Annotated in this window: 46 protein-coding genes, 2 rRNA genes, 3 pseudogenes and 1 riboswitch (1 of these 52 only partly in view); of the genes and pseudogenes, 34 read left to right on the top strand and 17 right to left on the bottom strand. The window is 57.9% G+C overall.

The annotated features are described in order from the left end of the window. The 6 genes from MRK42_RS03570 to MRK42_RS03595 all read left to right on the top strand — a co-directional run. Nucleotides 1–2216 (top strand): 23S ribosomal RNA (locus tag MRK42_RS03570); it begins 673 nt to the left of the window's first position. 120 nt (nt 2217–2336) lie between these two features. Then, nucleotides 2337–2451, top strand: a 5S ribosomal RNA gene (gene rrf, locus MRK42_RS03575). Between the two features lie 227 nt (nt 2452–2678). Continuing rightward, nucleotides 2679–3128: a pullulanase gene (locus MRK42_RS03580; protein ID WP_042070203.1), complete on the top strand. Its 450-nt coding sequence runs from the start codon at nt 2679–2681 to the stop codon at nt 3126–3128. Nucleotides 3129–3338: 210 nt separating this feature from the next. Further along, nucleotides 3339–5486: an adenosylcobalamin-dependent ribonucleoside-diphosphate reductase gene (locus MRK42_RS03585; RefSeq protein WP_201942180.1), complete on the top strand. Its 2148-nt coding sequence runs from the start codon at nt 3339–3341 to the stop codon at nt 5484–5486. A 10-nt stretch (nt 5487–5496) separates the two neighbouring features. Then, nucleotides 5497–6180: an NrdJb gene (locus MRK42_RS03590; RefSeq protein WP_201942177.1), complete on the top strand. Its 684-nt coding sequence runs from the start codon at nt 5497–5499 to the stop codon at nt 6178–6180. A gap of 207 nt (nt 6181–6387) precedes the next feature. Beyond that, nucleotides 6388–7758 (top strand): PhoH family protein, encoded by a 1371-nt coding sequence (locus tag MRK42_RS03595; RefSeq protein WP_042070200.1) that lies wholly within the window; start codon nt 6388–6390, stop codon nt 7756–7758. A 69-nt stretch (nt 7759–7827) separates the two neighbouring features. Here MRK42_RS03595 and MRK42_RS03600 read toward each other — a convergent pair. The 4 genes and pseudogenes from MRK42_RS03600 to thiB all read right to left on the bottom strand — a co-directional run. Beyond that, nucleotides 7828–7962: pseudogene (locus MRK42_RS03600) on the bottom strand (thiamine ABC transporter ATP-binding protein); the annotation flags it as partial. A gap of 30 nt (nt 7963–7992) precedes the next feature. Then, the gene (thiQ, locus tag MRK42_RS03605) at nt 7993–8700 is read right to left on the bottom strand and encodes a thiamine ABC transporter ATP-binding protein (protein WP_061477086.1); all 708 of its coding nucleotides are present in this window, start codon (nt 8698–8700) and stop codon (nt 7993–7995) included. 81 nt (nt 8701–8781) lie between these two features. Further along, nucleotides 8782–10404 (bottom strand): thiamine/thiamine pyrophosphate ABC transporter permease, encoded by a 1623-nt coding sequence (gene thiP / locus MRK42_RS03610; protein WP_042070197.1) that lies wholly within the window; start codon nt 10402–10404, stop codon nt 8782–8784. After that, entirely contained in the window at nt 10401–11381 is a 981-nt protein-coding gene (gene thiB, locus MRK42_RS03615; protein WP_042070196.1) for a thiamine ABC transporter substrate binding subunit, read from the bottom strand. The genes thiP and thiB overlap by 4 nt, the downstream gene beginning before the upstream one ends. Before the next feature lie 99 nt (nt 11382–11480). Then, a riboswitch (TPP riboswitch) is annotated at nt 11481–11571 on the bottom strand. 91 nt (nt 11572–11662) lie between these two features. On the opposite strand from thiB, the gene MRK42_RS03620 reads away from it, so the two are divergent. Then, the gene (locus MRK42_RS03620) at nt 11663–11953 is read left to right on the top strand and encodes a PilZ domain-containing protein (protein ID WP_042070195.1); all 291 of its coding nucleotides are present in this window, start codon (nt 11663–11665) and stop codon (nt 11951–11953) included. A 64-nt stretch (nt 11954–12017) separates the two neighbouring features. Here MRK42_RS03620 and MRK42_RS03625 read toward each other — a convergent pair whose 3' ends face one another. From MRK42_RS03625 to leuA, 5 genes are all read right to left on the bottom strand, one after another. Beyond that, nucleotides 12018–12944: a hypothetical protein gene (locus MRK42_RS03625; RefSeq protein ID WP_042070193.1), complete on the bottom strand. Its 927-nt coding sequence runs from the start codon at nt 12942–12944 to the stop codon at nt 12018–12020. Between the two features lie 105 nt (nt 12945–13049). Beyond that, the gene (gene leuD, locus MRK42_RS03630) at nt 13050–13649 is read right to left on the bottom strand and encodes a 3-isopropylmalate dehydratase small subunit (RefSeq protein WP_042070191.1); all 600 of its coding nucleotides are present in this window, start codon (nt 13647–13649) and stop codon (nt 13050–13052) included. 16 nt (nt 13650–13665) lie between these two features. Then, the gene (gene leuC / locus MRK42_RS03635) at nt 13666–15063 is read right to left on the bottom strand and encodes a 3-isopropylmalate dehydratase large subunit (RefSeq protein WP_042070189.1); all 1398 of its coding nucleotides are present in this window, start codon (nt 15061–15063) and stop codon (nt 13666–13668) included. A gap of 32 nt (nt 15064–15095) precedes the next feature. Next, entirely contained in the window at nt 15096–16181 is a 1086-nt protein-coding gene (gene leuB, locus MRK42_RS03640) for a 3-isopropylmalate dehydrogenase (RefSeq protein WP_042070188.1), read from the bottom strand. After that, nucleotides 16178–17740 (bottom strand): 2-isopropylmalate synthase, encoded by a 1563-nt coding sequence (gene leuA / locus MRK42_RS03645; protein ID WP_026455913.1) that lies wholly within the window; start codon nt 17738–17740, stop codon nt 16178–16180. Before leuA ends, leuB begins: the two co-directional genes overlap by 4 nt. A 408-nt stretch (nt 17741–18148) precedes the next feature. Between leuA and MRK42_RS03650 the strand changes: the two genes are divergently transcribed. The 8 genes from MRK42_RS03650 (at nt 18149) to MRK42_RS03685 (ending at nt 25113) form a co-directional block, all read left to right on the top strand. Then, nucleotides 18149–18772, top strand: a complete 624-nt coding sequence (locus MRK42_RS03650) for a TetR/AcrR family transcriptional regulator (RefSeq protein ID WP_026455914.1) — start codon at nt 18149–18151, stop codon at nt 18770–18772. A gap of 136 nt (nt 18773–18908) precedes the next feature. Next, the gene (locus MRK42_RS03655; RefSeq protein ID WP_042070187.1) at nt 18909–19406 is read left to right on the top strand and encodes a phosphatase PAP2 family protein; all 498 of its coding nucleotides are present in this window, start codon (nt 18909–18911) and stop codon (nt 19404–19406) included. Further along, complete coding sequence (locus MRK42_RS03660; protein ID WP_338611769.1) at nt 19403–20512, top strand: MJ1255/VC2487 family glycosyltransferase; 1110 nt, start codon at nt 19403–19405, stop codon at nt 20510–20512. Before MRK42_RS03655 ends, MRK42_RS03660 begins: the two co-directional genes overlap by 4 nt. Before the next feature lie 41 nt (nt 20513–20553). Continuing rightward, nucleotides 20554–20706 (top strand): hypothetical protein, encoded by a 153-nt coding sequence (locus tag MRK42_RS03665; RefSeq protein WP_156130703.1) that lies wholly within the window; start codon nt 20554–20556, stop codon nt 20704–20706. A 391-nt stretch (nt 20707–21097) separates the two neighbouring features. After that, entirely contained in the window at nt 21098–22816 is a 1719-nt protein-coding gene (locus tag MRK42_RS03670) for an acetolactate synthase 3 large subunit (RefSeq protein ID WP_042070183.1), read from the top strand. Beyond that, nucleotides 22816–23310 (top strand): acetolactate synthase small subunit, encoded by a 495-nt coding sequence (gene ilvN, locus MRK42_RS03675; protein WP_026458423.1) that lies wholly within the window; start codon nt 22816–22818, stop codon nt 23308–23310. The genes MRK42_RS03670 and ilvN overlap by 1 nt, the downstream gene beginning before the upstream one ends. A gap of 98 nt (nt 23311–23408) precedes the next feature. Next, nucleotides 23409–24035, top strand: coding sequence for a LysE family translocator (locus tag MRK42_RS03680; protein ID WP_042070181.1), 627 nt, complete (start codon nt 23409–23411; stop codon nt 24033–24035). A 43-nt stretch (nt 24036–24078) separates the two neighbouring features. Continuing rightward, nucleotides 24079–25113: a LysR substrate-binding domain-containing protein gene (locus MRK42_RS03685; protein WP_234703753.1), complete on the top strand. Its 1035-nt coding sequence runs from the start codon at nt 24079–24081 to the stop codon at nt 25111–25113. An 83-nt stretch (nt 25114–25196) separates the two neighbouring features. Here the strand turns inward: MRK42_RS03685 and MRK42_RS03690 are convergent, their stop codons facing one another. The 4 genes from MRK42_RS03690 to MRK42_RS03705 all read right to left on the bottom strand — a co-directional run bounded on the left by MRK42_RS03690 (nt 25197) and on the right by MRK42_RS03705 (nt 28771). Beyond that, nucleotides 25197–26378 (bottom strand): M20 family metallopeptidase, encoded by a 1182-nt coding sequence (locus MRK42_RS03690; protein WP_042070178.1) that lies wholly within the window; start codon nt 26376–26378, stop codon nt 25197–25199. After that, nucleotides 26378–26827, bottom strand: a complete 450-nt coding sequence (locus MRK42_RS03695) for a hypothetical protein (protein ID WP_026457657.1) — start codon at nt 26825–26827, stop codon at nt 26378–26380. Before MRK42_RS03695 ends, MRK42_RS03690 begins: the two co-directional genes overlap by 1 nt. Continuing rightward, nucleotides 26824–27642: a DUF3100 domain-containing protein gene (locus tag MRK42_RS03700; protein ID WP_042070176.1), complete on the bottom strand. Its 819-nt coding sequence runs from the start codon at nt 27640–27642 to the stop codon at nt 26824–26826. Before MRK42_RS03700 ends, MRK42_RS03695 begins: the two co-directional genes overlap by 4 nt. 247 nt (nt 27643–27889) lie before the next feature. Beyond that, nucleotides 27890–28771, bottom strand: coding sequence for a DMT family transporter (locus MRK42_RS03705; protein ID WP_082043370.1), 882 nt, complete (start codon nt 28769–28771; stop codon nt 27890–27892). Nucleotides 28772–29060: 289 nt separating this feature from the next. Here MRK42_RS03705 and MRK42_RS03710 point away from each other — a divergent pair, with 289 nt between their 5' ends. The 15 genes and pseudogenes from MRK42_RS03710 (at nt 29061) to MRK42_RS03780 (ending at nt 49014) form a co-directional block, all read left to right on the top strand. Continuing rightward, on the top strand, nt 29061–29561 hold the full coding sequence (locus MRK42_RS03710; RefSeq protein ID WP_234703754.1) for an Arm DNA-binding domain-containing protein: 501 nt from the start codon (nt 29061–29063) through the stop codon (nt 29559–29561). Next, a pseudogene (locus MRK42_RS03715) lies at nt 29444–30458 on the top strand (IS110 family transposase). Before MRK42_RS03710 ends, MRK42_RS03715 begins: the two are co-directional and overlap by 118 nt. A gap of 910 nt (nt 30459–31368) precedes the next feature. Continuing rightward, entirely contained in the window at nt 31369–32091 is a 723-nt protein-coding gene (locus MRK42_RS03720) for a hypothetical protein (protein ID WP_042070175.1), read from the top strand. Nucleotides 32092–32167: 76 nt separating this feature from the next. After that, a complete protein-coding gene (locus tag MRK42_RS03725; RefSeq protein WP_042070174.1) occupies nt 32168–32659 on the top strand; it encodes a hypothetical protein in 492 nt (163 codons plus the stop codon). A 94-nt stretch (nt 32660–32753) separates the two neighbouring features. Then, nucleotides 32754–33893, top strand: coding sequence for a hypothetical protein (locus MRK42_RS03730; protein ID WP_042070172.1), 1140 nt, complete (start codon nt 32754–32756; stop codon nt 33891–33893). A 65-nt stretch (nt 33894–33958) separates the two neighbouring features. Then, complete coding sequence (locus MRK42_RS03735; RefSeq protein ID WP_082043368.1) at nt 33959–35428, top strand: SrfA family protein; 1470 nt, start codon at nt 33959–33961, stop codon at nt 35426–35428. Between the two features lie 18 nt (nt 35429–35446). Further along, nucleotides 35447–38515 (top strand): virulence factor SrfB, encoded by a 3069-nt coding sequence (locus MRK42_RS03740; protein ID WP_042070171.1) that lies wholly within the window; start codon nt 35447–35449, stop codon nt 38513–38515. Then, a complete protein-coding gene (locus MRK42_RS03745; RefSeq protein ID WP_201942171.1) occupies nt 38512–41214 on the top strand; it encodes a virulence factor SrfC family protein in 2703 nt (900 codons plus the stop codon). Before MRK42_RS03740 ends, MRK42_RS03745 begins: the two co-directional genes overlap by 4 nt. A 5-nt stretch (nt 41215–41219) precedes the next feature. Beyond that, a complete protein-coding gene (locus tag MRK42_RS03750; protein ID WP_042070169.1) occupies nt 41220–42284 on the top strand; it encodes a hypothetical protein in 1065 nt (354 codons plus the stop codon). Then, on the top strand, nt 42281–44254 hold the full coding sequence (locus tag MRK42_RS03755) for a vWA domain-containing protein (protein WP_338611770.1): 1974 nt from the start codon (nt 42281–42283) through the stop codon (nt 44252–44254). Before MRK42_RS03750 ends, MRK42_RS03755 begins: the two co-directional genes overlap by 4 nt. A gap of 101 nt (nt 44255–44355) precedes the next feature. Next, nucleotides 44356–44964, top strand: coding sequence for an ATP-binding cassette domain-containing protein (locus MRK42_RS03760; RefSeq protein WP_234703752.1), 609 nt, complete (start codon nt 44356–44358; stop codon nt 44962–44964). Then, entirely contained in the window at nt 44951–46165 is a 1215-nt protein-coding gene (locus MRK42_RS03765) for an FtsX-like permease family protein (protein ID WP_224212256.1), read from the top strand. Before MRK42_RS03760 ends, MRK42_RS03765 begins: the two co-directional genes overlap by 14 nt. Further along, entirely contained in the window at nt 46155–47699 is a 1545-nt protein-coding gene (locus MRK42_RS03770; protein ID WP_156140916.1) for an SUMF1/EgtB/PvdO family nonheme iron enzyme, read from the top strand. Before MRK42_RS03765 ends, MRK42_RS03770 begins: the two co-directional genes overlap by 11 nt. Nucleotides 47700–47842: 143 nt before the next feature. Further along, complete coding sequence (locus tag MRK42_RS03775) at nt 47843–48514, top strand: hypothetical protein (protein ID WP_042070165.1); 672 nt, start codon at nt 47843–47845, stop codon at nt 48512–48514. 203 nt (nt 48515–48717) lie between these two features. Beyond that, nucleotides 48718–49014, top strand: a complete 297-nt coding sequence (locus MRK42_RS03780) for a TM2 domain-containing protein (protein WP_042070164.1) — start codon at nt 48718–48720, stop codon at nt 49012–49014. Nucleotides 49015–49077: 63 nt separating this feature from the next. Here MRK42_RS03780 and MRK42_RS03785 read toward each other — a convergent pair. The 4 genes and pseudogenes from MRK42_RS03785 to dusB form a co-directional block, all read right to left on the bottom strand. Continuing rightward, a pseudogene (locus tag MRK42_RS03785) lies at nt 49078–49722 on the bottom strand (IS1595 family transposase); the annotation flags it as partial. A gap of 34 nt (nt 49723–49756) precedes the next feature. Beyond that, a protein-coding gene (locus MRK42_RS03790; protein WP_156140914.1) for an IS3 family transposase occupies nt 49757–50844 on the bottom strand; the annotation gives its coding sequence in 2 pieces (ribosomal slippage) (nt 49757–50592 and nt 50592–50844; 1089 coding nt in all). A gap of 365 nt (nt 50845–51209) precedes the next feature. Continuing rightward, complete coding sequence (gene fis, locus MRK42_RS03795; protein ID WP_005309538.1) at nt 51210–51506, bottom strand: DNA-binding transcriptional regulator Fis; 297 nt, start codon at nt 51504–51506, stop codon at nt 51210–51212. A gap of 26 nt (nt 51507–51532) precedes the next feature. Beyond that, a complete protein-coding gene (dusB, locus tag MRK42_RS03800; RefSeq protein WP_026458041.1) occupies nt 51533–52498 on the bottom strand; it encodes a tRNA dihydrouridine synthase DusB in 966 nt (321 codons plus the stop codon). A 291-nt stretch (nt 52499–52789) separates the two neighbouring features. Between dusB and MRK42_RS03805 the strand changes: the two genes are divergently transcribed. The 4 genes from MRK42_RS03805 (at nt 52790) to MRK42_RS03820 (ending at nt 57624) form a co-directional block, all read left to right on the top strand. After that, complete coding sequence (locus MRK42_RS03805) at nt 52790–54196, top strand: TolC family protein (protein ID WP_042070160.1); 1407 nt, start codon at nt 52790–52792, stop codon at nt 54194–54196. Between the two features lie 73 nt (nt 54197–54269). After that, nucleotides 54270–55274: an HlyD family efflux transporter periplasmic adaptor subunit gene (locus tag MRK42_RS03810; protein WP_026457043.1), complete on the top strand. Its 1005-nt coding sequence runs from the start codon at nt 54270–54272 to the stop codon at nt 55272–55274. Next, nucleotides 55274–56413 carry an ABC transporter permease gene (locus MRK42_RS03815; RefSeq protein ID WP_026457044.1) on the top strand — a complete coding sequence of 380 codons (1140 nt, stop codon included), beginning with the start codon at nt 55274–55276 and terminating at the stop codon, nt 56411–56413. The genes MRK42_RS03810 and MRK42_RS03815 overlap by 1 nt, the downstream gene beginning before the upstream one ends. After that, nucleotides 56413–57624 carry an ABC transporter permease gene (locus tag MRK42_RS03820; RefSeq protein ID WP_042070159.1) on the top strand — a complete coding sequence of 404 codons (1212 nt, stop codon included), beginning with the start codon at nt 56413–56415 and terminating at the stop codon, nt 57622–57624. The genes MRK42_RS03815 and MRK42_RS03820 overlap by 1 nt, the downstream gene beginning before the upstream one ends. The last annotated feature ends 47 nt before the right edge of the window (nt 57625–57671 follow it).

The raw sequence follows: 57671 nt of genomic DNA on the forward strand, positions 1-57671 counted from the left end.
ATCTAGCCATGGGCAGGTTGAAGGTTGAGTAACATCAACTGGAGGACCGAACCCACTAACGTTGCAAAGTTAGGGGATGACCTGTGGCTGGGGGTGAAAGGCCAATCAAACTCGGAGATAGCTGGTTCTCCCCGAAAGCTATTTAGGTAGCGCCTCGGACGAATACTACTGGGGGTAGAGCACTGTTTGGGCTAGGGGGTCATCCCGACTTACCAACCCCATGCAAACTCCGAATACCAGTAAGTAATATCCGGGAGACACACGGCGGGTGCTAACGTCCGTCGTGAAGAGGGAAACAACCCAGACCGCCGGCTAAGGTCCCAAAGTTCTGGTTAAGTGGGAAACGATGTGGGAAGGCTCAGACAGCTAGGATGTTGGCTTAGAAGCAGCCATCATTTAAAGAAAGCGTAATAGCTCACTAGTCGAGTCGGCCTGCGCGGAAGATGTAACGGGGCTCAAACCAGGCACCGAAGCCGCGGATTCACGCTAAGCGTGAGTGGTAGGGGAGCGTTCTGTAAGTCTGCGAAGGTGTGTCGAGAGGCATGCTGGAGATATCAGAAGTGCGAATGCTGACGTAAGTAACGATAAAGGGGGTGAAAAGCCTCCTCGCCGGAAGACCAAGGGTTCCTGTCCAACGTTAATCGGGGCAGGGTGAGTCGACCCCTAAGGCGAGGCCGAAAGGCGTAGTCGATGGGAAGCAGGTTAATATTCCTGCACGACTTGTAATTGCGATGGGGGGACGGAGAAGGCTAGGTGGGCCAGGCGACGGTTGTCCTGGTGAAAGTGCGTAGGCGGTACCTTTAGGTAAATCCGGAGGTGCAACGCTGAGACACGAGACGAACGCACTACGGTGCGGAAGCCATTGATGCCCTGCTTCCAGGAAAAGCCTCTAAGCTTCAGATTACAAGTCATCGTACCCCAAACCGACACAGGTGGTCGGGTAGAGAATACCAAGGCGCTTGAGAGAACTCGGGTGAAGGAACTAGGCAAAATAGTACCGTAACTTCGGGAGAAGGTACGCTCTTGTTGGTGAAGTCCCTTGCGGATGGAGCTGACGGGAGTCGCAGTGACCAGATGGCTGGGACTGTTTATCAAAAACACAGCACTCTGCAAACACGAAAGTGGACGTATAGGGTGTGACACCTGCCCGGTGCCGGAAGGTTAATTGATGGGGTTAGCGCAAGCGAAGCTCTTGATCGAAGCCCCGGTAAACGGCGGCCGTAACTATAACGGTCCTAAGGTAGCGAAATTCCTTGTCGGGTAAGTTCCGACCTGCACGAATGGTGTAACCATGGCCATGCTGTCTCCACCCGAGACTCAGTGAAATCGAATTCGCCGTGAAGATGCGGTGTACCCGCGGCTAGACGGAAAGACCCCGTGAACCTTTACTACAGCTTGGCACTGAACATTGAACCTACATGTGTAGGATAGGTGGGAGGCTTTGAAGGCGTGACGCCAGTTGCGCTGGAGCCGTCCTTGAAATACCACCCTTGTATGTTTGATGTTCTAACGCAGGCCCCTGAATCGGGGTCGCGGACAGTGCCTGGTGGGTAGTTTGACTGGGGCGGTCTCCTCCCAAAGAGTAACGGAGGAGCACGAAGGTTGGCTAATCCTGGTCGGACATCAGGAGGTTAGTGCAATGGCATAAGCCAGCTTAACTGCGAGACGGACAGGTCGAGCAGGTACGAAAGTAGGTCATAGTGATCCGGTGGTTCTGAATGGAATGGCCATCGCTCAACGGATAAAAGGTACTCCGGGGATAACAGGCTGATACCGCCCAAGAGTTCATATCGACGGCGGTGTTTGGCACCTCGATGTCGGCTCATCACATCCTGGGGCTGAAGTCGGTCCCAAGGGTATGGCTGTTCGCCATTTAAAGTGGTACGCGAGCTGGGTTCAGAACGTCGTGAGACAGTTCGGTCCCTATCTGCCGTGGGCGTTGGATGATTGAAGGGAGTTGCTCCTAGTACGAGAGGACCGGAGTGAACGAACCTCTGGTGTTCGGGTTGTCACGCCAGTGGCACTGCCCGGTAGCTAAGTTCGGAATCGATAACCGCTGAAAGCATCTAAGCGGGAAGCGAGCCCTGAGATGAGTCATCCCTGACCCCTTGAGGGTCCTGAAGGGCCGTTGGAGACCACAACGTTGATAGGCGGGGTGTGTAAGTGCAGCGATGCATTGAGCTAACCCGTACTAATTACCCGTGAGGCTTAACCATACAACACCCAAGAAGTGTTCTGGGCCTTGTAGCGAATGAACGAACTACGAATTCAGTGATAATGACAAAGCAAACTAGCTAAGTCGTTATTCACGTCAGCTTTCTGGATTGAAGAATTTGCCTGGCGGCCATAGCGTCGTGGAACCACCTGATCCCATGCCGAACTCAGAAGTGAAACGCGGTAGCGCCGATGGTAGTGTGGCATTCGCCATGCGAGAGTAGGACACTGCCAGGCACCAAACACGAAAAACCCCGCTCACTGAGCGGGGTTTTTTATTGCCTGAAATTCAGTGTTTTCGATGCCCCGCTTCATTCGTTCAGTATCTATTCACGACAGGTATTTGCTGGATATGAAAAGAACAGAATGTGATGCCTCTACCTTTCTTGTGATCCCCGCTCTGGTTTAATTCATCAGTCCACCACGATGGACCAAGGAATCACAATAATTTGAGGAATGGACATATGTTCAAAAGAACAGTAACGATGATACTGGCGGCGGGAACCCTGGTATTGGGCGGTTGTGCATCCAATGGTGGTGCTGAGTCGTCGGCCGGCAATGGCGATTTTGGTGGCAAGTCCATCTACCTGCGAGGGGAGATGAATGACTGGATGGCAACCGATGAGAGCAAGGTGGTCAAGGTGGCCGACAAGCTCTACATGGCCAAGGGCACGCTCAAGAAAGAGTGGGCCCCCTACAAGTTCAAATTTGCTGACTCCGGCTGGAGCTGCGGCACCAACTTCGGCTACAAGAGCCCGAGTGACGGCGTTGCGGTGCTGGGTGGTGAGGCTGTGCCGGTCAATCCCTGCTCCAAGTACGAAGACATGAAATTTTCACCAGAGGTGGACGGGGTCTACGAGTTCTATCTGAATATGGCCGGCGAGACGCCGACCGTATATGTCAAACAGCCCTGAGCTCAGTCTGAACGTTAAATCTTTCAGGAAATGAACCAGTTAAATGCCCCGGTCCAGAAATCTGCTGGCCGGGGCGTTTTTTTAGGATAGAATCAGCGCCCTCATGGCGGCAGGTGTACTATATATTGTGTCATTTTTATTTAAAGTCACTATTGGTTGTGTTTTCTGCCGCACGGTGACCTAGATGCATTCATATAAGGTTGATTGAATATGGCTAAATCCGAACCGGTACTGGCGAGTGAAACCGGCTCTCGCCTTATCCCCTTGCAAGAGACCTCTCTCGAAATCTGGGATAGCAAGTATCGCCTCAAGAACAAGGATGGCGTGCCCGTCGATGGTAGCATCGATGACACCTACCAGCGGGTGGCCCGAGCCCTGGCCGAGCAGGAGCAGGATCCGGCGGCCTGGTATGAGCCCTTCTTGTGGGCGCTGCGCAATGGTGCCATTCCGGCTGGCCGCATCACCTCCAACGCGGGGGCCTTCGAGCACAAGCCGGCAACCTCGACCATCAACTGCACCGTCTCCGGCACCATCGAAGATTCGATGGACGATATCCTCGGCAAGGTCCATGAGGCAGGCCTGACCCTGAAGGCCGGCTGCGGCATTGGCTATGACTTCTCGACCCTGCGTCCGCGCGGTGCTTTTGTCTCCGGCGCCGGTGCCTACACCTCGGGTCCGCTCTCTTTCATGGATATCTATGACAAGATGTGTTTCACCGTGTCGTCTGCCGGTGGTCGTCGTGGTGCCCAGATGGGCACCATGGATATCCGTCATCCTGATGTGATCGAGTTCATCCAGGCCAAGCGGGAAGATGGCCGCCTGCGCCAGTTCAACCTCTCCCTGCTCATCACCGAAGACTTCGTCAAGGCGGTGAAGGAGGATGCTCCCTGGTCGCTTATCTTCCCCTACACCGCCAAAGAGGTAGAGCTGGATGGCATAGCGCTCGACGACCCGGAGCAGGTGGTCTGGGCCGACTGGCCCAACAAGGAAGGGGTGGTTTTCAACGAGCTGGGGCAGGTCGCCTGCAAGGTCTACAAGACCCTGCCTGCCCGCAAGCTGTGGAATGTCATCATGACCTCCACCTACGACTATGCGGAACCCGGTTTCATCCTGATCGACAAGGTCAACCAGATGAACAACAACTGGTTCTGCGAAGAGATCCGCGCCACCAACCCTTGTGGCGAACAGCCTCTACCGCCTTATGGCGCCTGTCTGCTGGGATCGGTTAACCTGACCCGCTTCGTGCGCGATCCCTTCACCGAGCAGGCCGCCTTCGACTGGCCCGCGTTTCGCAAGGTGGTGGCCATCTTCACCCGCATGCTCGACAACGTGGTAGAGATCAACCAGCTGCCGCTGGCCAAGCAGCGCGAGGAGATCGTAAACAAGCGTCGTCACGGCATGGGCTTCCTTGGCTTGGGCTCGACCCTCACCATGCTGCAGATCAAGTATGGCTCTGCCGCCTCCGTCGCCTTCACCGAGCAGGTTTCCCAGGAATTGGCCATGACTGGCTGGCAGGAGTCTCTGCGGCTGGCAAAGGAGAAGGGCCCGGCTCCCATCATGGAGCAGGAGTTCGAGGTGACCGGCAAGATGCTGCGACTGCGTCCCGAGATGGCTGCCGATGGCATCAAGCTGGGCGACAAGGTCAAGGGCAAGGTGCTGCATGCACGCTACAGCCGCTACATGCAACAGGTGGCCGAGGTGGATCCCGAGCTCGTTACCGAACTGGCCGAAGTAGGTGGCCGCTTTACTCACCACAGCAGTATTGCGCCGACCGGTACCATCTCGCTGTCGCTGGCCAACAACGCCAGCAATGGCATCGAGCCGAGCTTTGCCCATCACTATTGCCGCAACGTTATCAAGCCGGGCAAGAAGAGCAAGGAGAGCGTGGATGTCTACTCCTTCGAGCTGCTGGCCTACCGTGAGCTGGTGAATCCGGCCGCCATGCCCTATGCCGAGGATGAGGCGAGCCGGCTGCCGGACTACTTCATCACCGCCGATGACATCAGCCCGGCCCAGCATGTGGATATTCAGGCCGCGGCCCAGCGCTGGATCGACTCATCTATCTCCAAAACCGCCAATGTGCCGACCGATTTTCCGTTCGAGCAGTTCAAGGACATCTACATGTATGCCTCGGACTCCGGCCTCAAGGGCTGCACCACCTTCCGCTTCAACCCGGAGGCCTTCCAGGGCGTGCTGGTGAAGGAGAAGGATCTGGAGAACACTCAATACGAGTTCACTCTGGAAGATGGCTCCGTCATCACCGCCAGGGGCAATGAAGAGATCGAATACGACGGCGAGCTGCACACCGCTGCCAACCTCTATGACGCCTTGAAAGAAGGCTATTACGGTAAATTCTGAGAACGACATCATGGTCAAGAAGATCGACAAGAAAATCGTCGCCTACAAGGTGCACACCCGGGATGAGCCACAAGAAGATCTGGCATCGCAGGACGACGTGGTACACATGCACGAAACCGTGCTGCGCCCGGAGCGGCTGATGGGCACCACCTACAAGCTGAAGACGCCGGAACATGTCTCCGAGCACTCGCTGTTTATCACCATTAACGACATCATCCTTAACGAAGGCACTGTTCATGAGACTCGCCGTCCGTTCGAGATCTTCATCAACTCCAAGAGCCTGGAACACTACCAGTGGATCGTGGCGCTGACCCGCATCATCTCGGCAGTGTTTCGCAAGGGCGGGGATGTCACCTTCCTGGTGGAGGAGCTGCGCTCCGTGTTCGACCCCAAGGGCGGTTACTGGAACAAGGGCAAGTATGTTCCCTCCCTCATCGCCGAAATTGGCAACGTGATCGAGACCCACCTCACCGAGATTGGCATGCTCAAGGCCCCCGGGCTGGATGAACACCAGCAGGCGTTTCTGGCCGAGAAGCAGGCGGAACTCCAGGCTGAGCAGAACGAGGAAGCGCAGTCGGCCGGCAATGGCTTCCCGGCCAATGCCGCGCTCTGCTACAAGTGCCACACCAAGGCGCTGGTACTGAAGGATGGCTGCATGACTTGCCTCAACTGCGGCGATTCCAAGTGCGGTTAAGTAGATGAACCAGCAAAGCGACCGGCCACAGTGCCGGTCTTTTTTTTTGCTGCTTTTATGCGCAAACGATCGGGGTGAACAAGCGATTTGTTGCGCGATGGTAAAATCGGGCGTAGCGTTGAAAGTAATAAAACTGTCACGGCCGTGTGGTTTCAATGACATCTGAGATTCACACACGTGGCACCTTCAGTGCCAAGGAGGATGCTTATGGACAATGCTGACCGAAAGCTGTTTATCCTGGATACCAACGTTCTGCTTCACGAACCCCTCGCCATCTACTCCTTCAAAGAGCACGACGTACTGATCCCCATGACGGTGCTGGAGGAGCTCGACAACATCAAGGATCGCCACAAGGATGTCAGCCGTGACGCCCGGGTGGCTATTCGGGCACTGGAGGATGTGTTTCGCGATGCCTCGACCGACGAAATCACCCAGGGCGTTCCTCTGGCCGGTGAGGCCAGTGGCCACATCTGCATCTTCAGCGATCACCATCTGCCCCAGGATGCCGAGGTGTTCACCGACAAGGAAGCCGACAACCGCATCATCAACGCCGCCCTCTATCTGCAAAAGCATGAGATGAAGCGCCAGGTGGTGCTGGTGACCAAGGATATCAACATGCGCCTCAAGGCCAAGGGGGCCGGACTGGCGCACGTGGAGGATTATCGAAGCGATCAGCTGATCGATGATATCCGGCTGCTGGCCAAGGGCTTTCAGGTGGTGCCAGGCAGTTTTTGGGAGCGGGTGGGGGAGTGCGAGAGCGAGACCCACGGCCGCGACACCATTCACGTCATTGATGACAAGCTGCTGGACGGCGTCCACGTCAACCAGTACCTAATCGATGAAGAGAACTTCTTCGCGGCCCGGGTGCTGAGCCACGATGGCCACAAGATCCGCCTCAAGGATCTGGGGCGTGAGCGCCTGCTGTCGCGCAAAGCCTGGGGCGTACATCCCAAAAACGTCTATCAAGGCATGGCGCTGGACGCCCTGCTCGATCCACACATCGATCTGGTGATCCTGACCGGCCCGGCCGGCTGCGGCAAGACCCTGCTGGCCATGGCGGCGGCCCTGGAGCTGGTGATCGAGAAGGGGATCTACGACAAGGTGATCGTCACCCGTAACACCCCGGAAATCGCCGAGAGCATCGGCTTCCTGCCCGGCACTGAAGAAGAGAAGATGATGCCCTGGCTGGCAGCCATCACGGATACCCTGGAGGTGCTGCACAAGCAGGACGAGAACATGAACGGGTCGCTGAGCTACATCATGGAGAAGGCCAACATCCAGTTCAAATCGGTCAACTTCATGCGCGGGCGTAGCATCCAGAACACCTTCGTACTGCTGGATGAGTGCCAGAACCTGACGGCCTCCCAGATCAAGACCATCATCACCCGCTGCGGCGAGGGGACCAAGATCGTCTGCTCCGGCAACCTGGCGCAGATCGATTCCAACTACCTGAGCCCGGTGACCTCGGGTCTGACTTACATAGTCGAGCGATTCAAGGACTTCGATGGCAGTGCCAACATCTTCCTGAACGGGGTAATGCGCAGCAAGCTCGCCTCCTTTGCCGAGGAAAACCTCTGATTGCAGGCGATCTCTGTCCATGCAAAAGGGGAAGCCAGCCGGCTTCCCCTTTTTGATCTCATCGCTGGTTTATTGCCCCAGATAGCGCAGCAGCCCGGGATGATCGCTCTGTTGCAGGATGGTCGGCGTGCCTTGCAGGGCGATGCGTCCCTCGTCGATGAAGAGCACCTGATCGGCGATAAGCTGAGCCTCTTCAGGGCAATGAGGGGGAAACCATCGCTGTTAATTGTTCCTTTATGGTGCGGGAGTACAGCCAAGGTAGCGCAGCAGCCCGGGATGATCGCTCTGTTGCAGGATGGCCGGTGTGCCTTGCAGGGCGATGCGTCCCTCATCGATAAAGAGCACCTGATCGGCGATAAGCTGGGCATCTTCCGGATTGTGGGAAACCATCAACACTGTGATGCCCTGTTCGCAGGCAAGGCGGGCGACTTCGGCCAGCATCTCCCGGCGCAGGGCGGGATCGAGCGCCGAGAAGGGCTCATCCAGCAGCAGCAGAGGCTTGCCCCGCACCAGGGCGCGGGCAAGCCCCACACGTTGTTGCTGACCACCGGATAGCTGCTCCGGCAGACGTGTCAGCATCTCGCCAAGGCCCACTCGTGCAGCGGCATCTCTCACCTGTTCCCGCTGGGCTGGAGTCAGTCTCAGGCCCGGGTGCAGGCCGATGGCGATGTTGTCGAACACCGAGAGGTGCAGGAACAGGTTGTGATCCTGAAATAGGGTGGTGACCGGTCGTTCGGCCGGCCCCAGCGGCAGCAGATCCTGACCGTCGAAGCTGAGGGCGCCAGACTCCACCGGCACGAAACCGGCGATCATCCCGAGCAGGGTCGACTTGCCCGCGCCGCTCGGGCCAATCAGCGCGGTGATCTCCCCCTTCGGCAGCGTTGCCGTGAAGCTCACGTGCCAATCAGGGTAGCTGGTGACGAGGGTATCAATGTTCAGCATTCTTTCTTCCTCAAGGGGTCAGTTCGACCAGCCAGAACAGCCCCAGAAACGGTAACGCAGGAGAGCAAGTTCCTTTGTCGCTCAATGCTCGACATGTTTTCCTCCAAGTCCCCGCTCGACCAGCCAGAACAGGGAAAAACAGAGCATCAGCAGCAGCAGGGCAGTGGCAGCCGCCTCGGTCAGGCGATAGCTACCGAGTTGCTGGTAGAGCAGCCAGGGCAGGGTAGTGAGCTCCTGGCTACCAAACATGGCGATGGCGCCAAGATCCCCCAGCGAGAGGATCATGGAGAGCGCCGCCGCCTGGGCCAGCGGGCGGCGCAGCAGGGGCCACTCCACCAGACGCAGGCGATGCAGGCCGTGTACCCCCAGGCTGTCGGCCAGCCGGTCATACTGGCGTACCACCAGCTGCATGGGAGCGGAGAGAGTGCGTAGCACATAGGGCAGTGCCATCAGGGCGTTGACCAGCACCACCAGCCAGGGACCGAGAGCAAACACGTCGGTGAAGGGCATGAACATGATGAACAGGCCGGTGGAGAGCACCACGGCCGGGATCATCAGGATCATGGAACCGCTGGCTTCCCACAGGGCGGCGGCCCGGCGCTTGTGTTCACGTACCTTGAGGTGACGACTGGTGAGCAGCAGGGCGGCCCCGAGCAGGGTGGCCAGGGTACCCGCCGCGAGCGCGATCAGGATCGACTGGCCACTGGCCTGCCATAGCCGGTTCGAGCTCAGCGCCGTCAGCAGGCCGGGGTGAAAACCGGCCACGACGATGGCCAGCAGTGGCGGCAGGAAGATGGCCAGCCCGCTGAGCAGTGCCAGAGTATCGACCGCGAGCGTGCCAGGCTGGTGGCGGTCTGGGCGCAAGCAGGGGCGGCGTGAGCTCAGACGGTTGGCCGGTGTGGTTTGCAGCTTGTGCTGCAGCAGGAGCAGGGCGGCGGTCAGCAGCAACTGCACCAGCGCCAGTCCGCCGGCGGTGGCGAGATCGAAATCAAAGCGCAGCGCCTGATAGACGGCTACCTCCAGGGTGGTGGACTTGGGGCCGCCGCCGAGGGCCAGTACGGTCGTGAAGCTGGTGAAGCAGAGCATGAAGATTAGGCTCGCCAGACCCGGCAACTGGGCCCGGATCAGCGGCCACTCCAGCAGCCTGAAGATGTGGGAGGAGCGCATGCCGAGCTGGCTGGCGAGGCGCCAGGAGGATTCTGGGATGCTCTCTATGCTCTGCAGAAGGAGGCGCGCCGCCAGCGGCATGTTGAAGAAAACGTGGGCCAACAGGATGCCGAACAGACCGTAGAGGTAGTTGCCGGGATCCAGCCCGAGGGAGCGCAGCAACTGCGGCAGCCAGCCCTGCTTGCCGTGTACCGCGACGATGCCGAAGATGGCGATGATCACCGGCAGCACCAGGGAGAGGCCAAACAGCTTGAGCAGCAGGCGGCGACCGGTAAAACGGCGCCGGGCCAGGGCGCGGGCGACCGGGATGGCGAGCCCGAGGCTCAGCAAAGTGGAGAGCAGCGCCTGCCCGAGGCTGAAACCCAGTACGTGGCGCAGGTAGGGATCGGCCAGCAGGGTGCGAGGGGAGAGCCCCCCGGCCTGCCACAACAGGGCCGCGAGCGGCCCCAGGGACAACAGCAGGATCAGGCCGGTGGCTGCGCTGCCAGGCAGCCACCAGAGAGGGCGAGTTCCTGATTTCACGAAGAGACGATTCACTGGGTGACGGCTTGCAACCACTCGCGGATCCACTCCTTGCGATGGGTGGCGACCTCATCGGCAGTGAAGGCCAGCGGCTTGCTGACGGTGATCATCTGCTCGAATCCTTTGGGCAACGGCATGTCTGTCACCGGATACATCCAGTTGCCGGTGGGGATCTCCTGCTGGAAGGCGGGGCTCACCATGAATTGCAGGAACTGGTTGGCCAGCTTGTCCTGCGCCGTGCTCTTGAGTTTGGCCGCCACTTCAACTTGGCGATAGTGCCCCTCTTCGAACGCGGCTGCCTGATACTGGGGCTTGCTCTCGGCGATGAGATGGTAGGCCGGGGAGGTGGTGTAGGAGAGCACCATGTCAGCCTCGCCATCGAGGAACATGCCATAGGCCTCTGACCAACCCTTGGTGACGGTGACCGTCTTCTTGGCAAGTTGGGCCCAGGCGGCAGGAGCCTGGTCGCCATAGACGCTCTTCATCCACAGCATCAACCCCTGACCCGGGGTGGAAGTGCGGGGATCCTGGTAGATCACCTTGATATCGGGGCGTTCCACCAGCTCTTTCAGGCTCTTGGGCGGTTGCTTGAGCTTCTCCTTGTCGTAGACGAAGGCGAAGTAGCCGTAGTCATAGGGCACGAAGGTGTCATCCTGCCAGCCGCCCGGCACTTTCAGACCATCCAGCTTGATGGTGTGAGGGGCGAACAGGCCGCTCTGCTTGGCTTCACTCAGCAGGGCATCATCCAGCCCCAACACCAGATCGGCCTTGCTGTGTTTGCCTTCCAGTCGCAGCCGGTTGAGGATGGCGACGCCATCTTCCAGCGCCACCAGATTGAGGTTGCAGCCGCACTCCTTCTCGAAGGCCTGCTTGATCTTGGGACCAGGCCCCCATTCGGCGGCGAAGGAGCTGTAGGTGTAAACGGTGAGGGTATCGGCCGCGAAGGCGCTGGCCGAGAGCAGGCTGGTGGCAACCAGCAGCAGGGTTTTCATCGAGGGCACTCCCTGTGAGTCACGAGGTGCCATCGGTATGGTGTTTGGCGATGGCACCTCTGGGGTTGTGAAGTGCCAGCGGATGAGGGCGCCCGCAACGGGAGCCATGCCTCAAATTCCTCCGCCAGCATTATCTGGATCAGGTATACGGGTATAATCTCAGCGGCAAGCCGCACCCCGTTTGAGAAACGAACCGCATTGTATTAACGTTCTTGGGGGGAGGCCAGCACTATGTTTCTGCAGGCCGTCGAGATGGCGCCAGTACAACAGAGGATGCTCGCGTGATAACCAATACCAAGGAAAGACGCGCCTTCCAGCGCATGATCATCAATGCTCCCGTTACCATCTTTCAGCAACAACAGGTGCTGGAGGGGATCTGCCGGGACCTCAGTGCCAACGGCATGGGGATCGCCATTGCCGAATACCGGCTGGATGTAAATCAGCCCATCCGGGTGAGCCTTGCCACCAACAACAACCTGTTGCCCCCCTTCGAAGCCCAGGCCCGCATCATACGGGTACTGGAAGAGGAAGAGGGGCTGCTGCTGGCCGTCGAGTTTCAACCCCTCGGCTGAGCCCTTGTTGATATGACCCATGAATCGACCGGCAACCCGCCGGTCGATTTCATTTTGGCCTCCGTCAGGGGGTTGCCTGCACCGGCTGGATGCTCAGTTGCCCGCTGTCGATCAGCGTCTTGCTGGTCGGCGCTATCTGGCCGGGAGGGAGCTCCGCCGGCCCCGTGGGTTCCAGCAGCAGATAAGTCTGCCCCTGCCAGCTGATGGTCTCATCCCCGGGCTGGGCGGGCAAGTCGACGGCCAGCAGCGCATGACCCGGCACGAAGACCATGGCCTGTTTAAGCTCGGGAAAGAGCTGGGCAAGCAGGGCTGCCATCAGGGTAACCTTGCTGTCGCAGTCGCCGCGATTTTGCATCAGCACTTGGCGCGGCGTGAGAAAGCCCTTGCCCAGCCGTCCCCCCAGATTGTCCAGCTGCAGATAGGGAATGCTCTGGATGAAGGTGAGCATATGGGCCGCCGTTTTCTGGCGCGCCTCCACTTCGGTGCCACCCTCCTGCTTGAGCTGGGCAGCCAGCGGGGCCAGCTCGCCGCGGCTCTCCAGCGCGATGCGCACATGATCCTGTTTGACGGCCAGCTGTCCATCGGGCGGGGTGAAGTATTGAAAGTAGTGCTTGTGCAGCCAGGCCTCTTCGGCCTTGTTGCGCTCGGCTTCCAGCCAGGCCATCGCCTCGCCGGCCTTGTCCGGATTGCGGCTCTTCATGTGCAGCTCGAGTGAGGGGCGGGCCAGGGTAAATTGTACCTCCGGGTATTGCTGGCGTACCTGGCGCAGCAGTCCCTGCAGCACCTCTTCTTGCATTCGTGCCGGGCGGTAAGCGATGAGGGGAGGCAGCTTGCCCGCTTCCAGCCGGTAGGTGAGCTGCTGACGTTCTCCCTTGCTGTCTTGCCAGCCGACATTGTTCTGGCCACCACTGACATTGAAATAGGTTTGTTCGGCGCTGGCCGGCAGCGCAAACAGCAGGGCGGCGAGCAGCGGAACTGGCATGGCTTTCATCGAGACTCCTTTGCAGGTGCGCACTCCCTGGCACCCATGACCGGACAATAAAACGGGGAGCCAAGGCTCCCCGTTGATTCTACTCGTTTTATTGCAATCAGCTCGTCAAATCCAGCTCGGCTGTTTTGCTTCGAAGGCGCTGATGGCGGCCTCGTGCTGCAGAGTCAGGCCGATGGCGTCCAGCCCGTTGAGCAGGCAGTAACGGCGGAATTCGTCGATCTCGAAGCTGAAACTGAGCGCACCGGCCCGCACCTGATTGGCCTCCAAGTCCACTTCGATCTCGATGCCCGGCTGGGCGGCGACCAGCTGGAACAGGGCGTCGACCTCCTCCTCCTTCAGCCGTACCGGCACCATGCCGTTGTTGATGGCGTTGCCGTAGAAGATGTCGGCAAAGCTTGAGGCGATCATGGTCTTGAAGCCGTAATCCGCCAGCGCCCAGGGGGCGTGCTCGCGGCTCGAGCCGCAGCCGAAGTTCTCGCGAGCCAAGAGGATGCTGGCGCCGGCGAATTGTGGCTGGTTCAGCACGAACTCGGGGTTGGGCTGCTGGCCCGCATCGTCCAGAAAGCGCCAATCGTGGAACACGTGCTTGCCAAAACCAGTGCGGTTTACCTTCTGCAGAAACTGCTTCGGAATGATGGCGTCGGTGTCGACGTTGGCGCTGTCGAGGGGGACGACGATCCCTTTATGCTGTTTGAACCCTGTCATCTTGTTCTCCTCGTAATTACAGCGCGCGAATGTCGGCGAAACGGCCGGTAACGGCGGCGGCGGCGGCCATGGCCGGGCTCACCAGGTGGGTACGGCCGGCACGGCCCTGGCGCCCCTCAAAGTTGCGGTTGCTGGTGGATGCGCAGCGCTCGCCTGGCTGCAGGCGATCGTTGTTCATCGCCAGGCACATGGAGCAGCCCGGCAGGCGCCACTCAAAGCCGGCCTCGATGAAGATCTTGTCCAGCCCCTCGGCCTCGGCTTGTGCTTTCACCTGCTCGGAGCCCGGCACCACCAGCGCCTGTACCCCGGCGGCGACCTTGCGGCCACGGGCAATGGCGGCGGCGGCGCGCAGATCCTCGATGCGGCTATTGGTGCAGGAACCGATAAACACCTTGTCGATGGCGACCTCGGTGAGCTTCTGGCCGGCATTGAGCCCCATGTATTCCAGCGCCTTGCGGGCGGATTGCTGCTCGATGAGATCGGCAAAGCTCTCGGGGGAGGGGATGGGGGCATTGACGTCGATCACCTGGCCCGGGTTGGTGCCCCAGGTCACCTGCGGTGCGATATCGGCGGCTTCCAGCACCACTTCGGCGTCGAACTTGGCGCCTTCGTCGCTCTTGAGGCTCTGCCAGTAGGCGATGGCCTGTTCCAGTGCCTCACCTTTGGGAGCGAACTCCTTGCCACGGATATAGTCGATGGTGGTTTGATCGGGGGCAATCATGCCCGCCTTGGCGCCGAGCTCGATGGCCATGTTGCACACCGTCATCCGCCCTTCCATGGTGAGTCCTTCGATGGCCTCACCGGCGAACTCCACCACATAGCCGGTACCGCCGGCGTGGCCGACCTTGCCAATGATGGCGAGCACCACGTCCTTGGCGCTGATCCCCTCGGCCAGCTTGCCGCGTACGCTGATGCGCATGGTCTTGGCGCGCCCCTGTTGCAGGGTCTGGGTGGCCATCACGTGCTCGACCTCGGAGGTGCCGATGCCAAATGCCAGCGATCCGAAGGCGCCGTGGGTGGCGGTGTGGGAGTCGCCGCAGACGATGGTGGTGCCGGGCAGGGTGATGCCGAGCTCGGGGCCCATCACGTGGACGATACCCTGGTACTTGTGGTTCAGGTCATAGAGGCGAACCCCGAACTCCTTGCAGTTGGCGGCCAGGGTCTCCATCTGGATGCGGGCCATCTCGCCGGAGGCGGCGATGTCCTTGGTGGTGGTGGAGACGTTGTGATCCATGGTGGCCCAGGTCAGATCCGGGCGGCGCAGCTGGCGGTTCATGGCGCGCAGGCCGTCGAAGGCCTGCGGGCTGGTCACTTCATGCACCAGGTGGCGGTCGATGTAGATGAGGGGCGTTTCGCCTTCCACTTCCCGCACCACGTGGGCGTCGAATACTTTCTGATAGAGGGTCTTGGCCATTGCTCAGTTTCCTTGTTATCGATTCCGTGGCGTCAGATGCGGGCGGCGATCTGGTCACCCATGGCGGCGGTGCTCTGTACCGGGTGGCGGGCGCTTGCCTGGTGCAGGTCGGCGGTGAAGTAGCCTTCGGCCAGGGTCTGGGCCACGGCCTGCTCAATGGCCTGGGCGGCAGCTTCCTGGCCCAGGCTATAGCGCAGCATCAGGGCGGCGGAGAGGATCTGGGCTATGGGGTTGGCGATGCCCTTGCCAGCGATGTCCGGCGCCGAGCCACCGGCCGGTTCGAACAGGCCGAAACCGGATTCGTTCAGGCTGGCGGAGGGGAGCAGCCCCATGGAGCCGGTGATCATGGCGCATTCGTCGGAGAGGATGTCACCAAACAGGTTGGAGCAGAGCAGCACGTCGAACTGGGACGGATCCTTGATGAGCTGCATGGTGGCGTTGTCGATGTACATGTGATTCAGCGCCACGTCCGGATAGGACTTGGCGACTTGTGTCACCACCTCGCGCCACAGGATGGAGGAGGCGAGGACGTTGGCCTTGTCGATGGAGGTGACCTTGCCCTTGCGTACCTGGGCGGACTCGAAGGCAATCTTGGCGATGCGCTCGATCTCGAAGCGATGGTACACCTCGGTGTCGAATGCCTTCTCGGTGGGGCCTTCACCCTCGCGCCCCTTGGGCTGACCGAAGTAGATGCCACCGGTCAGCTCGCGCACGCAGGCGATGTCGAAACCGCGATCGGAGATGTCGGCGCGCAGCGGCGAAAACTGCTCGAGACCGGTATAAATGCGGGCCGGGCGCAGGTTGCAGAACAGCTTGAAGTGGGCGCGCAGGGGCAAGAGGGCGCCACGCTCCGGCTGATCGTTGGGGGGCAGGTGCTCCCACTTGGGACCACCGACCGAGCCGAACAGCACGGCGTCGGCGGCTTCGCAGCCTTTGATCGTGCTCTGGGGCAGCGGAGTGCCGTGGTTGTCGATGGCGATGCCGCCGACGTCATGGCGATCGTACTCGAGATTGAAGCCGAACTTGGCCTGCACTTTTTCCAGCACCTTGACGGCCTCGGCCATCACTTCCGGGCCAATGCCGTCACCCGGCAATACTGCGATCCGATAACTGCTCATACTGTCTCCGTCTTGATATTGTTATTGCGTTCCATCTGTTCGGCGACCTGGTCGGCGCGCCAGATGCTGTTGATCACATGCAGCAGGGCATGGGCTGATGATTCGATGATGTCGGTGGCCAGTCCCATGCCATGGAATTTGCGTCCCTTGTACTCGGCGACGATATCGACCTGGCCGAGGGCATCTTCCCCTTCCCCCTTGCTCTTGAGGGCGTATTTGTCGATGCGGATCTCGTAACCCGTGATGCGGTTGATGCACTGGTAAACCGCATCCACCGGACCATTGCCGGTGGCCGCCTCGCAGACCAGATCCTGCCCCACCTTGAGCTTGACCGAGGCAGTGGCGAGCACCGAGCTGCCGCTCTGCACCCCGAGGTACTCCAGCTTGAAGTGCTCCGGCTCTTCGTGGATCTGGCTGAAGAAGGCGAGAGCTTCCAGGTCATAGTCGAACACCTGCCCCTTCTTGTCGGCCAGAGTCAGGAACTTGGCGTAGAGATCGTCGAGGCTGTAGCTGCTCTCGGCGTAGCCCATGGACTCCATCCGGTGCTTGATGACGTGTCGGCCGGAGCGGGAGGTCATGTTGAGGTTGTTCTGGGTCAGGCCGATGCTCTCGGGGGTGATGATTTCATAGGTGTTTTTCGCCTTGAGCACGCCATCCTGGTGGATGCCGGAGCTGTGGGAGAAGGCGTTGGCACCGACGATGGCCTTGTTCGGCTGCACCGGCATGTTGCAGAGTTGGCTGACCAGGGTGCTGGTGCGATGAATTTCGCTGTGGCGGATGTTGGTGTGCACCCCGAGCAGGTCGGCGCGGGTTTTGAGGATCATCGCCACCTCTTCCAGCGAACAGTTGCCGGCCCGCTCGCCGATGCCGTTGATGGTGCACTCGATCTGGCGAGCGCCCATCTGCACGGCACCGATGGAGTTGGCCACCGAGAGGCCCAGATCGTCGTGGCAGTGCACCGAGATGATGGCCTGGTCGATGTTGGGTACCCGGTTGAACAGGGTCTGGATGATGCCGGAGAACTCGGTCGGGACCGTATAGCCCACGGTGTCCGGAATGTTGATGGTGCGGGCTCCGGCCTTGATGGCGGCTTCCACCATGCGGCAGAGGTTATCGATCGGGGTGCGGCCCGCATCCTCGCAGGAGAACTCCACGTCATCGGTGTAGCGGCGGGCGTGCTTGATGGCGCCGATCCCCATCTCCAGCACGTCCTCGAAGCTCTTCTTCAGCTTGCTTTCGACATGGATGGAGGAGGTGGAGATAAAGGTGTGGATGCGAAACGCCTCGGCGACTTTGAGCGCCTCACCGGCGGCATCGATGTCTTTTTGCAGAGCCCGGGCGAGGGCACAGACCCGGCTATTCTTGATGTGGCGGGCGATGGTCTGCACCGACTGGAAATCGCCGGGGGAGGAGACCGGGAATCCCACTTCCATGACATCGACACCGAGCCGCTCCAGGGCCTGGGCTATCTGCAGCTTCTCCTTGACCGTCAAACTGGCGGCCAGAGCCTGCTCACCATCACGCAAGGTGGTGTCGAATATGATGACCCGATCTGACATGTGACTTCCCTCTTCCTAAGTTCGGTGACGTGCATCCTGCGGCGGCATAAAAAAACCCGTGCAGGGTGCACGGGTTTTTGTAAATTCCGGCTATACCTGAGCCCGGCTACAAGGATCCCGCGCGAGTCAACGCGATTAGGGAGATTAGTAGTAGCGGGGTGGCAATATGCATGACGGTGTTATTCCTTCCTGTCGGTAACGCCTTTACCAATATCGAGATTTTTATGCTGTGTCAACACGGGCGGCCAGGGGCAATCTGCTGACGTATTTAATCGGATTGTAAAGGATTGCAAATTTCCTTGTCCCATATTCGGCCCATGACTGATTATTCGGTCATTCCTGCTGTACTCGATTCTTTGCACAACCAGATCGACTTATCAGCATTGGCTGAATTATCTGAGGTGTTAAATGGAAAAACGTAGACCTGGTCGTCCGGTCGGGCGTTCTGACATTCGTGACAAACTGCTGGCTGCCGCTCGCGAGCGCTTTCTCTCCACTCCCTACAGCAAGGTCACTACCCGCGAAATCGCCGAGTTGGCCGGCTCCAATCTGGCGATGATCCACTACTACTTCGGCAGCAAAGAGGGCCTCTACAAGGCGGTGCTGGGAGATGTGGCCGAGCCGCTGGAACACGCCTGGCAGGATGAGCACAGCAACCACAGTCTCAACGAGTTGCTCAACACCTACTACCAGGTCATGGCGCCGAACAGCGAGCTGACCTCCGCCATCTCCAGTGCATTGTCGACCGAGAAAAGCCCGGGACGGGATTTTGTGCTGAGTCGTCTGCTGGAGCGCCAGCTGCCCCAGTTTGATGCGCTGCTGGAATCCATGAAGTCCAACGGTGAACTGGGTGACAACCTGGATCCCGAGATGCTGAAGGTCTCCTTCCTCAGCATGATGTGGCAGCCGTTCGTGATGAAGGATCTCTACGAGCAGGTGTTCGGCCTGAAGGTGGATGAGCACTTCATGGCCCGTCTGGCGGATCACAACTGCCGTCTGATGGAAAACGGTCTGCGTGGCAGCCTGAACTAAATACGCCGAGGCATACCGCCTGGCAGTCATCAAAAGGGCCCTTCGGCCCTTTTTTCATAAATCTGTTATCCCCCGTTCAACACCCTGTCATCCCTCTTTCCTACCCTGCCATGAAAGCTCAAGGAAGGAGAGAGTCATGAACAAACTCCAGCAATGGGATCTGCAGGTATGCCGGGTCTGCCTGCTGCATGCCTACAACCGGCCACAGGCAAGAGTCAGTCGGCTGATTTCCCGCACCGGTGATGGCCCGCTTTATGGCGTGCTGGGGGCCTTGCTCTGGTGGCAGGGGGAGCGGGAACTGGTAGGGCAGGTATTGCTCGCCTTTGCCCTCGAGCTGCCACTCTATCTATTGCTGAAAAACAGCCTCAAGCGGCAGCGTCCGGTGGGGCTGCCGGTCTTCATCACCCCCTCTGATCGTTACAGCCTGCCCTCCGGTCACACCGCCGCCGCCTTTCTGATGGCCACCCTGCTGGCCACGGCGTTTCCGCTCTGGGCCCCCCTGCTATTTGGCTGGGCCGCCCTGGTGGGGGCATCCCGATTGTTGCTCGGGGTGCATTATCTCAGCGATCTGGTGGCCGGCGCCCTGCTCGGCGGTGGCTGCGCCATGCTGGTACTGCTCTGGAGTCAGGGATGAGAATACTGTTCGGGGTGCAGGGCACCGGCAATGGCCATATCAGTCGCAGCAGAACCCTGGCCCGGGCTCTGCGCGGCGCCGGGGTCGAGGTGGATTATCTGTTCAGCGGCCGTCCCGCCGACGGCTACTTCGACATGGCGGAGTTTGGCGCCTATCGCGCTTTCTCCGGGCTCACCTTTGTCACTCATGAAGGCAAGGTGTCTCCCTGGCGTACCCTGCTGGCGGCATCGCCGCTCACCTTCTGGCGGGATCTGCACTCCCTTGATTGCCACGAATATGACCTGGTGGTGAGCGATTTTGAGCCTCTCACCGCCCACGCCGCCCGCCGTTATCACAAGCCGAGTCTCACCATCAGTCATCAGGCCAGTTTCAACTGGCCCATCCCCCGCTGGGGAGAAGATGGCCTGAGTCGCCAGCTGATGCGCCACTTCGCCCCCGTTTCCCGGCCGCTCGGATTGCACTGGTTCCATTTCGGGCAACCCCTGTTGCCACCGGTGATCGACCCTCTGGTTGCGGCGCCTGACAACGGCAACATCCTGGTCTATCTCCCCTTCGAGCAGACCGAAGCCATCGCGGCCCTGTTGTTGCGTTTCAGCCAGCAACGCTTCGTCTGCTTTCATCCGGCGATCCGCAACGTCAGTCAATGGCGCAACCTGCGCTTCGAGCCCCCCTCCCGTGAGGGTTTCCTTGAGGTGCTGCGTGGCTGCCGCGGAGTCATCTCCAACGCCGGATTCGAGCTGGCGAGCGAGGCCTTGTCTCTTGGCAAGAAGCTGCTGGTCAAGCCGCTGCACGGCCAGTTCGAGCAGTTGACCAACGGCAAGACGCTGGAGATGATGGGGCTGGCGACCCTGATGGATTGCCTCGACGCCAACCAGGTTCGCCACTGGCTCGACAGCGCCGCCCCGGGAGTGATCAGTTACCCGGATGTGGCGGGCGAGGTGGCACGCTGGCTGGCGGCAGGGGCCGAAGAGAGCGTGCCCGCCCTGTCACGGCGGCTCTGGGCCCGTACCCTGTTTCCGGAAGAGGTCTGCGATCGCCTGAGCGAGCTGGAAGGGGGCGAGAGTTTGTCCGGTTGCTGGTTATCGCAAGTCAGTGTTGTCAACTAGACTGAAAGGCGAGCCGGCAAGATGCGAAGAGGAGGGAAGTAATGCGCTTTACCAATGAAAATGGCGAAACCATGGATCTGGCAGACAACCTGACATTGCATGAACTGCTGGACATGGGCGTCAGTATCTCTGTCAGCGAGGAGACGGATCCGGATCAGCAGATCTGGCTGGCCGAGCCGGAACAGGATCACTGAGTCACCCGCAACGATAAAGCCCACCGATCAATCGGTGGGCTTTTTTATGGCCGTCACTGCCCTCATCGGGACGATCCGCTGGCTTTTCATCGACTTACTTCCCGTTTGTGTTACCGCCATGGTAGCAAACCATTGAATGTTAATAGCCGGTTGAAATCTATGACTGTTTCGGTCAGACAAAGCCGTGGACAAGCGTTCACGGGCAGGTTAAGTTGGTTTTTCACCCGATTCTCGGGTCAATGATGGAAAAATCCTTTTTTTCTGCTGTCGGCGGGGCTGAATTGGCCCGATCTGCATTCAGATAACAACAAGAAACGGATTGGGCTGTGCCGGGAAGCACGGTGCTGTCGACGGGATTCGCTAAACGGAGCAAAGCCTGGAGGGCTTTATCATGGAGATGTTATCAGGCGCCCAGATGGTGGTTAGAGCGCTGGAGGATCAGGGAGTCGAACACGTATTTGGCTACCCGGGTGGTTCGGTGCTCGACATCTACGACGCTCTCTTCGAAAACGGCAAGATGGAGCATGTTCTGGTGCGGCACGAGCAAGCCGCTGTGCACATGGCTGATGGTTACGCCCGTTCCACCGGCAAGGTGGGAACCGTACTGGTGACCTCTGGCCCTGGCGCGACCAACTGCATTACCGGTATTGCCACCGCCTACATGGATTCCATTCCGCTGGTGATCCTCTCCGGCCAGGTGCCGACCAGCATGATCGGCGAGGATGCGTTCCAGGAGACCGACATGATCGGCATCTCCCGCCCGGTGGTGAAGCACAGCTTCCTGTGCAAGAAGGCGAGCGACATTCCCGAGGCCATCAAGAAGGCCTACTACATTGCCGCCAGTGGCCGCCCGGGGCCCGTGGTGGTGGATCTGCCCAAAGACGTGCAGAACCCGAAAGAGAAATTCCCCTACCAGTATCCGGAGACGGTCTCCCTGCGCTCCTACAACCCGACCAAGTCAGGTCACAAAGGCCAGATCAAGCGCGCCGCCAAACTGCTGGTGGAGGCCCAGCGCCCCGTGATGTACGTGGGGGGCGGTGCCATCAACGCCAATGCGGATCATCTGGTAACCAAGCTGGCCGAGCTGTTGAACCTGCCGGTGACCACCACCCTGATGGGGCTGGGGGCCTTCCCGGGTACCCATCCGCAGTTCATCGGCATGCTGGGGATGCACGGCACCTTCGAAGCGAACAAGACCATGCACAACGCGGATCTCATCTTCGCCGTGGGTGCCCGCTTCGATGACCGCGTCACCAACAATGTGGCCAAGTTCTGCCCCAACGCCACCGTGGTGCATATCGACATCGATCCCACCTCCATCTCCAAGACGGTGCAGGCCCATGTACCCATCGTCGGCTCGGTGGAAACCGTGCTGGAGCAGATGCTGGAAGTGATCCGCGAGAACGACTTTGACAACGACAAGCAGGTGATGGCGGACTGGTGGGAGCAGATCAACCAGTGGCGCTCCCGTCACTGCCTCGCCTACGAGACCTCGCCCACCCAGATCAAGCCGCAGCAGGTGATAGAGACCCTCTACAAGGTGACTCAGGGCCAGGCGTTCGTCGCCTCCGACGTGGGCCAGCACCAGATGTTTGCCGCCCTCTACTACCCGTTCGCCAAGCCGCGCCAGTGGATTAACTCCGGCGGCCTCGGCACCATGGGCTTTGGCATTCCGGCCGCCATGGGGGCCCAGTTTGCCAACCCGGATGCGGTGGTCTGCTGCGTCACCGGCGACGGCTCGGTGCAGATGAACATCCAGGAGCTCTCTACCTGCATGCAGTACGGGGTGCCTATCAAGATCATCTCCATCAACAACCGAGCGCTGGGCATGGTCAAGCAGTGGCAGAAGATGTTCTATGGCGGCCGTCACAGCCACTCCTACATGGAATCCCTGCCGGACTTCGTCAAACTGGCGGAAGCCTACGGCCATGTCGGTATCGCGGTGAGCGATCCGGCCGAGCTGGAGAGCGCCATGGAGAAGGCGTTTGCCATGAAGGATCGGCTGGTGTTCATGGACATCTCGGTCGACCCGGATGAGCACGTCTATCCGATGCAGATCAAGTTTGGTGCCATGGACGAGATGTGGCTGAGCAAGACGGAGAGAACCTGATGAGACATATAATTTCCGTTCTGCTGGAGAACGAATCCGGCGCCCTGAGCCGGGTGGTGGGCCTCTTCTCCCAGCGCGGCTACAACATCGAAACCCTGACCGTGGCTCCCACCGAGGATCCCACCCTGTCGCGCATGACCATAGTCACCATGGGGGATGAGCGGGTGCTTGAGCAGATCCAGAAGCAATTGCACAAGCTGGTGGACGTGCTCAAGGTGTGCGATCTCAGCGAAGGGGAGCACATCGAGCGGGAGATCGCGCTGGTGAAGGCGCGCGCCGCCGGTGGTGGTCGCGACGAACTCAAGCGCCTGGCGGATATCTTCCGTGGTCAGATCGTCGATGTAACCCCGGAGCAGTACACGGTGCAGCTGGTGGGCACCAGCGAGAAGCTGGATGCCTTCATCAAGACCGCCGCCCAGACCAACGAGATCATCGAAGTGGTGCGCTCCGGTGTCTGCGGCATCTCCCGCGCCGACAAGGCGCTGCGTCCCTGATGCAGGTGCAAGTCCGCGGAGCAAGATAAAGACACCCATGATACAGGGGGCTCTGCGGAGCCCTCTGCTTTTGGCAATCGGAAAGTAGAGGAGGAGAGATGTTCGGGATCCACGATTTGGCGCTGTTTGTGGTATCGGGTCTGCTGCTCAACATGATGCCGGGGCCGGACTCCCTGCTCATCATGCTGCGCAGCGGTTCGCAGGGGTGGCGGGCCGGTTCGGCGGCGGCCCTGGGGATAGGAACCGGCACCATGATCCATGTGCTGGGGGCCGCCCTTGGTCTCTCGGCCCTGCTCAGCGCCTCGGCCGAGCTGTTCGCCGTGATCAAGCTGGTGGGGGCCCTCTATCTCATCTATCTGGGGATCTCGCTGTTTCGCCAGAAATCGGCCAGGGTCGACAGCACGGGAGTGAGCCTGCCGGCGCTCTCCTATGGCCGCATCTACTGGCAGGGGGTGTTGACCAATGTGCTCAACCCCAAGGTGGCGCTCTTCTTTCTCGCCTTCGTGCCCCAGTTCATCGCGCCGGATTCCCCCGACAAGGCCCTCGCCTTTATCCTGCTCGGCTGCATCTTCAACCTGAACGGTATGATCTGGTGCCACTTTCTGGTCTTCAGCACCGCCTATGCCAGCAACAAGGTGAAGCTGCCGACCAGGATTGGCCGCTGGCTCAACCGGGGTATCGGCACCCTCTTTGTCGGGCTCGGGGTCAAGCTGGCGAGCGAATAGTCAGCCACTCCCTGACCTGGGGCAGGTTATCCCCGGCGACCCTGTGATATGGTCGCTGGGTATTTCCATTCGCGGCCACGGCCTGCCGGCCGCCGACAATCGAGACCCACTAGCACAGATGAACATCGCCCGGCTCAAGAACTTTACCGAGATAGTGAAGAACAACTTCAACATCTCGGCGACGGCGGAGAAGCTCTACACCTCCCAACCCACCCTCAGCAAGCAGATGAAGATGCTGGAAGACGAGCTGGGGCTGGCTCTCTTCACCCGCAAGGGCAAGAACCTCATTGGTCTGACCCCTGCCGGTGAGCAGGTGATGGAGCTGGCCAAGGGAGTGGTGGCCCAGGTGGAGCAGATCAACCAGCTGTCCCTGGGCGAGCAGCTCGCCACCAGCGGGGTGCTGCGCATCGCCACCACCCACACCCAGGCCCGCTACAAGCTGCCCGAAGTGATTACCGAGTTTCACCGCCGCTATCCCGAGGTGGCGATCCATCTTCATCAGGGGGCGCCCGCCCAGCTGGCCCAGATGGTGCAAAGCGGTGACGTGGAGATGGCCATTGCCACCGAGTCCATGTACCTGTTCGACGAGCTGGCCGCCGTGCCCTGTCATCGCTGGGGGCGCAGCGTGGTGGTGCCCCATGGCCACCCGCTCCTTGAGTGCCAGCCCTTGTCCATGGCCGATCTGGCCCGTTACCCTCTGATCACCTATGTGTTCGGTTTCACCGGCCGTTCCAAGATGGACAAGGCTTTCGGTCGCCACGGCCTCTCCCCGAAAATCGTGCTGACCGCCACCGACACCGATGTCATCAAGCATTATGTGCGGCTCGGCATGGGGGTCGGGGTGATCGCCAGCGTCGCTTTTGACGAGGGGGACAGGGAGGATCTGGTCTGCCTCAATATCGATCATCTGATCGCCTCGAGTGCCACCCACGTTTGCCTGCGCAAGCATGTGCACCTGCGCGATTACATGTATGACTTCATTCACCTCTATGCCCCCCATATCAGCCGGGAGACGGTACAGCGCCACCTGATGAACCAGCCGTCGGCCATCAATATGGCGGAGCTGCCCTGGCTGTAACGCCGTGTCCGCCATATGGATTTGAATCGCAGAGATAAAAAAAGAGAGGCATTTGCCTCTCTTTTGTTTCAGGGGATGGGACTTTAAGGGCGACGGGTCGCCAGATTGATAAAGATCTGGGCTCCGATCAGCAGGCAATCGTCATCCAGGTAGTAGGGATTCGCGTGCAGATAGTTGCAGATCCCCTTGGCCTGGCAGCCGCTGCCGAGGAAGAACATAGCGCCCTTGCGGCCACGGCAGGCGTTGACCATGTAGCTGAAATCTTCGCTGCCGGTCATCGGCTGACCCTGAGCGTTGATCCCTTCCGCAGGCAGTACGTCGGCGGCGGCCAGCAGCAGGCGCTCGCACGCCTCCTGGTGGTTCTCTACCGCCGGATAACCGGCATAGATCATGCTGGTCTTGAAGCCGCGCAGTTCGCTCTGGGCCACTATCTCCCTGAAGCTGTTTTTCAGGATCTGGTCGGTTTCGGCGTCCATGGCGCGGATGGTGCCGCGCGCCTGCACATGGTCGGCGATGGCGTTGGGGATGGTGCCGCCGTTGATCATGCCGCAGCCGAACACTGCCGGACTGAACGGACTGGTGCGCTTGGCGACGATATAGTCCATGTCCTCAATGATGCGCACCGCCTCGCGGATGGCGTCCAGCCCCTTGTGGGGAGTGGAGCCGTGGGCCGAGACCCCGTGCACTTCCAGGGTCCAGGCCGAACCCCAGGAGGACATGACGCCGCTGTTGAACTTGATGGTGCCGGTCTCCATGGCGCCGTCGTTGTGCAGGGCATAGACCTCGTCCACCCCCGCCATGCAGCCCAGCTCCACCATCTTCTCGGCGCCCGGCACCCGCATGTCTTCCTCCGCCATCTGGAAGATGACGCGCACATTGTGGGTCAGCCGCTCTTTATGCTCCGCCAGAAATTTCGCCGTGGTCAGGGCGATCGCCATATGGGAGTCGTGACCGCAGTTGTGGGCCATCCCCTCGTGGGTGGACTTGAACGCCACCTCGCTCATGTCGTGCATCTCTAAGCCGTCCATGTCGGCCCGAAAGGCGATGGTGGGCAGGCTCGGGTCTATCACCAGATCCCCGTGAAAGCCGGTGAAGCCCGGGTAGTCGGTGAGGCGGTAGCCAAAGCCTTGCATCAGCTCGCGGCAGTAGGCCGAGGTCTTGAACTCGACGCCGGAAGCCTCGGGGATGGTGTGCAGGTGGTGGCGCACTTCCTGGCTGAAGTCACGCAAGGCCAGCAGGGCCGGTTCAATGTGATAGTGGTTCATCAGATGATCCCTTGAATGGAGAAGCCAAGCTGGGCAACCAGCGACGCGCCGAAGAAGCAACTGGTGGAGACGATCATGAAGATCAGGATCACCTTCCACGACATCTTCTTCAGCTCCTCCAGCTGACCGCCCACCGAGAGACCGGCGAAGGCCAGCAGCGGCACGCAGCAGGAGAGGAAGGAGATCTTGGCCACGGCATCGATAAAGAGGCCGCGCACCGGAGTGTCCGGCAGGCAGATGAGAATGCCGATGATGGTGGCATAGGCAAACGCCGGCAGGGAGGAGGGCAGATAGTGCTTGGCCACCAGAGAGGCAAACACCACCAGCGACATGGCCACGAAGCTGTCACCCATCTGCCAGATCGGCAGGCCAGTGGTCAGAGTCTGGGTAAACATGGCCAGCAGGATCGCCAGAAAGACGAACCGCATATCCATTACGATGCTTCTCATGCTTTCTCTCCTTTCGCAGTCAGAGCAAAGATCTTCTCGGCAAGGGGCAGTCCCAGGTAAGTGAGGGAGAGGGCGCCCAGCGCTGACGAGAGCAGGTTCGAGGCGGCAGCGATGCTCAGCACCTGCTGGGCCAGCGCCTCGTCGAGGCCGTTGATCAGCGCCCCGGAGGCGGCGCTCAGCATGGAGCCTGAGCCCACGCCGGAGCCGGCGGCCAGCGCCAGCGGATGCAGGCCGGTGAGCGGCGCTATGCTGCCGAGCACGCTGAACCAGAGGGTGCCGATGACGGAGCCGCACAGGTAGATGGCGAGCACGCCTATGTACTCCTGGGAACCGGTGCCGAACTTGCCCTGAATGACTGCGACCGAGGGCTCACGGCTGATGGAGGAGCAGGCCCCGATGGCGCGGCGGCCGAAACCGAACTTCACCGCCAGCGGAATGGCGATGAGGATGGGCAGCAGGTTGCCAATCTCCTGCAAAAAGAGCGGTACGCCGACGCTCAGGATCAGTTTCAGGTTGGGGATGATCATCCCCGCATACTGGGTGCCAAGGATCAGCAGGCTGAAGCCCACCATCTTGCCGCAGAACCCTTCCTCTTTTTCGGAGAAGAGCTTGCGCCAGCCGGGGATGCGCTCCTTGACCGGCTTGGCGGAAACAATCATGCCGATGATGACGGCAAAGAGCATGGGCAGGATGGGGATGATGGCGATGCCAATCTTTATCTCCTGTTTGCCTATCAGGTACTGGGCCACAAAGATCAGTATGGCGGTTGCCAATATGCTGACCGTGACCGTCTTGAGGGGGCTGGTTTGCTGCATAGTCTTCTTCTCTTGTTATCCCATGTGTGGCCATCCTCAGGGCGGGCCCGACGGATGGATGATGGAGGCATGATAGGGAGCAGGGGAGGTGAGTAATGTGACCGCCATCAAGCTGGCCATATGGCATTTTTTCATGGGGTATGCCCTTTAACCCTTTGGATACCAAGGGTTAAATCCAGTGACACATCAGCGTGACAGGCGTGGGTACAAGAGGGGGGCCATCGGATGGATGGCCCACGGGAGAGGCTTATCGTTCGAGCGGCTTGAGCCGGGTGCTGCGCAGCAGCAGGGGGAGCTGGTAGAGCACCAGGGCACCCAGCACCAGCCCGGCGCCAGCCAGTTTGTTGCCACCGAGCGGCTCGCCATAGAAGAGGGTGCTGAGGATCAGGGTCCAGACCGGTTCGAGCAGCATCATCAGGGCGGCGTGGGCCGTGGTCATCCTGCTCAGGGCGTGGGTGAGCAGCCAGTAGCGCAGGGTGGTGGCGATCAGGACGCTCGCGGCAAACCAGCCCCAGATGCCGTGACTGATGTTGGCGGGCCACTGCTCGGTCAGCAGGGAGAGCAGGGTGCCAAGCAGGCCGGTCACCGCCAGCTGGATGCAGGTGAGCCAGGTGGGGGGAATGGACTGGGCGAAGTGGCGATGGACCGCGAGCTGGATGCCGAGGGTGGCGGCCGCCGCCAGAAACCAGAACAGCGACAAAGAGACGCCCCATTGGGTGCTGCTGGAGAGCAGCAGCAGGCCGGCGATGGCGAGCGGCAGGGTGAGCCAGTAGTGGCGACCCGGTCTGGCCTTGAAGGCAGCCCAGGCGGCGAGCGGCGCCATCAGGGTGGCCACGCTCATGATGAAGGCGCCGCTGCCCAGCGCATCGCTCTGGCTGATGGCGGTGACCCAGAGCAGCAGGCTGGTGCCGAGCAGGGTGCCGCAGCCCGCGGCGCGGATCAGCTGGCCACGGTTGGGGGGCGGTTCGCGCAGCCAGGCGAGCGGCAACAGCAAGAGGGCGGCCAGCAGGAAACGGCTGCCGATAAAGGCGGCGGGAGGGAGTTCGCGGATCGCCTCTTTCGAGAAGAGCCAGCCGGCGGCGGCCAGCAGGGTGACCAGCACCATCAGCAGCAGGGGAGCGCGGTTCATAGAGGGCATCATGATGAAACAGGAGGGGAGAGCATAAAGGAAAGGCGCCGGGTATTGCTACCCGGCGCCTTTCATCTCTGCCGGGCATCGCTTGCACGATGCCCGGCCAGCAATCAGTTCATGCCGTATTATCACACCGCTTGTCTAATGCTGTTTGGTGATGTCTATAAATCGCACCTATCTTATTGATTTATATCGTCTAACTTTCCATGGTTGTCTAAAGTTATCTTAGGGGATATAAGACAAATGTGGGTTCAAAATGGCAATCTCAGATTCAAAACTCAAAGCAATGCTGCGTGGTCACGATGATGATACGCCCAGAAAGGTTGCGGACAGGGATGGGCTATCTGTTCTGTGGAGGAATAGCGGAAAAGTCAGCTTCGTGTACCGCTATCGAATTGTAGGCAAGGCAAAAAACCTGACTCTGGGATCCTATACCGGTCAGGAGGGGGGACTGTCGCTTTCCGAAGCAAGGAAAAAGGCGGCGCAATGTCGAGCTTGGTTGGAAGAGGGCAACGATCCCGCCTTGATGACGCGGATCGGGAAAGATGAAAGGCTGAAGCCTGTCACGGTTAAAGATGCACTCGAGTATTGGCTCTGCCATCACGCTGATAAGAAAAGGTCTAACAGTGAGAAGCATCGCCAGCAATTTGCGAAGTGGGTCTATTCAATCTGGCAAAATCCTGCATCCAAGTTCATTGCGTCGATGTGCACGGCAAGCGGATCCTCAACAAGAAACTCAAACGCGAGCAGGTGGTGCCGTTCTTCAGCGACCGACCCGCCTGTCTGATTGGCATGGAGGCCTGCGGCAGCGCCCACTTCTGGGCTAACAAACTTCAGGCGCTGGGGCATACCGTCAAGCTGATAGCACCGCAGTTCGTCAAACCTTACGTCAAAACCGACAAGAACGATGCGGCCGATGCCGAAGCCATTTGCGAGGCGATGAGCCGCCCGAACATGTGCTTTGCGCCGATTAAAAACAGCGAACAACTGGCCGTCCTGGCAATGCATCGGGCCCGCCAGGGATTCGTCAAGGCGAGGACCGCGCAGGCAAACCAACTCCGGGGGCTGCTAGCGGAGCACGGTATTATCATCCCCAAGGGCATTCGCCACATCAATCAGCACCTGCTTGACATTCTGGAGGCGGGGGATAATGGGTTGCCAGGGCGGTTTCGTCAGTTACTCGACCGCTTGAGCGCTCACTTCAAGGAGCTCGATAAGCAGGTGAGGGAATTGGACGTTCAGCTCCAAAGTTGGCATCAGGACAGTCCGGCCAGCCAGAAACTGGCGAAGATACCGGGTATCGGTCCACTCACCGCCAGCGCGCTGGTTGCTACCATCGGCGATGCCAAACAGTTTCAGAACGGCCGGCAGTTGGCAGCCTGGCTGGGGTTGGTGCCCAGGCAACACTCCAGCAGCGGCAAGCCAACACTGCTGGGGATCAGCAAGCGCGGCGATACTTATCTGCGCACCCTACTCATCCATGGTGCCCGCAGCCGTGCTGCGGGTGGTGAAGAGCAAGGCACAACACGCAGGTAGTTGGCTGGAGGGGGTCATGGCGCGACGCAATCATAATGTGGCGGCGGTAGCACAGGCCAACAAGACGGCCCGCATCGTCTGGGCTCTACTAGCCAATGATCGAGAATTTGATGCGCAATACGGCACAGGCACAATCCTAGCGGCGTAATGACAAGACAATAGCAGAGGCAGAAAACCACCGATTGCACAGGCAATCATGACGTGATGGCGAGACAGGTCAGACCGTGACTGGCAAAACCCGAGGTATTCAAAGCACTTTCGAGAGCGACAAACTGATAGAGGAGCCAGTCAGCGAATTCCATCAGGGACAGAGGCAGTAGCCTCGATCACAGTCCGGATCTATGGCTGCAATCTCAACCTAACTCACCGTCATCGATTGAAGGCTTGGCAAACCGAGGCGACCATCTATGAATACCCTGGAACTACCTGTCAGACAGCCCCGAGTGTAGCGGTCACCTGGGGCTGGCGAAGTCATGACTTGCTGGCTGATTTGGGAAACAACGCCACGTTTGAGCTCACCGTGACGGGCTGCCGCATCGACCGGGGTAGCCATCAGGCTGACCGTTACTACTACGACCGAACACTGCTGGCCCAAGGCTGGCAGCAAGTACGACACCGAGGAGGATGCCTGGTACTTTGGCATCTGGATTAACACAGAGAAGCTGGAGAGCTTTACCTACGCCGAGGGGGATACCAACCATGTGATGGCGCCAAACGTTGAGGCGTTTCGTGCCGAATTGGCGCGGCTCTACCAGTACCACCCGCAAGCCCCGGCGTTTATCTGTATCAATCGGGAGGTAGGCATCGTGACTCACTACTTATAGTGCTGAGTCGTTCATTCAGGCGGTGTATCACTGTTTAATTAACAAACAAGTCTAGTCATATCCATATAGGAATTTGACTATGCTCAAGTTTTTTGTTTGTCAAAGCTGAATCGAGGTGTGTGGAAAAGTTTGCCGCTGTAGTATGGGGAGCCTATAGGGTCTGGTGCCAAACGGAGTTAGCACTGCTGATTAGAGGCATAGATTCATTTTTTACAACGTTCGGAGTTTTTGAAGATGAAAATTACGGCTAAACGCACAGCTGTTTGTTTAATGGTTTCCGCCAGCCTTATTCTCTCTGGCTGTGCTAGCACTGGGAGCTCGGTGACAGGGAATCAACCGGCAACAGATTCAAGACTTACTAATGGCCAAGAGGCTGAATTTTTTAGTGCGTCTGGATTCCAGGCATGTGCCGTTGCCGCAGGTATGGGGGTTGCAGCTTGCATGCTTTTGAAGTCAGAAGAAAAAACTCAGTGTGCAATAAAAGCGGGTATAGCTGCATGTGGTGTGGCAATGGGGGCAAACTACTATCTTGATTCTCGTCGCGCCGAGTATGCCAATACCACCGATCGTTTGCAGGCAATGAACAACGATATTCAAAAAGACACCGAGGTCGTGGTTGCTCGCACCAATATTGCCAAGCAGGTCATTGCTGACAACAGTAAAACCTTGACCCAAATTGCTAAAAATAAAGACCAAGCGGGTTTTGACAAGGTGGTAGCACAGCGTCAACTCGGCAAAGTCGATGCAGATCTGGCTCAACTTAACAAAGAGTTGACCAATATGCGTAAGAAGGCGACCGAGTACCAACAAGTTGCTAAAAGTGAGCAGAGTGAGGCAACCGAGGCCGAGTTGGCAATGGTCAATGCCAAAGTACTTGAGCTGAACAAGCAGATTGCCGTATTGGAAAAAGAGGTTAATGGCCTCTATGACCAGCGCAGCGCCATCACTGTTGGTTGAATATCGACCATCGCATCATTATCGTTAAGGGGGTGTCAATATCCTGGGTCTATCTGGGTATTGACAGGAAAATGTTATGAAATTTAGAGCCGTCTATCTGAGTAGCTTGCTGGTATTAACGGGTTGTGCTACCACCCCAGCTGATTGCGATCCTGCCAACCGTAGCGCTAGCCTCCTCACAAAAATGAGTTGTGATTCCTCTGGAGCATACCGCCAAAAGGTTAATGACCAAGAGCAACAGCTACAACGAAATCAGGAGCTCAATGCACTGTCGCATCAAATTTTGATCGACATGGAAAGTCGCAAGCAGCATTCAAATACGACTTTGGCACAAGAGCAGGCTGATCAACAGGCACTGAAAGCCTCATTGAGCCAACTAGTTGCCCAACTGAAAGTTAAAGGTGGTAAGCAAGCAGGTCTACAGCGGCAGATCAACGCATTGGCGAAAGCAGAACAGCAGTTCACTCCCTCCTCAAATGACAATGCGGCTCAAGTTGCAGCTAAGCGAGAGGAGGCAGCACAACTCGAAGCCAAGGTTAAAGAGCTGAATCAAAGTCTGGGTTATTAGAGCTGATTTTTTAGACCTAGCTTAAGGTCATCTTGGCAGCAGAGTGTTTGTTAGCACGCACTCTTTAGCGTGCTTTTGGATATGAAGTCTCTTTATGCAGCGAATAATATCGGATTTTCCGATTGACGAAAAAACGCTCGAAAATTATGAGCAGAGCCTTGCCGTACTCTGTCGTTATTTTCCTCCCCTCATTACCAGCTTGTTTGCGACGGCGCGTCGTAGCCGCGATGGTAATCTGGAGTGGTGGAGCGAGCGTGAAGGGCAACCCATACTGCTGAATGCGCTCCCTGCTACAGAACAAGCCGTGCTGCAGGAGAAATGTTTGCTTCGCCAAGAGGCGATCCGTCAACTGGCAGGAGAGCTGGCTCGCCGTGGTGAGCCAGTTCATGCCGAGCGACTGCATAACTTGCTCAAGCAGACACCACAACTAGTGTGCTACGGCATCAATGGTGAGCCGGTGTTGGTTCACTGGGGGATCCCGCAACAGCCTGCAGACCCAATTCTGCTAGAAGAACCCACCCCGAGGCTTCACAAGGGACACTGGATTACCGCTAGGCATCATGGCTGTCTGGCTGCGATATTATTGGCGCTGCTACTAGGGATCCTGCTGCTGCGTTGCTGGCCTACGTTATTCCCAGTTGATCTCCCCTCTGACGGTAAGCAGCTAACCGAGTTGACCAAAGAACAGCCCAACGTCAGCCTAGTCAAGCAACACGATTATGGTCGTATTCGGGTCAATCTCAATTGGACTAACCCTAACCCAGACAATGCGATCGATCTGGATGTCGCTGCGTTTGTTCGGCTGAAAAATCAGAAAAAAACCGGGGTTGAAGCGCTCAGTCGTCTGTTTGGTGATTATGACAACGTGCCTTATGTGGCGTTGGAGGGAGATGATCGTAGTGGGGACAACAGTCATGGGGAGTGGTTGCTAATTAACGGCTCTCATTGGCAGCAGATCGATGAGGTGCTGATTTATGCCTTCATTTATAGCGGTGCTTCCAATTGGCAAAATACTCAGGCCACCATCACCATACATATTCCCGGTCAGTCACCCATTACGACGCGCTTGACCGAAGGGGATGAAGACATGCCTGTGAGTGTCATCGCTCGGTTAATTAATGTTGATGGCGCCATCAAAGTTGAACGGATAAACCAGTATTTTGACGATCGAAAGAGCATCGATAAGGCGTTTGGATGGGGGTTGGAGTGGCATTCAACCAAGGGTAAAGGTTGAGCCGTCCTGCTGTCACAAGGGCTGAGTCTCGCAATAACATAATTAGATTTTTTGAGGGTTTATAGATGCAGGATTCCATCCAGGGTCCATTACTGCGCAGTGGTCATAATTCTGCGTTTAAGGCGCTCGGTGAGACCGGTTTCCCTGTCTACCGTATGGCCACTCAATTACGGGAGACCATCCGTCGTCTGGATACGGGGCAGGAGCTTGCACGCCATTTGGCCATTCCGCAAAACCATCAAGGGGGGGATAAAACCGATTGGTACAGTAGTTTTGCGGGAGATGTGATCCCATGGAACAGTGCCACGGAGTCTGAGCGAGCGGCTGCTTATTCGCAGCTTGAATCCTTCAAGTTAGCTGTGCTGGCACTGAGCGAGCAACTGCTGACCACTGATAACAAGGATAGGGGGGGTGATAAACGGGTCTTTGCAAGTTTGCTCAAACAGGTAGTCAATTTTCCGGATCAGGATTTTGTCTATCTGGTTGATGGGGTATTGGTAATCACGTTTTGGGGATTTGTGCACGATAACGACGAACAACGTGACCCGATGCACTGGCTAAAGCCTGTGAGCCCGAGCTTGACTACGCCGGGAGTAGCCGCGAGTGCCCCTGTCGCAGAGCTTGCCCCTGCGTGTGAGATAGTGCCAACAACAGGCGCGGTGCCGGCAATCCCCATGTATGCCCAGCCGGTAACACCGACAATCCAGAGCGCGAGTTGGTGGAGTCGCTGGCGTTGGCGTTGGTTGTTCTGGCCGCTGTTGTTGCTGGCCCTGTTGGCATTATTGCTGTTTGGTTTGCGATCCTGTGCCCCCAGCTTTTCGCTGCCAGGCGTATCATCGATGGGCTTGCCAATACTCAGGGATAGTGCAGTAGCTGTTCCCTCATCAGGGCAAGCGCTGCCCGCTGCGCATGGTCCTGCTGATGTGGCAGCGACAATACCTAGTCGAGCATCAGAGCCGCATACCACGGTGGAGAGCGCCGCTTTAGCGTCAGGCGATCCGCTTACGCCTCCACCAGCCCCCTTGGCTAGCGGTGAGGAGCCTGTGTCAGCAAGCCCCCCGCAAGCTTCGATGCCGAGCGCAACTGCAGACCTAGAGCCGCCCACATTACCGCCAGCAAGTCCCCCTAGCACTGATGTCGCACATCCGGTACCTCAAGGTAAGGAGCTGACGATACCGCCGACCATTGCCAATGGACCCGCCCAGTTTTTAGACGGTGACTGGAAAGTTAACGGGGGTATTCAGGACACCCAGACCGGCAAGCCTTTGCAACTGCAATACAGCTTCAAAGAGGGTAAAGGCCAAGTTAGCTTGCGCCAGTCCAATGGGGTTGTGTGCCGGGGCGCGGCTAGCGGTGTAATGAAAGACGGCCAATTGAGTATTAATAATCTGAGGCAAGCGCGGTGTGCAGATGGATCCAGCTATATGATCCCTCAAATCGAATGTAAGCCAGGAACGGACAATGGTACCGATTGCGTGGGCCGCAATGAGGGTGAGCAGCAGTTCCCCATCAAGATGCGCCAGCAAAATCCCTAAGGGCAGGAAGAGATAATCATGTTGCCAGAAATAAAACCATTTGATCGTCAGGTCACCCTGGTGGGTGATTCTGGAATCCAGTTTATGGATTTCGGTCTGACGCTGGGGCGCGAGCAGGCAGGTGAGTTTGTTGAGCTGGCCAGCGGCGTGCTCACTCGTCTACTGTACAACGAAGAGAAGGATTTCCATTTCTTCCAGCCAGGGCCCGACGCCATCGAAAAGGCGCGCGCGAAGTATGATATCGCACTTAAGAGCAGCCTCGAGTTGCTAGACGGGACCTGGCTACCGCTGCCGCTGTTCCGGTTTAATTCTCCCCATTTCTACAACGAGGGACCGATCAACTGGGCACGTTTTCGGTTGGTCAAACTGCAAGAGCCGGACTTGGATGGCCATACCCATCGCCTGACTCTGGCTTTTGATACCCGGATCATGGCCAAGTTGCACGGCTCAGCCGATCTGGGGCCCAATCAAGAAGATGTCAGTGCAGGGGCCACCTTCCAACTTGCCACCTCGACCTATGCCCTTGGTTGGTATTTGACCCAGCCTTGGCTAAAAGAGTGGCTGCTTGAGGTCTTTAATGATGCAAGCCAAGGGCGTGATAGAGAGGAACGGGATAGCGAGATACAGCAACAATACCCAGTTGCACATTACCTTAATCTGCTCTCCTTGTTGGCGAAGCCGGTCGCTGATCAGCAAAGCAAAGAGCCGCCAAGGGTCGAGATACCGCAATTTCGGATCATCGCTAACGGCGAGACCAATGCCATCAAGCCGATCCCGGTGGATCTGGTTCTCGATGTGGGTAACTCTCGTACCTGTGGCATTTTGATTGAGGATCATGGTCAGTCCGGTTCTGGCCTGATGCACAACTATGTGTTGCAACTGCGGGATCTAAACGCCCCTGAACAGGTATATAGCCAGCCCTTCGAGAGTCGCATCGAATTTTCTCAGGCCTTCTTTGGCAAGGATCACTGCTCGGTTCGCAGTGGTCGCCATGATGCATTTCAATGGCCGACCATAGCCCGGATCGGCAATGAGGCTGGCCGTTTGGCCAGCCGCCGTCGCGGCAGTGAAGGGTCGACAGGTCTATCTAGCCCGAAGCGCTACCTCTGGGATGAAAAATTCTATGGTCAGGGCTGGCGCTTCAACTCGGCTTATCAGCAGCACGATACCCATTCGCTGGCAACGGCGGCCCCTTTTGCGAACCTTATCAATGAAAAAGGGGAAGCGCTGCACACCATAGAGGATGAGATGGATCGCATCCCGGTGTTTACGCCCCGCTACTCGCGCAGTGCCTTGATGACCTTTATGCTGGCAGAGGTATTGACCCAGGCGTTGACCCAGATCAACAGCCCGGCGCAGCGAACTCGCCAGGGGCATGCCGGTATTCCGCGTCAGTTGCGCAATATCATTCTCACTGTGCCGCCCGGCATGCCGATGGCCGAACGCTGTATTCTTGATGAACGGATGCACCAGGCCGTCGGGTTGGTGTGGAAGGCGCTGCGCTGGCATCAGGGGGAACAAGACCCTTATCGTCGTCAGGAAGATGGGGATATACAGGATAATATCCAAGTGCCATTGCCCCGCGTCCGAGTGGAGTGGGATGAGGCCTCCTGTGCTCAGCTGGTCTATCTCTATACCGAGATAAACCAGAACTTTGCCGGTCATCCGGAGGAGTTTTTTGCCGCGCTGGGCCGCCCCGATAGAAAGAACCGTGAGAGTATTACCCTAGCCTCCATCGATATTGGGGGCGGCACCACGGATCTGGTCATCACCGATTATGCTCTCGATCGCAGCGGGCAACAGGGGGCTGGTGTCAATGCCCATATCGTGCCACAGCAGCGCTTTCGCGACAGTTTCAAGATAGCGGGGGACGATGTGCTGCTCGATGTTATCCAGCTGTTGGTGCTGCCTGCGCTGGAAACCTCGTTCAAACAGAGTGGTGTTGGCTCGGTTGATACCCTCATGTCGCAGCTTTGTGGTGCCAATAACGTGAGCGCGGCGGAAGCTGTGCTGCGCCAGCAACTCAACTTACAGGTATTTGTCCCGATAGCCCTTGATTTACTCGGTCGCTATGAACAGTACGATCCGCAGGGCTTGGGTGCGAACGTGAGCGAGAGCCTGCGTTATGGCGACTTGGTGCCAGCCAATAACATCAGTGCGGCAGTCGAGGCGTTTGTACAGCGGGAGGTACAAAAAGCGGGCGGCGGCTGTGACTTCAAGCTGCGCGAGGTGCCCATCACCTTCAATGTGGCACAAGTGCATCAGGCACTGCTGTCTGGTCGTTTCAACATCTGCAAGGTGTTGACCGCGTTGTGTGAGGTGATGGCTAACTACCATTGCGACATGCTGCTGTTAACCGGGCGCCCCTCCTTGCTACCGGGCATTCAGGCCTTCATTCGGATGTGTCTGCCATTACCGCCGGGACGCATTTTGCCGCTACATGGTTACCATACTGGCACTTGGTATCCGTTCCACAAGAATGGTCAAATTGATGATCCAAAGAGTACTGCCTCGGTGGGGGCCATGATCACCTTGCTGTGTGCCAATCACAGTATTCCTAACTTCCATTTCCGTACAGCAGCGCTCAAGCCTTACTCCACCATTCGCCATATGGGGATCATCGATCTGCAAAATATCATTCGCGATCACGATGTGACCTACCGTGATATTCAGTCGTTCGAGGGCCAGATCCGGTTGCCGAAGGTTGGCAGTGAAGATACGGATACCCCAGTCTGGATCATGCGCGGTGACTTGCGTCTAGGATATCGCCAGCTTGATGCTGAACGCTGGACCGCCGCCCCCTTCTATACCTTGCGTTTCAGTGATGAGGGTCGAGCCAAATATACCCAGGCTAAGTCTTTGGATGGCAGCTCACCCTATCTGGAGGTCAAGCTGGCCATCGGCAAGGATAACCGGGCCAGGGCATTGGGGCTTATCAGTGACAAGCTGATAGTCAGTGAGGTAGGTAGCAATACTGACAAAACATTTAATAAGCGGGATCTGGAGCTGGAGCTCAACACTATGCCAGATGCCGGACTCATAGATAGCAGACACTGGTTAGATAGCGGGAGTGTAAAACAACAATGAAGCCTCAACAGGAGACCTTAAGTCAGGGGTGGGCGACAATCGAGCGCAGCGCCCAGGATGCACTTGGCTGGGTCGATGTAGTGCGCCATGACTCCCACCGGCTCGATAATGAGGCGGATAAGCTTAACCTCAGTTTGCATCGGGCTCGCAATGTGGCTCACAGCCTCAAGCGAGTGGCGGGGACCCCCATGACGGTGGGTTTTTTCGGCATTTCCCAAGCGGGTAAATCCTATCTGATATCAGCCTTGGCAGCCGGCGGTAATGGTGCGCTGGAGGGGTGCTATGGGGAGCGTAAGGTTGACTTCATCAAAGAGGTGAACCCTGTGGGCGGCGGCAAAGAGGCTACAGGTCTGGTCACGAGGTTTACTCGTGCCAAAACCGCTGCTCCGGTGAAGTACCCCGTGCCCTTACAGCTGTTTAGCGAGATTGACTTAGCCAAGATCCTGGCCAACACCTGGTTCAACGATTTCAACCACGAGCTGCTGAGCTATCAGCTCGATGAGGCGCGTATCGAGGCGCGGTTGCAGCCGTTTGAGCATCGCCCCATCAACCCGGTCGCCAACAATGGTGTCAGCCGTGATGATGTGGTGGCCCTGTGGGACTATTTGAACGGCAGTTTTAGGAAGTCGGTGGAAAAGCTCGAGCATGGCTATTGGCCACGAGTATTACAACTGGCACCCACACTGATGCCCGCTGAGCGGGCAGAGTTGTTCTCCCTGCTATGGGGTGAGCAAACCGAGCTGACTGAGATTTATCGTAACCTGGCAACCAGCCTTGCCAGACTGGGCCATGCCAAGACCGTTTACGCGCCTCTTGATTGCCTGTTGAATCAAGGTAACGGCAGCGTCAGCATCATGAACGTGGACAGTCTCGGCTTGTTGGGTTCAGCCGAGGACAGGACCGTCGAGATCTGTTTCTTGGGGGCGGACGGCCGGCATATGCCAGCCTCGATTGCCCAGGCCCAGCTGGCAGCCCTGACCACCGAGTTGATCTTTCCTATGGTCGAGGGGGCTGCGGGTAGCTTGGTGGAGCAGGTGGATCTACTCGATTTCCCCGGCTACCGAGGTCGCCTCGCAATTAGTAAACTGGAAGAGGCTGCCAGCGCAGGTGGTAGTCCTATTTCTCAGCTGCTGCTACGTGGCAAGGTCGCGTATTTGTTCGAGCGTTATACCGATAATCAGGAGATGAATGCCTTGGTGGTTTGTGCCAGCGCCGCCAAGCAGAGTGATGTGACCAGTGTGGGGCCCGTGTTGACGCGCTGGGTAGAAAAGACCCAGGGCAAGTGTGCCAGTGAGCGGCAGAGCCGCAAACCAGGCTTGTTTTGGGCGTTGACCATGTTTGATATACGGATCAATAGCGGGCTTAACCTGACATCTGCTCAGCTCAAGGAAGGTTGGGATGGCCTGATGCAGCAAACCCTGCTGGAACGTTTTGGCCAATATGAGTGGATCCAGGAGTGGGCTCCGGGGCGCCCATTTAACAACTGTTTCTTGGTGCGCAAGCCTGGCATGCCGGTCCCTTTCTTGAGCATAGACGGTGGGCGAGAAGTGGCTGTCGCACCGCAATATGCTGATGTCTTGCAACAGATGGCGACCTCTTTTGTTGCAGGAAAAGGTGTTGCGCAACATTTGGCTGATCCCGAAGCTGCGTGGACGGCGATGCTGTCGCTCAATGATGGTGGTATGGCCCTGCTTGGACAAGAGCTGAGGGGGGTGGCGCATCTTGAATTCAAGCTTGATCGACTCCAGCAGCAGCTCGACGCCAAGCGCAAAGAGCTGGCGGAACAACTGCTAGGGCGCTGGTATGAGCAAGATGGTGACGGCCAGCTGGCGAAAAAGCGGGAGATAGGCAAGCAGCTTTGGACTGGGCTTGGCGCACGTGTTAACTCCCTTGGTGAGCTCATTAGCCAGCTGGATCTGCCCTCAGCGGAACTGAGCAATATCTACCTCAGTATTCGTGAGGATATCCCCAAGGATGATGGGGGAGAAGCCACCGCAATCTCTCCTTATGGCAGTAGCCCGGCGAACCCGTTTGGGCAGACACCTTTTGGCGCTAGCCCTTTTGATAGCAGCCCATTTACGAGCAATCCTTTCGATCAGGCTGATGTCGCCGTGGTGAACACAGCCGCCAAGGCTGAAGAGCGGGTAGGCCAGGATGATAGCTTCGCCCGTGAGGCATTCAAGGCATGGGTCGCTCATTTGCGGGATCTGCCCACCCGGAAAACCCTGCTGGCTCAGCTCGGTATCGAGACCGAATTGATAGACTTACTTACTGAAGAGTTAGTCACTGCGGCTAACCGTCTGGATCTGGAGGGAACGTTGAAACGAACCCTGGCTGGTCAGGAGCAGGCGGGGGTGCGGCGAGAACAACAGCTTGCACGGCAAGTGATGAAGGCTCAGCTTACATTGCGCGATTTCGTGGCTTGGTTTGGTTTTTTGGCCATGCCACCAGAGAAGGTACCACACAGCTTTGCGGGCACTAAGGGCAAGCTATTTGCCCGTGGTTCAGCAATAGGCCAAAACGAGTTACCTTGCCTGCCTGCCACTCCGCTCAATCCTGCCATGGCGTATTTGGGGGATTGGCTCTCTTCCCTGGTGCTGATCACCCAAGATAACGCGGGCCATAGCGCCACACGGGATATTTCTCACGATCAGAATCAGCGTCTGGGCCAGATCATCCATCAATTAAAACAAGAGTAAGCACCATGCTAGCCAAAATAATTGCTACCGACCCCGCTGTGCCGGGTGAAGCCCAACTACTAATCCGGTTGCGGGGCATCTCCGAGCTGGTGGAGGGGCTCGAATTTTCTCTTCTCAATAATCAGCAGAACTATTTGCAAGAGGGGGGGCTGTGGAGCCCCGCCCCCCACTGGTTTGGCATCAGTGGCGGTTATCCGCTACAAAGCGGCAGCGGCTTTCGGGTGGGTGCTGCGATCGTGGACCCCTTGTTGGTCAACTCAAGCCCAATTCAGATCAACGTCAAGCTGGCTTCTAGTGAAATCCGTCATACCACCTTGCAAGTGGCACGCCAGGCGGTATTCCCCTCCAGTGCTCGAGGCGAGGTGGGTGAATATGGTGGCAGCAGTGTCATTAACTCACCCGAGGTTGATGCTCCTCCAGTGCCAGATTTAGCTCCAGTTGAGGTGCCGGTTGAGATTGAACTGCCAGCCTTCCGTGTGGAACCCGAGATCGAACCAGCGCCCGTGCCGGTGGAGACGCCCTTACTGGCGGCCACTACTGCTGCTCCTAAATCGAAGACTCCGCTGATCCTAGGTGGGGTGGTGCTGTTGCTGCTGATTGGCGCCCTGATCTTCTGGTTTAGCCGCTCAGCAACTGCACCAGTGATCGAGCCTATTGCTGCAACGGCTGTCGAACCGGTGGCGGCAGAACCAGTGGTTAATGAAGCCAGCGGCGAGGCAACTGAGGATGGTTGCAGTGCCGCTAATTTGGCGACGAAGAGCGAATTGGAGTTTGTGCAAGCCTGTATTGCACAGCAGTCGCCAACCGATACCTTATTGGCGGTGATCCAAAGCGCCAAATCAGCCCAGAAATGTGGTGTGGCGCAGCGCCTTTATGCCAACCGTGCGCAGGGGGGAGATAGCAAGGTGGCCCTGGCCTATGCCCGTGAATATGATCCCAAGTTCCACCAGCCGAACGACTGCTTTAAAGAGGCTGATAACGCCACTGCAGCCTATTGGTATGACACAGTACTTCAGGTTGAGCCCGACAATGGCGAGGCCAAACAGCGCTATGAGGAGTTAAGCAAGTGATTGCAGCAACTAGGTCATTGCGCGGCGCGGCAGTACTCATGCTGCTGTTGGGGGGCGCAGGTGCGGCGGCGGCCGAGACAACATCGGAGCATCGTCCATTGTTACAGGAGGGGAAAAAGAGCCTATATCAACGAGTATTGACCACCCCCGGTTGCGAGTTGGTGGCCGAGGCGGGTCAGACGTCTGGGGTGCTGCAACCAGCCTTCAGTAGCTTCTATGTCTATGAGCAGGTCAATGCCAAGGGGGCCGGCTGGGTAAAGGTCGGCCCCGACAGCTATGGCCAGAGCATCGGTTGGTTACCCCAGTCTTGTACTGTGGATTGGAAGATGCAGCTGACTCTGGCTTTCACCAATCCGGCTAACCGAGATCGCCTGCTTTTTTTCAAGGAGCGAGATCAGCTCGATCAGATTCTGGAGGCGGCGGATCCGGTCGCCAAGGTTGCACCGCTGCGCGCTGCGTTGAAGAAGCAGGGCAATGCTGGCGGGGTGCTGGCGCAAGAACCCGAGTACTTTGTCGATCTGCAGCAACAGTTCTATCTGTTACCCATCCTCAGTGGTGAGGAGGTCATGACCGAGGATGGTTTCTACACCCGTTTGCTCAATGTGGCCTCGGTCAGCAAGGCCGAGGCGGCCACTGTTGAACCCAGTGCCAAGGTGAGCCAGCTCAAGGAGTTCAATGCTGCTGTGGTGTTCGTGGTGGATTCCACCATCTCGATGGGGCCTTATATCGAGCGAACTCGGGAGGCCGTGCGCAAGGTCTATGAGCGGATCAACAAGGAAAATCTGGGTCAGCAGGTGAAATTTGGCATGATCTCCTTTCGCTCCAACGCCCAGGCGGTGCCTGGTCTGGAATACACCACCCGCATGTATGCCGATCCTAATGAAATCAAAGATGGTGCCGATTTTTTGAAAAAAGTGGCCGATCTCAAGCAGGCGACCGTTTCGAGCAAGCTGTTCAATGAGGATGCGTATGCAGGTGTGATGCAGGCAATAGACCAGGTCGACTGGAGCCACTTTGGAGCCCGTTATGTGGTGCTGATCACCGATGCAGGTGCGATAGAGGGGGATAACAAGCTCTCTACGACAGGATTGGATGCCAAGCAAATCCGCTTGGAAGCTGCCAACCCAGGTGTGGCGATATATACCCTGCACCTGAAAACGGCGGCGGGTAAGAAAGATCACGCCAAGGCTGCGAGCCAATATCAGGAGCTATCGACTTACAGTGGTACCAATACCTCGCTTTACTATCCGGTCAATGCTGGCGATGTAAACGAGTTTGGTGACAAGGTTGATGCGTTGGCTACCGCCATCACCGAGCAGGTAAAAGCATCCTACTTTGGCGAACCTGCCATCGGCAGCGCCAGTAACGCCACGGAGGATGATTCGCTCACCCCGGAGCAAAAATTGCTGCAAGATACTGCGCTAATCGGTCATGCCATGCAGCTTTCCTACCTCGGCAAGAAGAGTGGAACACAGGCTCCTCTGGTGTTCGAGGCCTGGATCAGTGACCGGGATCTGATCAAGCAGAATATCCCGACCACCGAGGTCAGGGTGCTGCTCACCAAGGGCCAGCTTAGTGATCTTAGCGATGTGGTGAAACAGATTTTGGATGCGGCTAATGAAGGCATGATCTCACCGGCCAAGATGTTCGAGCGCTTGCGCTCGGTGGCTGCGACCATGGGGGCTGATCCCAATCAGCTCAAGCAGTTGGATAATACCAGCATCACGAGTCTGGGGGTGATGGGGGAATACCTTGCCGATCTGCCTTATCGCAGTGATGTACTCAATCTGGATGAGGAGACCTGGAAGAGTTGGGATGGGTTGGCACAGGAGAAGTTTATCCGCACCCTAGCGACCAAGTTGCGCCATTACCAGCGTTACAATGCTGATGTCAGTCGCTGGGTGGCGCTGGCCAAGGATAGCGATCCCCGTGATCATGTCTATCCGGTTCCTCTGGAAATGATGCCCTGATGCTTTGTATCGAAGCTATGAGCATAGTGCGGGGCAGCGGTGAACAGGCCCACAGGGTCTGTTTGCCCTCACTGAACTTGCCTCTGGGGCAGGTGGTCGCCGTGACAGGGGAAAGTGGCTGCGGCAAGAGCACCCTGCTTGAGGTGATTGGGCTGTTACTGACTCCCAGCCGCGTGGGGCGGTTTGAGATGGACTTTACTGATGCAACTCCAGTAGTGGTCAATATTGCACGTTTGCTGGCGGCCAACGATCAAGCGGCGTTAGCCGCTATCCGCGCAGCTAGAATAGGCTTTATGTTGCAAAGCGGTGGTTTGCTGCCCTTTTTGACGGTGAGAGACAATATCCGCTTGCCCTGCCAACTGCTGGGTATCGCAGAAGATGAGCGGTTACTCACGCGGGCCGTCCAGACCCTCAAGTTGGCGGGATTGCTGAACAAGAAACCGGCCCAGCTTTCTATCGGGGAGCGCCAGCGAGTTGCTTTTGTGCGGGCGGTAGCGCATCGACCTAAGCTGTTACTGGCCGATGAGCCTACCGCGTCGCTTGATCCCCACACTGCTAGATTGCTCTTTGCGCTCTTTATCGAGTTAGTTCAAGAGTGGGGCATCGCGGCGCTGGTGGCCTCCCATGATTGGGGGCTGGTCAAGACGTTTGGCTTGCCCTGTCTCAAAGCTAATTTGACGCGGGGAGAAACTCATTTTGCGCTCTCCTAAACGCGGACTACTGCTGCGCTTGGCCATGCAGGATCTTTGGCATGATCGCTCGGTATCGTTTTGTATTATCTCCTCGCTGGTGGCCGTCATCGCCCCTTTACTCCTGATGTTTGGGTTGCGTTATGGGGTGGTAAGCCAGTTGCAGCAGGAGCTTGCGAGAGATCCACGTAATCTGGAGATCCGCATGGTGAGCAGTGGCCACTATTCAGCAGAATGGATCGCTGCCCTGCAGCAAAAATCGGAGGTAGGTTTTGCCATCGGCCAAACCCGATCCCTCAATACCCAAGCCGATTTGCTTAAAGATATGAGCCATTTCATTGAAAATGCGGAGGTGATCCCGACCGATCTTGGGGACCCGCTGCTCGGTGCATTGCAGCCGGGAGGGGAGGATGAGGTGATCCTCAGCTCCGAGGCCGCGCGCCGCTTGGCTGTCCGTGAGGGTGACACTATCCGCTTGCGCGTCATGCGCCAGCTAGACACTCGACGCGAATGGGGAGAGCGCACCCTGACAGTGGGCGCGATATTAGTGCCCACTTATTTCAACCGTCCAGCCCTGTTCGTGCAGCAGTCTTTGCTGCTGGCGCTGGAGTCTTTTCGTGATGGCTATCGTATCCCTATGCTGGGGATCAGCACAGGTCTGCCGTTAACGGACAAACCGCCGATGTTCGCTCGCGCCCGCATTTATGCCAACAGTATTGACCAGGTGGCGGCGCTTGATCTGTGGCTCAAGCAGCAGCGTATCGAGACAGTGAGCCGACTGGCAGATATCGAGAACATAAAGAGTATCAACAGGGTACTTAGCCTCATCTTCAACGTCATCGCTGGCACCGCGCTGATCGGCTGTATTGCCTCCTTGATCGGCGCTTTCCTCGCGAACGTGGATCGCAAGCGCAAGCACATTGCAGTATTGCGCTTACTCGGTTTCACCAGCCCGGCGGTGGGCCTCTACATCATCTTTCAGGGGGTGATCCTGACGCTGCTTGCCTATGGGGGCGGCATTTTGCTCTATCTGAGCGGCAGTGCACTGTTTAATAGGACGCTGGCTAGCAGCCAGAGTACCGAACAGATGATCTGCCGGATCACCCCATTTCATAGCTTATTGGCCCTAATTCTGGCCCTGACGGTGGCCATTCTGGTGGCCATTATTGGCGCGCGACGAGCCATTGCCATTCAACCTGCGGAGAGTCTGCGTGAACTCTAAGAAGACCTTATCCCGGCTCATCATCATGGGATGTGCCCTGTCCAGCGGTAGTGCATTTGCTGAGCCATGGCCAGAGAAAAATTACAATCCCAAACCCGATGCAGAAGATGTGATCCTGCCGATGCCATGCGAGGGATCCATGGCCTTTCGGCGAGTGCAGGTGCCAGTCAGCGGCCCGCTGGAAGACTTACCCATTCAGGTAGGTCAAGACGGTAGCGACTGGGGCTTTGTCGAGCACACTCATCCTGCTTTCATTGCCGGTAGTTTCACTCAGTCAGCTAAGGAGCAGGGCCGCTATTACCTGATGGCTAAATATGAGCTGAGCCAGCTGCAATATCAGGCACTTACCGCAGATACCTGCCCTACACCATCGAAGAAGCTTAGCCTGCCGGCGAGCGGCATAAGCTGGTTTGATGGGGTCGCGGCAACCGATAAATACAATCTTTGGTTGCGACAGCATGCCGCTGACCAGATCCCCAAAGAAGATGGTAAAGCGGGGTTTGTACGCTTGCCGACCGAAATCGAGTGGGAATTTGCTGCTCGTGGCGGGCTCAAGGTCAACAGCGCTGAGTTTCGTGATATTCGTTATCCAATGAATGACCTTAAAGAGCATGAATGGTTTGCTGGGGCTCAGTCAGCCAATGGTCGTTTGCAACTGGTGGGGCTGCTTGCTCCTAACCCGTTGGGCTTGCACGACATGTTGGGCAACGTGGACGAGATGATGTTTGAACCTTTCTACCTCAACAAGCTCGATCGTCAGCATGGTCAGGCAGGTGGTTATGTGGTAAGAGGTGGAAATTACCTTACCGAGCAGGCCGCCTTGCGCAGTGCGGCCCGCAAAGAGGTGAGTTACTACGATGACGATCGTCACTTTACCAGCAAGAGTACCGGACTACGACTGGTGCTAGTTTCTCCCACCATGACCTCGACCAAGCGGGTCAAGAGCATCGAGAGCAGCTGGCGGCAACTGGGAGCAAACAAACCGGCAGGGGAGGCCAGTGATAAGAAGGATGCGGTCAGCGAGCTGAATACACTGGCCTCCGGGGTTGACGATGAGGGGCTCAAGCAGAAACTGAAAAACCTGGAAGGCCAGCTCAGGGCTAGCAACCAAAAGCAGCAGGAAGAGCGTGCACAGTCGATTCGCGCCAGCCTTAACCTCGGTGCCTTTCTTTGCACCAAGTTACAAGATGATGGCAAGTTCTTGGATTTTCTTAGCTCCAACTATGAGCTGCTCTGCAGTGATAAAGCAGATCAAAACTGCGCAGCTCGCAAGACCAAGCTGGATGAGCAAAAAGAACGACTGAGCCAGCTTACTGGCTATTACGCCAGTGGTTTGGTTGAGTCTGCATCCATATATGGTGAGGGGCCAATTAAAGAGCAAGTATCAGTTTTTAATCAAATGCTGACAATTAACAAAAAGCTGAATGGACTTAGACCATTTCTTGCAACTCATTGGGCAAACCAGCAGCGTTATCTACAAAATGGAAAAATTGATGCTGTCATGTGGTTGGAAAACTGTAAGAAGTTGCAATGACTTAATTGAATTTAAAAATGCTCAGCCTTTTTGACCAATAGTGAGGTCATGTTCTGAATTCCAATATCTATGAGTCCCTATGCGAAGGGGTCATCACGCCCCTAAAGGTGAACGGGGATTACCCAATACCAATGGAGAAAATCATGATCCACTTTTTTAACCAAGTATTACGCGTAGTTTTATTTAGTGTTTTGGTAACCGGAGCGGTGGCCACCTTCGCTGCTGATGGTACTTTTGAGATTGAGACCAAGGTGCCTGCAACTCTGAGCGGAAAACTGAGCTATGCCAGCATGAAATTCTGGGTCGAAGTATCAGGGAAAGATGCTGTGGAGCTATGGTTCAACGATGAGGATTACACTGCTCTAATGGAACTTGTGGGAACTCAAGTAGCATTTGATGGCTCTATGGTGACTTACACCAATGGGAGTGTCTATTTTCAGCCCAAGCTGGCAAACGCATTGGCTGGATTTACTGTACGCAAAAATGATGAATTGAACTTTGATGTGCTGCTCAATGGTGAGCTACTGACTCATCACGACAGTTATGCCGGGGTTGATGTGGCCCACCAGTTTGCAATACCCGATGGTAAAGCCGCACTTCTTGAGCTTTTTAGTGGTGGGGTGGCGTGTCCTGTTCTCTATCAATTAGTCATTACCAGGAAAGACTCCCTGACGATGATGTCTGAGGTATTTGGCACTTGTAGTGATCAAGGCAAGCTCAGTTCCTATAGCAACAGTTTTACTCTCGAACTGCCCGGCAATCCTAGTGAGCGTTGGGTATGGGATATCAACAGCCTTATGCTACGTAAGGACTGACAACTGCCATTGAAAAAGCTTCATGAATAGTTCATAGAGCAATTATGTTGGGGCATGAAAAATTCGGTGTTAAAATTGAATGGATTGGAAAGGTACACTCCTGATGAGTGGGATAAATAGATGGTGTTTCGATATTTATAAGCATACATCATCGTATGAGATTTAACTTTCATAAATAATGTTCATATAAAAATGGAGCTTATATGTCAGAGATGGTTTTTTGTCGTGGGTGTGGTAAGGAAATTCACAAAACAGCAACATCATGTCCCCATTGTGGAGCAGTATATGGTGCAAGCAAGAGCCGGATTACTGCCGCTCTACTTGCTTTTTTCCTTGGTGGGATTGGTATTCACAAGTTTTACCTTGGCAAGACCCTGCAAGGGTTTCTATATCTAATCTTTTGCTGGACGTTTATTCCGGCAGTCATCGCCTTCATTGAGTTCGTGATATACATCTGTATGTCTGATGAGAAGTTCGCAGAGAAGTACGCCAAAGTGTAGTCAGGGGGGAGTATCTGAGCCCGCTTGCGCGGCGGGCTTTTTAGGTTCAAGATTTGCCGTTGGCTATGTTCCGATTACGTGTTGCCCCAGTGCCCCAGTGCCTCATGCAAACACGCTTTGATATTTACGCCCCTTTCGTAACGCTCCAGCATCATGCGCCAACCTAGGTAGTTCTTCAGGTAGTGCGTAGCCACGCCATGGAACCGCTCCATCCACTCTTTCCATCGATGGTGATGCCTGTTCACGTGTTGGATGTGATAAGCACCGACCAGTCGTTCGCCCCTTGCAACCACGATGCTTTGGCGGACGTGGCAGTCCCCGTTGCCCCTTGAACGATTCGAGGAAGAAGGTCTCGTCTACCTCAACGATGTCCTCCCCTCTTCCCGGGCGGCCTGATGGGTTGCCATCGCACACTAGAAACGGTGACGCCAGAGGAAAGCTGTGTTTTTGCTGACTCCGCAACGTAGAGATCTTGCGAACGGTCACTCATTCGATAAGGGCTTGCGCATAGTCTTACCAGCACTGGGCTTTGCGCAACCGAGCCATCGGCGTTTTGGTCAGAATGGTGCTGGTGCGCAGGCACAGTTTTCAACGGTAGCGGAGCAGTCCCCGACTCCATCCCTAAGTTACCAGCTGAGCGACATCGGCCTGACAATGTGGGCAGCCACTGCATGCCGGTAACTGAGTATTGAGCGAGGTAATGGGGTATTCCCCCATTTTTAGGAGCACTCAAAAGTAGAGGTCATGCGGCCTGCGCTAGGCGCTGTTTCGGCGTGTAGCCACCCAGTGCCATATTGGGCCGCTCATGGTTATAAACCCACAACCAGTTCGTAGCAAACTCCTGTAGTTCATTCTGTGACTCAAACAGGTATTGGCCCAGCCAGTCGTAACGCACCGTGCGGTTAAAGCGCTCGATGTAGGCATTCTGCTGTGGGTTTCCTGGCTGGATATACCTCAGCACTATTCCCTCCTGCTTCGCCCAGCGCTTGAGCTCTTCGCTGATGTATTCCGGACCATTGTCACAGCGGATTGCAGCCGGTTTGCCCCTCCACCCGATCACTTGCTCCTGCACCCGTTTGACCCGCGAGGCGGGCAAGGAAAAATCCACCTCGATGCACAGTGCTTCGTGGTTGAAATCGTCGATCATATTAAGCAACCGCACCGAGCGGCCATCGCTGAGTTGGTCATGCATGAAGTCCATCGACCAACACAGATTAGGCTGGTCAGGGACTGCCAACGGCTCCGGTTTGGCACGTACCAACCGTTTCGTGGGTTTTATCCGCAGATTGAGCTCCAGCGCCCGATAGATCCGGTATACCCGCTTGTGGTTCCAGCCAAAGCCTTTGACATTGCGCAGGTACAGGAAGCAGAGCCTGAAGCCCCAGTTGCGCTGGTTGGCGGTGAGGCGCAGCAGCCAGTCGGCAATCTCCTGATTTTCATCGGCCAGCACGGGCTGATAGCGATAGCAGCCTTCGCTCACCTTGAACACCTGGCAAGCCAGGCGAATAGAGATGGCGTAGTGAGCCACGGCCTTGGTCGCCATCTCCCGGCGGGCAGATGGCGTCACCACTTTTTTGCCATAGCCTCGGAGATGATCTCGGCCTTGAGGCGCTCCTCGGCATACATCTTCTTGAGGCGGCGGTTCTCGTCCTCCAGCTCCTTGAGACGAGCCATGAGGGAGGCATCCATCCCGTCGAATTTGGAGCGCCACTTGTAGAAGGTAGTGGTGCTGATGCCGTGTTCGCGGCAGAGCTCCGGGACGGGTGAGCCGGCCTCGGCTTGTTTGAGGATGGCGATGATCTGGGTATCGTTAAAACGTGATGTTTTCATGTAGAACCTCCTGCATTCACAGTACGGGAAAATTCTACTTATGAGCACCTCAGTTTTTCGGGGGGATTACCATGGCTTGTGGCGCCATGAGCTCCTGCTGGGCAAGCAGGGTAAGCAGTGGAAAGAGAGACAACAGGTGTTGAAAGGCTAGGGGATCCATGATGGTAGACCATCAAGGTGATGGCCCACTTCAAGATTAGCCTTTCAACACGTAATTGGGGCAGCGCCTTACATTAAGCTTCAATTGGATCATTGTTAATGATGTCTAGTTGAATAGGTGTGGGTTCAAGTGTGGGTTCAAAACTAAAAAAGCACCTCCATTAAAATGGAGGTGCTTTTATTTTCAATAGCTTATGTGTTTTGGCTTAGTTCATGCCGTAACGCTTGAGCTTCTTGCGCAGGGTGCCACGGTTGATACCCATCATCACGGCGGCGCGAGTCTGGTTACCACGGGTGTACTGCATGATCACGTCCAGCATGGGAGCTTCGACTTCGGAGAGAACCATATCGTACAGATCAATCACTTCCTGACCGTTCAACTGGGCCAGGTAGTTACGCAGGGCCTGTTGCACAGAGTCACGCAGGGGGCGCTGGGTCGGCTCGGCAGCGTGATTGTGAGTAGTTGTTACCAATGCATCAGAAGTCAGGGTTTGTTCGAACATATTCGGTCGGCTCTTTAGTTATCTTGTTAACCTAATCCATCGAAATACGCTTCGAGTGCCTCGAGCTGTGCGTCTGCACAATCCAGGGCATTGAAGTGCTTACGGAATTCTCGGCCCGTCTCTTCTTCATCCAGGTACCAGCCCACGTGTTTACGGGCGATGCGTGCTCCCAGATATGCACCATAAAACCGGTGCAGGTTGGTGACATGCTCGTTCATCAGGGTGCGAACCTCTTCCCTCTCGGGAGGCGGCAGCTTGGTGCCCGTCTCAAGAAAATGACGGATTTCCCGGAAAATCCAGGGTCGTCCTTGCGCAGCGCGGCCGATCATCACGGCATCGACACCGGTATAGTCGAGGACATACCGGGCTTTCTCCGGGCTGTTGATGTCGCCATTGGCGACAACAGGAATCGATACGGCCTGCTTAATCGCCCTGATCGTGTCGTACTCCGCTTCGCCTTTGTAGAGGCAGGCGCGGGTGCGACCATGCACGGCAAGGGCCGCGATACCGCAATCTTCGGCGATTCGGGCGATCTCCACGCCATTGCGGTTATCCGGATCCCATCCTGTGCGGATCTTCAAGGTGACAGGAACCTCCACTGCGTCCACCACGGCCCGGCAAATTGCTTTGACTTGGTCTGGGTAACGCAACAGGGCTGAGCCTGCCAGCTTCTTATTCACTTTTTTTGCCGGACACCCCATGTTGATGTCGACGATCTGTGCGCCCTGCTCCACGTTGTAGCGGGCAGCAAACGCCATCATCTCGGGATCGGCTCCGGCAATCTGGACCGATCGCAAACCCCCTTCAGCAGAGTGATCCATTCTCATCCTGGTTTTCTGGGTATCCCAGACATCCGGGTTGGCCAGCAGCATCTCGGAAACGGCCATGCCGGCCCCCAGTCGCAAACAAAGTTCACGAAATGGTCGGTCAGTTACACCGGCCATGGGAGCCACGATCAAGGGGGTTTCAAGCGTGTGGGGACCTATCTGCATTCCACGGTTACCATCGGCTTAGGGCGGCGTATATTACGCATTTTTTAGGCAGGAGAAAAGGTTAGTATTTGAGCGTCAGCCATTTTTTTCTGAAAAAAACGTCGCGCCAAGGCTTGCAAATTCTGGAGTTGTTGAAAAACGGCCAGATTGGGCGGCAAGGATCTCTGTACCATAGGGAGAGCTCCCTTGCATAATTGTCAGTCCACTTGCGAGGCCTGTTTGCGTTATGATGGCGAGCTTCCAAAGAGTAAATACTCCAAACATTTTCATAACAATGCGGGTTGGGGATCTATGACGTCAAGGTTCATCAAATCACTCTGGTCATGCCTGATGGGGGCCATGCTGGGGTCGGCGCAGGCGCAGACCATCAGCTTCAGCGAAGCCTGGACCCGGGTCATCCAGCAGGATGAGGGGCTGGCGGCCGAACAGGCAGGGGTGGAGCGCGCCAAACAGCTGCGAGAGGCGGCCAGGGACATGTATCTGCCCAAGGTGGATGTGGGGGCCAGCTATACCCACCTCGATCAGCCGATGGAGCTCGACATGATGGATCTCAATCCCATCGCCAACCATCCCGAGCTTGGCAAGGTGCTGGCCCCTCTGATGCAGGCCTTCAGGCTCACTCCGGATGACTTCGTCACTCCTCTCACCAAACAGAATGTGGTCACCAGCTCGGTCAAGATGCTGTGGCCACTGTTCACCGGTGGTCGCATCGATGCGGCGCAGGACATTCGCGAGGCCCAGGTGAGCGAGGCACAGCAGCTGCTGGTACTCAAGCAGCAGTCCACCTTCGAAAGCCTCTCCCAGACCTATTTCGGGGTGGTACTGGCCGCCCAGGTGGTGCAGACCAAGCAGGAGATCGAAGACGGGCTGGCTCATCATCTCGATCACGCCAACAAGCTGGAGGCCCAGGGCCAGATCGCCCGGGTCGAACGCCTCTCCGCCCAGTCAGCTTATGATAGGGCACGCATCGATACCCAGAAGGCGCGACGCAGCCTAGAGATCGCCCAGCTGGCCCTCGGCCACATGCTCAAGCTCAAGCAGGCGAACCCGGACAGCGCCCTGTTCGTCAACACGGAACTGCCGCGTCTGGAAGGGCTGGTGAGCCAGACTCTGGAAGTACACCCCGGCCTCAAGCTGCTCAGCGCCAAGAAGGAGCAGGCCAAGGGGATGATCCGGCTGGAGAAGGGCAAGTACGCCCCCGAAGTGTTCCTGTTTGGCAACTACAACCTCTATGAAGATGACTCACTGGCGTCCAAGACCACCCCGGACTGGCTGGTGGGGGTCGGTGTCAGCATGCCGCTGGTGAGCCGCGATGGCCGCTCCGAGACGGTGCAGGCCGCCAAGAGCGCCGAACTGCAGGTCAATCTGCTGCAGGCCAAGACCCGCCAGGATCTGGAATTGCTGGTGGAGAAGACCTGGCGCGAGGCGGCTCAGGGACTGGAGGAGTATCAGTCTCTCTCCTCCACCCAGGCTCTGGCGGAAGAGAACGTGCTGCTGCGGGACAAGGCATTCGGACAGGGGCTCTCCACCTCGCTGGATGTGGTGGATGCTCGCAACCAGCTGGCCGGGGTCAAGACCCAGCGCGCCGCAGCCGCCTATCAGTACGTGGTGTCGCTGGCCCGCCTGCTGGCGCTCTCCGGCCAGATCAACAGTTTCAACCAATATCAGCACGGCCAGGTGATCGAGGTGAACTCATGAGCCTGATGCTGACCGTGGATCTTTTTGTTCGTGTTTCGACCGCCAAGGGTCGCCAGATTGTCGAGGTGAAGTGATGAGCCATCCCCCCATCAAGAAGAAGATGAGCCAGGGTAAACCGCTGTTGTTGCCGCTAGCGCTGGTGATCCTGGTCGGCTGGCTCGGTTGGCGCTTCTGGCTCGCCTATCAGCCTGAGCCGGTCCATCTGCAGGGCCAGATCGAGGCGCAGCAGTATTCGGTCTCCTCCAAGGTACCGGGCCGCATCGACGAGGTGCTGGTGAAGAAGGGGGATCAGCTTGCCAAGGATCAGCTGGTGTTTACCCTGGCGAGTCCCGAGATTGAAGCCAAGCTGAGCCAGGCCAAGGCCGGCGAGGCCGCCGCTGGCGCCCTGGCGTTGGAGGCGGAGAAGGGGGCTCGTGCCCAGCAGATCGCCGCCGCCAAGGATCAGTGGCAGAAGGCCAAGGCCGCCGCCCTGCTGCGGGGCAAGACCTATGAGCGGATCGCCAACCTGCACCGCGATGGCGTGATGCCGCTGCAAAAGCGTGATGAGGCCTGGACCGCCTGGCAAGCCGCCCGCTACACCGAGGGGATGGCCTGGCAGCAATACCAGATGGCGCTGGAAGGGGCGCGGGAAGAGACCAAGATCGCTGCCCGCGAGAAGGCCAAGATGGCGGCGGGCTCGGTGGCCGAGGTGGAGGCCTATCTGGCCGACACCCGCATTGTCAGCCCCCATGCCGGCGAAGTGAGCCAGGTGCTGCTGCGCAGCGGCGAGCTGGCGCCTCAGGGCTTCCCCGTGGTGACCCTGCTCGACATGAACGACGCCTGGGCCCAGTTCCATATCCGCGAGGATCTGCTGCCCCGCTTCCCGGTCGGCACCGAGTTCGACGCCCGCATCCCGGGTCTGGGGGATCAGACGGTGCGCTTCAAGGTGACTCATGTGGCCGTGATGGGGGATTTTGCCACCTGGCGCGCCACCGATACCCGCCAGGGGTTCGACATGAAGAGCTTCCAGGTGGAGGCGCGTCCGCTGCAACCGGTCGACGGGCTGCGGGTCGGCATGAGCGTGCTGGTTGATCTCTGATGGGACGCGAACTTCGGCTGTTGTGGCAGGATCCGTTCAGCCGGGCCCTGATGAGCTGGGTGCCCTTGCTGCTGATGGGGATCCTCTGCTGGATCTTCTCGGCGGGGCTGGCCCGGGATCTCAAGGTGGGGCTGGTGGATCTGGACCAGAGCAGCCTCTCGCGCCAGCTCGCCTTTTCGCTGGATGGCTCGGCGGGGCTCAAGATCGCACGCCAGTTTGACTCCATCGATGCTGGCGCCCGCGCCCTGCGTGGTGGCGACATCTATGCGCTGGTGGTGATCCCGAACCATCTGGAGCGGGATGCCCGCCAGGGCACCCAGCCGCAGGTCACCGTGTTCAACAACGGCCAGTTCATCCTGATCGCCAAGCTGGTCAATTCGGCGCTGGCCCAGGTGGTGGGCACCCTCAACGGTCAGGTGGGTGTGCTCTCCGCCATGGCTGACGGCAAGGCACCCCCCGGGGCGCTCGGGCAGGCGGTGCCCATCAGCAGTCAGGTGACGGCGCTTTACAACCTCAACTCCAGCTATGCCCAGTTTCTGCTGAGCGCCATCCTGCCCGCGGTCTGGCAGATCCTGGTGGTGCTGTTCGGCCTTAATGCCCTGGCCCGTACCGACCGGCTGGGACTGGACTGGACCACCCGCGGCGTCTGGTTCGGGCTCTGGCGCACCCTGTTGCCCCATGTGCTGATTGGCTGGGCCTGGGGGCTGGCCTGGAGCTGGCTGCTGTTCAAGGGCTTTGCCTATCCCATGCACGGCAACTGGGCCGTGCTGGTGGCGGGCCTCGGGCTCGCTTCGGCCGCCTGCGTCACCATGGGGGCCTTCTTCTACGCCATCATCCGGGATCCGGCCCGCGCTCTGTCGCTGGCGGGAGCCTACACAGCGCCCGGCTTCGCCTTCATGGGTGTTACCTTCCCGGTGAGCGCCATGGGGGATTTCGCCCGCTTCTGGCGCAACCTGCTGCCGGTTTCCCACTATGTGGAGCTGCAGATAGGCCAGAGCAACTACGGCCTGCCACTGCAGGCCGCGCTGCCCCAGCTCGGGGCCCTGCTGCTGTTTCTCTTGCCCCTCATTCTGGTGGTGCGTCGATACAGGCAGCAGGCCGAGCTTGCCCGTCAACCTGCCGAGAAGGAGTCGCCGTAATGCTGGGTTTTCGGGATTTGCTGCGCCTCGAGCTGCGCACCCTGCTGGCGGATCGTGCCATCATGCTCACCCTGTTTGGCGGGATCTTCTTCTACTCCTTCCTCTATCCCCAGCCCTATCTGCACCAGCTGCCGCGGGAAGAGGCGGTGGTGCTGGTGGACGAAGATGGCAGCCAGCTTTCGCGCCAGCTGGCGTTCATGGCCGATGCCACCTCCCAGGTCAGGCTGGTGGCGCAGGCCAGCTCCCTTGAGAGGGCGCGCCAGCTGCTGCTGGAGGGCAATGGGAGCGGCATACTGCACATTCCCAGGCACTTCTATCGGGATCTGATGCTGGGCCGGAGCGTCACCCTGAGTTATGCCGGTGATGCCTCCTATTTCCTGGTCTATGGCACCATCGCCGAGGGGCTGGCCCAGGCGGGCGGTACCCTGGCGGCCCAGGTGAAGGTGGCGCGGCTGCTCACCCACGGCGAGGCGCTGCCCCAGGCAAGGATGGGCTGGAACGCGGTGGCCCTCAACGTGGTGCCGGTGTTCAACCCCACTATGGGCTATGTGAACTATGTGGTGCCTGCGGTGTTCGTGCTGATCCTTCACCAGATCCTGCTGATGGGGGCGGGGCTCCTGGGAGCGACCCAGAACCAGCGGGGCCTTCGCGGCGAGACCGGCTACTGGCAGAGTGCGCCCGTGCTCCCCCTGCTGCTGGCGCGCACCCTGGTGACGGTGGGGCTGTTCCTGCTGCCTGTGAGCTACTTCTTCGGCTTCTGCTTCGATTACTACAACATCGCCCGCAACGCCGAGCCGGCGCAGTTGTGGCTCTTCACCCTGCCATTCTTGCTGGCAACCTGTTGGCTGGGTATCGTGCTTGGCGCCCTCTTTACCCGACGCGACATGCCTACCCAGGTGGTGCTCATCTCCTCCCTGCCGCTGGTCTTTCTGGCGGGTTTTATCTGGCCGCTGGAGCTGATACCGGCGCCGCTCAACTGGCTGGCCCAGTGGGTGCCGAGTACGGCGGCCATCGAAGGATTTCTGCGCCTCAACCAGATGGGGGCGGGGTTTGAGCAGGTGGCCTCTTACTGGTGGCAGCTGTGGGGACTGGCGCTGCTCTACGGTACTCTGGCCTGCCTGCTGCTGCGCTGGCGCCAGCGCCAGTTGCCGCTGGCCACTCACGGAGCTGCCCATGGGGCGACCACGGAGAGCGGCGCAACCGGCGGCTAAACGATGCCGGATGGATAACGAAACGGTCAGCCCCTGGGCTGACCGTT

This window comes from Aeromonas sp. 19NY04SH05-1 (assembly GCF_040581895.1).
Classification (GTDB): Bacteria; Pseudomonadota; Gammaproteobacteria; order Enterobacterales; family Aeromonadaceae; genus Aeromonas; species Aeromonas enteropelogenes.

Bases quoted from the DNA above. Each gene is read 5' to 3' on its own strand.
- MRK42_RS03580 (WP_042070203.1), top strand. From the start codon at position 2,679: ATGTTCAAAAGAACAGTAACGATGATACTGGCGGCGGGAACCCTGGTA.
- MRK42_RS03585 (WP_201942180.1), top strand. From the start codon at position 3,339: ATGGCTAAATCCGAACCGGTACTGGCGAGTGAAACCGGCTCTCGCCTT.
- MRK42_RS03590 (WP_201942177.1), top strand. From the start codon at position 5,497: ATGGTCAAGAAGATCGACAAGAAAATCGTCGCCTACAAGGTGCACACC.
- MRK42_RS03595 (WP_042070200.1), top strand. From the start codon at position 6,388: ATGGACAATGCTGACCGAAAGCTGTTTATCCTGGATACCAACGTTCTG.
- thiQ (WP_061477086.1), bottom strand. From the start codon at position 8,700: ATGCTGAACATTGATACCCTCGTCACCAGCTACCCTGATTGGCACGTG.
- thiB (WP_042070196.1), bottom strand. From the start codon at position 11,381: ATGAAAACCCTGCTGCTGGTTGCCACCAGCCTGCTCTCGGCCAGCGCC.
- MRK42_RS03625 (WP_042070193.1), bottom strand. From the start codon at position 12,944: ATGAAAGCCATGCCAGTTCCGCTGCTCGCCGCCCTGCTGTTTGCGCTG.
- leuD (WP_042070191.1), bottom strand. From the start codon at position 13,649: ATGACAGGGTTCAAACAGCATAAAGGGATCGTCGTCCCCCTCGACAGC.
- leuC (WP_042070189.1), bottom strand. From the start codon at position 15,063: ATGGCCAAGACCCTCTATCAGAAAGTATTCGACGCCCACGTGGTGCGG.
- leuB (WP_042070188.1), bottom strand. From the start codon at position 16,181: ATGAGCAGTTATCGGATCGCAGTATTGCCGGGTGACGGCATTGGCCCG.
- leuA (WP_026455913.1), bottom strand. From the start codon at position 17,740: ATGTCAGATCGGGTCATCATATTCGACACCACCTTGCGTGATGGTGAG.
- MRK42_RS03650 (WP_026455914.1), top strand. From the start codon at position 18,149: ATGGAAAAACGTAGACCTGGTCGTCCGGTCGGGCGTTCTGACATTCGT.
- MRK42_RS03655 (WP_042070187.1), top strand. From the start codon at position 18,909: ATGAACAAACTCCAGCAATGGGATCTGCAGGTATGCCGGGTCTGCCTG.
- MRK42_RS03660 (WP_338611769.1), top strand. From the start codon at position 19,403: ATGAGAATACTGTTCGGGGTGCAGGGCACCGGCAATGGCCATATCAGT.
- MRK42_RS03665 (WP_156130703.1), top strand. From the start codon at position 20,554: ATGCGCTTTACCAATGAAAATGGCGAAACCATGGATCTGGCAGACAAC.
- MRK42_RS03670 (WP_042070183.1), top strand. From the start codon at position 21,098: ATGGAGATGTTATCAGGCGCCCAGATGGTGGTTAGAGCGCTGGAGGAT.
- ilvN (WP_026458423.1), top strand. From the start codon at position 22,816: ATGAGACATATAATTTCCGTTCTGCTGGAGAACGAATCCGGCGCCCTG.
- MRK42_RS03680 (WP_042070181.1), top strand. From the start codon at position 23,409: ATGTTCGGGATCCACGATTTGGCGCTGTTTGTGGTATCGGGTCTGCTG.
- MRK42_RS03690 (WP_042070178.1), bottom strand. From the start codon at position 26,378: ATGAACCACTATCACATTGAACCGGCCCTGCTGGCCTTGCGTGACTTC.
- MRK42_RS03695 (WP_026457657.1), bottom strand. From the start codon at position 26,827: ATGAGAAGCATCGTAATGGATATGCGGTTCGTCTTTCTGGCGATCCTG.
- MRK42_RS03700 (WP_042070176.1), bottom strand. From the start codon at position 27,642: ATGCAGCAAACCAGCCCCCTCAAGACGGTCACGGTCAGCATATTGGCA.
- MRK42_RS03705 (WP_082043370.1), bottom strand. From the start codon at position 28,771: ATGAACCGCGCTCCCCTGCTGCTGATGGTGCTGGTCACCCTGCTGGCC.
- MRK42_RS03710 (WP_234703754.1), top strand. From the start codon at position 29,061: ATGCTGCGTGGTCACGATGATGATACGCCCAGAAAGGTTGCGGACAGG.
- MRK42_RS03720 (WP_042070175.1), top strand. From the start codon at position 31,369: ATGAAAATTACGGCTAAACGCACAGCTGTTTGTTTAATGGTTTCCGCC.
- MRK42_RS03725 (WP_042070174.1), top strand. From the start codon at position 32,168: ATGAAATTTAGAGCCGTCTATCTGAGTAGCTTGCTGGTATTAACGGGT.
- MRK42_RS03730 (WP_042070172.1), top strand. From the start codon at position 32,754: ATGCAGCGAATAATATCGGATTTTCCGATTGACGAAAAAACGCTCGAA.
- MRK42_RS03735 (WP_082043368.1), top strand. From the start codon at position 33,959: ATGCAGGATTCCATCCAGGGTCCATTACTGCGCAGTGGTCATAATTCT.
- MRK42_RS03740 (WP_042070171.1), top strand. From the start codon at position 35,447: ATGTTGCCAGAAATAAAACCATTTGATCGTCAGGTCACCCTGGTGGGT.
- MRK42_RS03745 (WP_201942171.1), top strand. From the start codon at position 38,512: ATGAAGCCTCAACAGGAGACCTTAAGTCAGGGGTGGGCGACAATCGAG.
- MRK42_RS03750 (WP_042070169.1), top strand. From the start codon at position 41,220: ATGCTAGCCAAAATAATTGCTACCGACCCCGCTGTGCCGGGTGAAGCC.
- MRK42_RS03775 (WP_042070165.1), top strand. From the start codon at position 47,843: ATGATCCACTTTTTTAACCAAGTATTACGCGTAGTTTTATTTAGTGTT.
- MRK42_RS03780 (WP_042070164.1), top strand. From the start codon at position 48,718: ATGTCAGAGATGGTTTTTTGTCGTGGGTGTGGTAAGGAAATTCACAAA.
- fis (WP_005309538.1), bottom strand. From the start codon at position 51,506: ATGTTCGAACAAACCCTGACTTCTGATGCATTGGTAACAACTACTCAC.
- dusB (WP_026458041.1), bottom strand. From the start codon at position 52,498: ATGCAGATAGGTCCCCACACGCTTGAAACCCCCTTGATCGTGGCTCCC.
- MRK42_RS03805 (WP_042070160.1), top strand. From the start codon at position 52,790: ATGACGTCAAGGTTCATCAAATCACTCTGGTCATGCCTGATGGGGGCC.
- MRK42_RS03810 (WP_026457043.1), top strand. From the start codon at position 54,270: ATGAGCCATCCCCCCATCAAGAAGAAGATGAGCCAGGGTAAACCGCTG.
- MRK42_RS03815 (WP_026457044.1), top strand. From the start codon at position 55,274: ATGGGACGCGAACTTCGGCTGTTGTGGCAGGATCCGTTCAGCCGGGCC.
- MRK42_RS03820 (WP_042070159.1), top strand. From the start codon at position 56,413: ATGCTGGGTTTTCGGGATTTGCTGCGCCTCGAGCTGCGCACCCTGCTG.